Source organism: Ruthenibacterium intestinale (assembly GCF_040096265.1).
GTDB classification, from domain to species: Bacteria; Bacillota; Clostridia; order Oscillospirales; family Ruminococcaceae; genus Ruthenibacterium; species Ruthenibacterium komagatae.
Window position 1 is genome coordinate 1 of record NZ_JBBMFA010000085.1, and the last position, 48069, is coordinate 48069.

Sequence of the window (48069 nt, forward strand, 5' to 3'; positions counted from 1 at the left end):
CCCCCCCCCCCCCCCCCCCCCCCCCCCCCCGCCTTTTTTCAATCGGATGCTTCCGTGATCACACAGGAAAAGCACACGTCGTGCCCTTCCTGCGGCATCTCCGGCACAAGCATGCGGGAGCGGCACACCAGCACCTGCTGCGCATGGGCGCCGAGCCCCGGCAAAAAGCGGTCGTAATATCCGCCGCCGTAACCCAGCCGCGCTCCGTCGGCCGTCGCGCACAGACAAGGGACAACACAAAAATCGATCTGCTCCGGCGCCACCCGCAGCGAAGAAGCAGGCGGTTCCAAAATGTCCAGAGCGCCGGGACGCAGCACGTCCAGCGAATCGATCTGTCGGGCCTCCATCACGCCTTTACCGGTGCACAAAGGCACGCACAGGCGTTTTCCGTCCCGCAGGACCTGCTCCAGAAAAGGCCGCGTATCGATCTCCCGGGCCGTTCCCACAAAGCAGAACACCGTCCCGGCCCGTTGATAGGCCGGCTGCTGTATCAAGGCGCGGCAGATGCGCCGGGAGGCAGCCGCATTGTACGCCGGGTCCAGCGAGGCGGCCAGCGCCTTCATGCGGCGGCGCAAAGCCGTCTTCTGCTGCGCGGCGCTCACGCGGTCTCCTGCGGGAGCACGTCGCTCTCGGAAAAATCTTCCCGGTCCAATGTCAGATTGGGATTGTAATATGGGTCTTTGGTCAGGCTTGCGCCGTAGCGCTGCGCCATGCGCTCCTTCTCTTTGTCAAAGCGCTCCTTGGCCGGGCCCTTGGTGTCCAGGCCGCGGCTTTTGGATTCATGATGATACAGCTGCGCATAGGGAGTATACAGAATGCGGTAACCTTTGTCCCGCACGCGCAGGCAGAAATCCACGTCGTTGTATGCCACGGTAAACGCCTCGTCCAGGCCGTTCACTTCGTCGTACACCGAAGCCTTGCACAACAGGCAGGCTGCTGTGACCGCAGAGAGGTCCTGCACCGTGGACAGACGGAACATGTAGCCCGAGCTGTCCCGCCGGGCGTATTTGTGGCTGTGGCCCGCATAACCGCCCAGTCCCACAATCACGCCGCCGTGCTGCACCGTATTGTCCGGGTAATAGAGCTTGGCGCCCACAATGCCCACGCCGGGCTGCACCGCCAGGCTGAGCATCTCCCGCAGCCAGCAGCCGTCGATGACCTCCACGTCGTTGTTCAGCAGAAGCAGATACTCGCCCCGGGCCACTTTGCGCCCGAAGTTGTTGATGGCCGAAAAATTGAAAGGTCCCGTGTATCCCACCACACGGCAGCCGCGGTATTTGCGCCGGATGGTTTTGTAATACTCGAACGTGGCCTCGTCCGTGGAATTGTTCTCGATGACCAGCACTTCAAAATGCGTGTAATCGGTCTTTTCATAAATCGAGCGCAGCGCCTTGTCCAAATCCTCCACATGGTCCTTGTTGGGAATGAGAATGGACACCAGCGGACTGCCGGGAATGTCGTACTCCACCTTATACGTGCTGGGGAACAGCCCGTCGGTGACGGTGCCCCGCGCGCCGATGCGTTTGAGATGCGCCGCAATGGCCCGTTTGGCCGCCTGCGCCACATAGGGCTTTGCCGCCGTGCCCGCCGAAGTGGAGGCCGCGTGCACCCGCCAGTAATACAGCACTTTGGGAATGTGCACGGGCACGGTCTTTTCGGACAGCTTCAAAAACAGGTCGTGGTCCTGGCTTCCGTCACAGGCCGGGTCCAGCCCGCCCACTTCCTGAAACAGCGACTTGCGGAAAACCGAAAAATGGCAGATATAGTTGCAGCAATTGAGATAGTCCGGTGCAAAATCGGGTTTAAAATGGCCGGTCAGCGGGCGCTGTACGTCGGTTTCAAACAGTGCCTCGTCACTGTACAGAAAGTCCGCCCCCGTCTCATGAGCGGTTTTCGCCATCCAGTACACCGCATGGGGCGCCAGCACGTCATCGTGATCCAGCAGGCCGAGATACTCGCCCTGCGCCAGAGCCGCCGCGGCATTGGTGTTGGCCGAAATGCCCTTGTTTTCCACCCGCACATACTTCACACCCGGCTGGGCTTTCAAATACTCGCCCACGGCCGCATGCTCCGGGTCCGACGCATCGGCCACGCACAGTTCCCAGTTCTTGCAGGTCTGCGCCTGCACGCTCTCCACCATCTGTTTTAAAAAGTGCATGGGTGTGTTGTACACCGGCACCAGAATGCTGATGACCGGCCAGTCCGACGTCTCGGCTGCGCGCTGTGCCTCCAGCACCTCGGGCGGTGGCAGGAACCGCCCTTTTTTACTTTTCATGCGGCGCTTGAAAAAGCCTGCCGCCCGGTGCAGCGTGGAGCTGAGCCCCTCCTGGCGCACCGACTGAAAGAAAAAGGCTGCCAGTTCCCGCAGCCGTTTCAGGCGCAAATTCATAAAACCGCCCTCCGTTCGGCAAAACGGGCAGAATGGCTCTGCCCGTTTTGATCATTTGTAACCGTAATTTTCATAAAGCAGTGTGAAGTGAGGATTGTAGTAAGGATCGCCCCGCTCCATCAGCGCCGCGTATTTCTGCACAAAGCGCGCCTTTTCCGCCTCGTAGCGGGCCTGGCGCTCTCCGCCGCAATGGGTGTCGTCCCCGCGGCTCTTGGACTCGTGGTGAACGGCAGCCGCAAAGGGCGTCATCACATTCAGATACCCCTTGGCCCGCAGCTTCAGGCAGAAGTCCACGTCGTTGTAGGCCACGGCAAAGTTTGCCTCATCCAGGCCTCCCACGGCCTGATACAGGCTTTTTTTCACCATCAGACACGCGCCGGTGACCGCGCAGAAGTTCTGCGTGGTGGCCAGCCGGTACATGTCGCCCGCAGAATCCCGGGGATGGCCCTTGTGGTTGTGGCCCGCACTGCCCCCCAGACCGATGAACACGCCCGCATGCTGGATGGTGCCGTCGGGATAGAACAGCTTGGCGCCCACCGCGCCCACATCCGGCCGCTGGGCATAGCTGAGCATCTCCCGCACAAAGCCCGGCGTTTCCATCTCCACGTCGTTGTTCAGCAGCAGCAGATAGTCGCCGGTGGCAAACTGCGCGCCTGCATTGTTGATCGCCGAGAAGTTGAACGGGCCGTTGTACTGCAAAAAGCGAAGGCCCGGAAGCCGCGCGGCCCCTTTGTAGAACTCCATGGTGGCCGGATCGGTGGAATTGTTTTCGATGACAATGACCTCCAGGTCCTGCCAGCCCGCGTTTTTGTACAGCGCCGCCAGACAGCGCTTCAAATCTTCCACATGATCCTTGTTGGGGATCAGCACCGACACCCGCGCCGACGCATTGACCGCATACTCGGTGCGATAAGCACCGGGGCAGCCTTCAATGGGCGTGACGCGGCCCGCCATGCCCAAACGGTCCAGCTGTGCCTGCACAGCGCCGGCGCCGGCGGCCACCGCATAGGGTTTGGCGGACATATCGCTGGAGGTGGAGCCTGCATGGCCCCGCCAGTAATACAGCACTTTGGGGATGTGCTCCACCCGGGCGGCCTGCTCCGTCAGGCGCAGAATCAAATCGTAATCCTGCGCGCCGTCGAACTCGGACCGCTCTCCGCCGCCGGCTTTCTCCAGCAGCGCACGGCTGAACACGGACAAATGGGTGATGTAGTTGCAGCCCCGCAGCGTATCGGGGGAATAGTCCGGTTTAAAGTGATACTCGCCCAGCTTTTTCATGGACGCGTCCAGCACGATCTCATCCGAATAGACAAAATCGGCGCCCGTCTCGTTGATGACACGCACCACCTCATACAGCGCGTTGGGGCTGAGCACGTCGTCGTGGTCCAGCAGCGCGATGTACTCGCCGTTGGCCTCAGCCAGGCCTACGTTGGTGTTGCCGGAAATGCCCTCGTTTTTGGCCAAACGGCAATAATTGATGCGGCCGTCCTTATACTTTGCCACCAATTTTCCCAGGCGGGTCTTGGGCGCATCCGATGCGTCCACCAGCACCAGTTCCCAGTTCTGGTAGCTCTGTGCGCGCACGCTGTCCACCATCTCCCGGAAAAAGCGTTCGGGCGTATTGTACAGCGGCACCACCACGCTGATGCGCGGCATTTGCGGAAAAATCGCCTTCTGCTGTTCCCGCAGTTCCCGCTTCAGGGGAATATCCGCGCGAAAACGCCAGCTCTCCCCTTTGGTCATCAGATCCACCCGGTAGGAGATCTCCCTGCCCAGCGCCTCGGCCCCGCGCTCACGGTAGCACTGTTTTCCGCGCCGCACCAGGCTGGAAAAATGCGACGGATTGGCCGTGCGGCGCAGCGCCTTGCCCACCGAGTCGCGCTCGGCGGGGTCCTTTACGGGACCGCTCATGTGGCACCTCCCTGATCCAGAGCCTTGTAGGCGTCGCACACCGTGCGCATGTCGCCGGTCATGCGGACACGTCCCTTCTCCAGCCAGGTCACCTTGTTGCACATGCGCTCGATCTGCTCGATGGAATGGCTGACCAGAATGACCGTGGTTCCGCCGCTCATCAATTCGCGCATGCGCTTTTCGCATTTTTCCTGGAACAGAAAGTCGCCCACCGACAAAATCTCGTCCGCGATCAGCACGTCGGGTTTTGTCACCGTGGCGATGGCAAACGCAATGCGGCTGACCATACCGGAGGAATAGTTTTTCAAAGGCACATCCAGAAAATCCTGCAGCTCGCTGAACTCCACGATCTCGTCGAACTTGGAGTCGATGTATTTGGGCGTCATGCCCAGCACGGTGCCGTTGAGGTAAATGTTCTCGCGGGCGGTCAGGTCCATGTCAAAACCGGCGCCCAGCTCGATCAGCGGAGCGATGGTCCCGTGCACCACTGTGGAGCCGGAAGAGGGTTTGAACACGCCGGAAATGATTTTCAAAAGAGTGGATTTGCCCGATCCGTTCAACCCGATCAGGCCGTAAAAATCGCCTTTTTCCACGTTAAAAGACACGTCCCGCAGGGCGTAAAACTCCTCAAACTGCAGCCTGCCCTGCACGGCGGCCAGGAAATACTCCTTCAGGCTCTCGTGCTTTTCCTTGGCCATGTTGAAGCGCATGGAGACGTTTTTCACTTCGATCATATTCATTAACAAAACGCCTCCTTTAAATATGCAGAACAAACTTGTCCTGCTCTTTGCGGAACACAAACAGGCCCGCCGCCAGCGCCAGAATGGCGCACAGGCCGCACACCCAGATCATGTTCCAGCTGAGCAGCTCGCCGTCCAGCACGGCGGCGCGGAAGGCCGTGATATACCAGTACATGGGGTTGTAACCAATGAAGCGTTGCAGGATGGCGCCGCCGGACCCGCCCATGGTGAACGGGTCGTAAAAGATGGCGGAAAAATACATCAGCGCCGTGATGAACACGCCCCACAGATGCATGATGTCACGGAAAAACACCGTGGCCGCCGCCAAAATCAGGCCGATGCCCAGGCTGAACACAAACAGCGTCAGCAACGGATAGACCGCCAGGATCGCCGTGGGATGCAGCGGCGCACCCGTAAAGATCATGACGATGATCAGCGCGATGAAGCTGAACAGGCAGTTCACCAGCGCGAAGCCCGCCTTTTCCAGCGGGAAGATGTATTTGGGAATGTACACTTTTTTAATCAGCGGCGCCGCTGCCAGCATGCTGGACATGCAGGAAGACGTGGCTTCGCTGAAAAAGCTGAACAACAGCTGACCGATGATCAGATAGACGGAAAAGTTTTCGATGCCGGCTCCGCGCATATCCAGAATACTGGAGAAAACCGCCACCATGACCACGTTCATCAAAAGCGGATTCAGAACGCTCCACAAAACGCCCAGCACGCTGCGGCGGTATTTGAGCTTGAAGTCCCGGCCGATGAGGTTCTGCAAGAGAAAGCGATAGCGCCAAAAGTCTTTGCAGTAAGCTTTTAACATGGACAATCGGGTTACCACCTTTCAAAATAGTCGAAGGTCTGCTCGCGAAAGCCCTTGTGCAGACCGTCCTTGGCGGACAGCTTCACCTCGCAGTCCACTGCGGGCCACTGAATGCCGATGTCCGGGTCATCCCAGCGGATGCCGCCCTCACTGGTGGGGTCATAATAATCCGTGCACTTATAGGTGAATTCCGCCTCGTCCGAAAGGACCAGGAACCCGTGGGCAAAGCCCTGCGGAATATAAAACTGTTTTTTGTTTTCCGCGGACAGGACCACGCCCACCCATTTTCCGAACGTCTTGGATTTGGGGCGGCAGTCCACCGCTACGTCGAACACCTCGCCCGACACCACACGCACCAGTTTGCCCTGGGTGTGCTCTTTCTGAAAATGCAGACCGCGCAGCACGCCCTTGGTGCTCTTGGACTGGTTGTCCTGCACAAAGGGGCCGGGAATTCCTGCCGCTGCGAACTCTTCCTGCTGATACGTTTCCATAAAATAACCGCGCGCGTCGCCGAACACGCTGGGCTCGATGATAAAAACGCCCTCTATTTCCGTGGGAACGAAATGAAATTTGCCCATATGGGACCGTCCTTCCTTCCAATTTAGATACTGTATCATAATAGCATGACGGCCCTCTTTTTTCAAGGAGAACCGGCCGGCCCGTGCGGTTTGCATCTGTGAAAATTTCCGGCAAAAAGAGCCTCCTTTGGGAAAGGAGGCTCTGAGGAATCGTTTTAGAAATAATTTTCGGGGTCCACCAGTTTTCCGTCTTTTGTGAACTCCACATGCAGATGGGACTCCATGCCGCTCTCGGCCGGAATATCGCCCAGCAGTGCGATGGTCTTGCCCATCTCCACCGTGTCGCCCGCCTTGCATTTGATGCGGTCCAGTCCGCACAGGCGCACCATGACGTCCTGACATTCTATCTCCACAACACCGCCCCACTGAGGATCTTCATAAACCGCGGTGACGGTGCCGTTGGCAGGGGCCTGCACCCCCATGTTCATGCTGCCGCGGATGTCCAGACCGTTGTGTGTGCGCCAGTCCTGCATGGTTTCGTTGTAGACCAGCTCGTCACCGCTGAAGCCCTGCAAGCGCTTGCCATCCAGAGGCTGCGTAAACGAAGGCTCTTGCACAGCCGGCTGCGTCGTGGACGCGCTTGGCGCCGCGGATGAAGCGGAAGGCTCCGGCTGCGAGGAAGACGCACTCTGCGGCTGTGATGACGAGGAGGATTCGATGGGTACGTTCTCCTGCTTTTGGTCCACCTCTGCGCCTTGATCTGCCATCCATATGTCTTCCTCCCCGTCGATGTGCTGTGACGTACTGTTGGATCCCAGCTGCTCCACCATGCCGTTGATGGCAAGGAAGCTGGTCAGTGCCGCGCCCGCAACCACAAGCGCGAGCGCCAGGTAAAAGCCCTTGCCCTGCCAGAAGCGCTGGCTTTTTGTATTTCTGCTCATATCTTTCCTCCCTGCCGGGCGCGCCCGGCGCATTTGATACTACTAGTCTGGCCACCGCCGCCGGGAATATTCACACCGCTTGCCTTTTGAGGTCAAAGAAAGTATACTGAAGCTGATATTGTCTGAATTTTGTCCGGCCAGAGCCGGGGGAGGTTAGTATGGACCTGCGCCCTTATCTTCACATCTCGCCCCAGGTGGAGCACGCCCTGAGCACGGGGCAGCCGGTGCTGGCGCTGCCCACCACGGATTTCGCCCGCTGCCTTCCCGCAGAAGAAGGGCTGGCCTTGGCACGCCGAACGGAAATCGAAGTGCGTGCGCAGGGTGCGGTACCCGCCCCGGTGGCGGTGCTGGGCGGCGCTTTGACCGTGGGGCTTTCGGAAAGCGAATGGCGGCGCGTGTGCTCCGGCGAGACGGGCAAGGCGTCCCGGCGGGACCTGCCGGTTCTGCTGGCAAACGGCGGCAGCGGCGCGGCCACAGCGGCGGCCAGCATCATCGCGGCCTGTCTGGCCGGCATCCGGGTGTTCAGCGCGGGGGCCATCGGCGGCGTGGCCGCCCAAAGCGACCGCATGGACGTGAGCGCCGATTTGCAGGAAGTGTGCAAGACCCCCGTGGCGGTGGTGTGCGCCGGCGTGAAATGCGGTTGCAGCCCGCTTTTGACGCTGGAATATCTGGAGACCATGGGTGTGACGGTGCTGGGCTGCGGCACGGACCGGTTTCCGGGTTTTCTCACCCAGGACGGACCGGCGCTGGAAAACCCGCCGCAAAGCGCCCTGCAGCTGGCGCGGACCGCACGCATCAAATGGGATGTGGGGCTGTCCGGCGGTCTTCTGTACTGCGCCCGGCCGGACGGTGCGGCGCGACTGGAGCCGCAAGCGTATGAGCAGGCCCAGCGCCGGGCCATGGACGAGGCCGACCGCCTGGGTGTCCGCGGCGGCGCGCGCACACCCTTTCTGCTGCAAAAGATTCTTCAAAGCTCCGAGGCCGCACGCGGCGCCTATGAAAAGGCGGTGCTCGCCAGTGCGCGGGCCGGGGCGGAAATCGCGGTGAAATATGCACAGCTTTGACATTCGAAAACGTCTTTCCCTGTTCTGGAAAGCGGACGCGCCCGCCCGCTGGGAAATCCTGCTTGGCGGAGCCGTCGTGGTTTTTTGCTATCTTTTTTTCAATCATCCCGATATTGTAGAAACAGCCAATCATTCCTGGCTGTTTCTGGACCACGTGTTCTCCGGCCGTATGCTGGAGTTTTACGACAATGTACTGGCCCATCAGAACGATTTTTACTATGTGAACGGCGCGCACTACAACGTGTTTTTGTATCTGGCCTTCGGCGTATGGCTTCTGCCTGTATACGGCATCTACCATTTGTTTTCCCTGAACGCCGCGGCCGGGGCAGCCAACACGTTTTTGCTGTACTGGGCCAAGCTGCTGGCCTGCCTGACGGCGCTGGGATGCGCGTGGATGGTGCGGCGCCTGGCGCTTCGCCTGGAAGTGCCCGCAGGGCGCGCCGGATACGCGTCGCTGGCCTTTCTTCTGTCGCCGCTGACGCTGGTGGGCGTGTTCTGCATGGGGCAGTACGACAGCCTTTGCCTGTTTTTCCTGCTGTGGGCGCTGTGCCTGTATTTTGACGGCCGCCTGCCCGCCTTCACGGTTCTGATCGGCGTGGCCATGGCGTGCAAATTTTTTGCGCTGCTGGTGTTTTTGCCGCTGCTGCTGTTGCGGGAAAAGCGGATTTCCCGCCTGCTGGGCTACGGCGTGCTGAGCCTGTGGCTGACCGTGCCCACCGGCCTGCTGTACGCCGGGCGGGACGGCGACATGGGCTTTTTCAACGAGCTGATGATCGAGCGTCTGTTCACTGACACAGTGCCCGGCGCCCACGGGGATGTTCCCCTGTTCTTTTTGGGGTACGCGCTGGTGCTGGTGTTCAGCTTTTTCTGGCGCGCGCCGGACACAGCCCGGCTGCGGCGCATGGCCGTGTATCTGTGCATGGCCGTGTTCGGCCTGCTGTTCTCCTGCGTGCTGTGGCACCCGCAATGGCTGGTGCTGCTGGTGCCCTTCGCCATTCTCAGTGTGTCCACCGCTCAAAACCGCACCCCCTGGTATGCCATGAATGCCATCTGCTGTGCGGGCGCGCTTTTGCTGTGCTACCAGACCTTCCCCGGCCAGCTTGAGGTGGGCATGATGGACTACGGCCTTGTGCATCTGGCGCTGGGGCTGAACGCCTCGGGCATTCCCCATCAGAATCTGACCTTCTACTTCGGGCTTCTGCCCTATGTGAATCAGCTTGCGCCGGTGCTGTTTGCCGCGCCTATTGCGGCGGCAGCGATCTTTCTGTACCCCTGTGCCGGGGGCACGTTCGGGGACCGGCTGACGCACGGCGGACACTTTGCCCCCAGCGCCCGGGCCGGGCTGTGGACCGGCGCGTGTGTATTTGCCGCGCTGCTGGTGGCGCCGGTGGCCTTCCAATGGGCGAAATGCTTTCTTTGAGACTTCAATAAGGCAGGTGTGCTTTTATGAATCGATGCAAAAACTGTGGCAAACCGCTGGAAGACGACTCTTCCATGCTGTGCCCGGCCTGTGCGGCCATGGAGCGCAGTGACGCCAAAGCCGGCCGTGCCGGCGTGCGCACCATCCGGCGGATGGCGCTGGTGGCAGCGGTACTGGCAGTGGTGCTGATCGTGCTGGTCAGCCTTTCTGTGGTGTTTTCCCGCAAATACGACCCGGTGCAGTTTACCGATCAGTTGACGCAGGCGCTGGCTGCCGGCGACACCAAAGCGCTGACCGGGCTTGTGGCCGGAAAAGACATCGCTGTGTCTGAAGAAAATCTGGCGGCGCTATGCCGGGCCTTTTCCACCGAAGAAGCCCGGGCCGCGCTGACGCAGCAGCTGGAGGCACAGATCAGCGATCCCACTTTGACGGGTTCCGCCTACCCCGCTTTGAGCGTGGAAGAAGACCGGGTATTTCTGGGTTATTCCGAATACCGTCTGGCAGTGCAGAGCGTGCAGCTGATGCTGTCCACCAGCGCAGCCAACCCTCTTCTGACCCTGAACGACACCGCCTGCACAGGCGAGGTCGTTTCCGGCGGCGTGCTGTATAAAAACCTGTTCCCCGGCCGGTACACCTGCCTTGTGACTGCCGCTTCTTCCACCGGCCAGACCGTGACCGGCACCGCCACGGAACTGGATCTGTTCCAGACCAGCGAGCCCACGGTTTTCAACGGCGCACTGCCGCTGTCCGACATCACCGTGTCCGGCTGCACCAGCGATGAGGCCACCATTCTGGTCAACGACCAGGCCATCGCTGCCAAACCCGTGGGCGGCACCGTCACCATTCCGCAAATTGCGGTGGGCAGCACCATCCGCTTCACTTACACTGCTCCCCATGGGGCCGTGACCACCGGCGTTGTGCAGTTCACCGACCAGAGCGTCACCGCGCTGACCTTCGGCGAAGTGACCACCACCGGCGGTGTGCCGGACAAAGCCGGCGTGGACGCGCTGCTGCGCACCTATTACTCGGCCTATCTGGATGCGGTGAACCAGCAGGATGCTTCCAAATTCCAGGCGCTTGTATCCGAAACGCTGTTTGCCGAGCAGTCCGCCGGCATCTCCGCGGCAGACAAAACCGCCAACATCTATGAATTTACCGACGCGGTGAGCGAAGAATCCTCGGTTTCCACCCTGCTGATCGGCGAGGCGCCGGGCTTCCGCTGCAACGCCACTTTCTCCTACAATTATACCGGTAAGGAGACGCACGAAACCCTGTCCGCCGCCGAGAAGAAGAGCTGCGAGTTCATCTTCCTGGACGGCCAGTGGAAACTGAACCGGCTGGTCGGTTGCACCGACGAAAACTACGCTGCCAACTCCACGGCGGCTTTGGACGGCTGAATCAACACGATCCGGCGCGCGGATTTTTCCGCGCGCCGGATTTTTTCCTTATAAAATCCTTAGAATCGGGGCGTATGCTGGGCTCATCAAGCAAAAAGGAGCATGAGTCTTATGGAAAACCAACGCATACGCACAGCGCCCCTGTCCCTCACGGGCACGGGGCTGAAAACGCTGGCTCTGGCCGCTATGGTGCTGGACCACATTCACTACTTCTTTTCCTTCACCGGGCAGATTCCCGACTGGTTCAGCATGGCCGGGCGTCTGGCCGCACCGCTGTTTGTGTTCTGCCTGGCCGAGGGCTTTGCCCACACCCACAGCCGCAAAACGTACTTTCTGCGCATTTGGCTCATTGCCGCCGTCATGGGTGGCCTGCTGTTCTTTATGATGTACGGCGGATTTCTGGTCCGGCCCGACGGTTTTTACCCCGCCAACGCCGCTCTGAGCGAATTTGTTCTTCTCATGGTGATTTGGCAGGGCGTCGACTGGCTGCGCCAGAAACGCATTGTACTTGGCGCTGCAGCGGTCATATTTCCCTTTGTGTGGCCGGTGGCGGCGGGGCTTCTCAGCAACGCCGTGCCCGGGGCGGGCACGGTGATCGGCCTTGCCTGTTATACGGTTCTGCCCATTCTCAACATGAGCCCGGACGTTTCTCTGCCCTATGTCCTCATGGGCATCTGGCTCTATCTGTGGCGCACCCGCCGGGCGGTTCAGGTGGCCGGCTTTGCCGCCCTGGACCTTTTGTTTTTCTTTGCGCTGCCCCTGCGCGATCTGCTGGGACAACCCGGATTTTCTTTGGCGCAGATGTTCACCCAGTATTACGAATGGTTCGGCGCGTTTGCGGGACTTTTGATGCTGTGCTATAATGGGCGGCGCGGCGCCGGACACAAGGGGTTGTTCTACGTGTTTTATCCGGCGCACATCTATTTGCTGTACGCGCTGAGCTGGGCCGTGCTGGTCTGGCTGCGCTGAGAGGAGGAACGGGACGTGGCGCACATTCTGGCTGTGGACGATGACCGCGATTTATGTGAGCTGCTGAAAAGCGCGCTGGAACGGGACGGTCATCAGGTCTGCCTGCTGACGCGGGGCGAGGACGTCACGCCCCGCCACTGCACCTGGGCGGACTGCATTCTTTTGGATGTGATGATGCCCGGCGAAGACGGCTTTGCCGTTTGCCGCCGCATTCGGGAGCTGGCGGACTGCCCGATTCTGTTTCTCACCGCCCGCACCGGCGAGGCGGATGTGATCCGGGGGCTGGGGCTGGGCGGAGACGACTATCTTTCCAAACCCTTTCACCTTGCCGAACTGCGTGCCCGGGTGAACGCACACCTGCGCCGCCAGCAGCGCGCGCCGCGCGCCCGGATGCGCCGGGGAGGGCTGGATTTTGACCTGGCGCAGAAAGCGGTGTTCCGGGAAGGCACCCCGCTGAAGCTGACCCGGGGCGAATACGCCATCTGTGAACAGCTGGCCTTGCACCCGGGGCAGACCTTTTCCAAAGAACAGATCTATGAGGCGGTGTTCGGCTTTGACGCCGATGGCACCGAAGCCGCCGTGACCGAACACATCAAAAACATTCGCGCCAAGCTGCGCGCCGTGGGGCTTGCCCCCATCGAGACCGTCTGGGGGATCGGCTACAAATGGAAAAGCGAGGACTGACCTTAAAGGGCGTGCTTGTGCGCTATCTGATATTCAGCGGCGGCACCTGCGCTGTTCTGGCGCTGCTGTGGCTGTTCGGCCTGGCACTGCTGATCAACATGGGGGTTCTGTTCCCCGCCAATGCGGGCGCCCAAAGCTTTTCCCAGGCGGTGTCCCGGGTGACGGAGTACACGGCGGACACCTTTTCTCCCGATTTGGTGCCGCCGCCCTGCCGGTACGCGCTGATTCAGGGAAACGATGTACTTTTCACCAACGCCCAGGGCGGCTATCTGCGGGCCCTGCAGGAATATCTGGCCGGAGAGAGCGAAGGTCTGACCAACCGGGTGCGGTGGTACACGCAGTATTACAACGCCGTCCGCCTGGCCGACGGGACCGTGTGTCTTTTTCAGTACGATTACGCGGTCCACTGGTGTACACCGGAGCTTCAGAACACCCTGCCGGATTTTCAAACCATGCATCTGCTCTCTCTGGCAGCGGTGTGTCTGGGCGCAGTGGCTTTGTATACCCGCCGCTCCGCCCGCATCGTGGCCCGGGACGCAGCGCTTTTGACCGACGCGGGCGCAAAACTGGCGGCGGGCGATGCATCGGAGCTGCCCGCCAACACCGCCAAAGTACGGGAATTCCGCCGCGCGCTGGACACCATGGACCGGATGCAGGGCCAGCTGGCCGAATCTCTGCGCGCCCAGTGGGTTCTGGAGCAGCGCCGCAGAGAAGACATGGCCTGCCTGGCACACGATTTGAAAACACCCCTGACGGTCATCACCGGAAACGGCGAGCTGCTGGCGGAGGACACACTGACCGCTGACCAGCGCCGCAGCGTGGAAGCGGTGCTGCGCAGCGCCCAAAGCGCCCTGGAATACGTGGACCGGATGCAGGCGCTGGCCCGTGCCGACGGAGAGCCATCACCCCGGACGCCGGTCTGTCTGACTGCTTTTACGAACCGGTGCGCCCAGACGGGCCGCGGACTGTGTGCCGCCCGAAAGCTGCGCTTTGTCTGCCGCCCGGGGCCGGACACGGTGTTTGAGGCCCGGGAAGAAGATTTGTGCCGGGCAGTGGCCAATCTGCTGGACAATGCCGCCCGCTTTGCCCAAACCTGTGTGAAACTGCGCGTGGAGATGGGAGAGGGGCAAATCCGCTTTTGTGTGGAAGATGACGGGCCCGGGTTCTCCCCCGCCGCGCTGCAGCGGGCCGGCCGGTCGCTTTATACAGGCGATGCAAGCCGCCCCCAGGGCGGACACACCGGCATGGGGCTCTGGTTTGCCCGGGCGGTGGCGCTGGAGCACGGGGGCGGGCTGGAACTTTTCAACGCGGACGGCGCATGTGCCGTTTTAACGGTCCGGCTGTAAATCTTTTGGGGAAAAGGGCTTTTCTTTCCCCGGGGTTTCTGGTATACTGTGCTTCAGAGACGTCATGAAGGCGTTTTTAACAAAGAAGTTCATGAAGGGCTTATTCCTGCATCCCGGGAATAAGTCTCTTCTTTTTTAAGGAGAATTTTTATGGAACAGACGGTTCCCTCCCGGCTGCGGGAATTTTTCGCCGGGCATCCCCGGGCCGCACTGGCTTTTTCCGGCGGCGTGGACAGCGCCTATCTGCTTTACGCTGCCCAGGCCTGCGGCTGCCGGGTGCGCGCCTACTATGTGCAGACCGCCTTTCAGCCCGCCTTTGAAGCGCAGGACGCGGAACGCCTGGCCCGGCAGCTGGGCGCAGAACTGCAGGTCCTGCACGCGGACATCCTGGATGTGGAAGCCGTGCGCCAAAATCCGGCTGACCGCTGCTACCACTGCAAAAACGCACTGTTCACCCGCATCTGCGCCGCAGCCGCCGCGGATGGTTTTGACCTGGTGATGGACGGCACCAACGCTTCGGACGACGCGGATGACCGCCCGGGCATGCGGGCACTGCGCGAGCTGGGTGTGGTCTCGCCCCTTCGCCTGTGCGGGATCACCAAGCAGGCCCTGCGGCAGTATTCCAAGGATGCGGGCCTGTTCACCTGGGACAAGCCCGCTTATGCCTGTCTTGCCACCCGCATTCCGACGGGAACCGTCCTTCGCGCGGAAGACCTGCGCGCCGTGGAGCAGGCGGAAGACGCCGTGCGGGCGCTGGGATTTACGGATTTTCGGGTGCGCATCACACCGGACGGCGGCGCAAAGCTGCAGGTGCCTGCGTCCCAATGGGACCGCGCAGCCGGTATGCGCCGGCAGCTGGGCACGGCGCTGGCTGCCTTTCCGTGGGCGTGTCTTGATTTTAAAACGAGGTGAAGAGCATGGAACAACGCGATGTACGCGCTTTGCTGGCGGCGGTGGCCAGCGGAGAAGTGACCCCCGAGCAGGCCGAGGCTCAGCTGCGGGTACAGCCTTTTGTGGATTTGGGATATGCCAAACTGGATACGCAGCGTCAGCGCCGCCAGGGCTCGGCGGAAGTGATTTACGGAAAAAGCAAGACCCCGCAGCAGATTTGCGGGATCGTCAGCGAAATGCTGCGCCGGGGCGGAACGGATATTCTGGTGACGCATCTGTCCGCCCAGGCGGCGGAGCAGGTGCGCACACTGGCGCCTTTGGACTGGGACGAACTCTCCGGGCTGGGCATCGTGAACCCGGACCCGAACCGGCCCGCACGGGGCCACATTGTGGTGGCCAGCGGCGGCACCAGTGACATGCCCGTGTGCGAAGAGGCGGCCCGCACAGCCGAGGCTCTGGGCAACCGGGTGACCCGCCTGTACGACGTGGGTGTGGCCGGTCTGCACCGGCTTCTGGCCAACGTGGATGTGCTGGCCAGTGCCCGGGTGGTCATCGCCGTGGCCGGCATGGAAGGCGCGCTGGCCAGCGTGGTGGGCGGCCTTGTCTCCTGCCCGGTGATCGCCGTGCCCACCAGTGTGGGATACGGCGCCAACTTCGGGGGGCTTTCCGCGCTTTTATCCATGCTGAATTCCTGCGCCAGCGGCGTCAGCGTGGTCAACATTGACAACGGATTCGGCGCCGGCTTCCTGGCCAGCCGCATCAATCAAATGGAGGGACTTGCATGAAAACGCTGTATCTGGAATGTTCCATGGGCGTGGCCGGCGACATGCTGATGGCTGCCCTGTATGAACTTTGTACCGACAGCCAGAAGCAGGAGTTTCTGGCACGCATGCGCGCCTTGGGTCTGCCCGGCGTGGAGATCGCGCCTTTGGCGGCCAACAGCGGCGGCATTGCCGGCACGCATATGAAAGTCACCGTGGGCGGTGCGGAAGAGGATGAGCCCCATCCGGACGGGCATTCCCACGCCTGCGCCGACGAACACGAGCACCACCATCATGCAGAACACGCACAGGAACACCATCATCACGGAGAGGCGCACGCCCACGCGCATTCCCATCACCATCCGCATGTGCACCGCACCCCGCAGGATGTGCGCGCCATTTTGGAGCAGCTGCCTGTGAGCGAGCAGGTGCGTGCTGATGCCCTGTGCGTTTATCAGAGCATTGCCGAAGCCGAGGCCCATGTGCACGGCACCACCGTGACGGATATCCACTTCCACGAAGTGGGCACGCTGGACGCCATTGCCGACGTGGTGGGCGTATGCCTGCTGATGGAGATGCTGGGTGCCGAAGACGTGGCCGCATCCCCCATCCATGTGGGCCGCGGCCAGGTGCGCTGCGCCCACGGCATCCTGCCGGTGCCCGCGCCTGCCACCGCCTGGCTGCTGCGGGGCGCCCCCATCTATTCGGCGGATGTGGACGGCGAACTGTGCACCCCCACCGGCGCAGCGCTGGTCTGCCATTTTGCCCGGCGCTTCTGCGCCATGCCGGCCATGACCGTGGACGGCATCGGGTACGGGCTGGGCACCCGGGTCTTTTCCCGCCCCAGCTGCGTGCGCGCCTTTTTGGGCGAGAGCGCGCAAAAAGCCCACACCGTGGCGGAACTGCAGTGCAATTTGGATGACATGACCGGCGAAGACCTGGCGTATGCAGTGGAAATGCTGCTGGCGGAAGGCGCCCGGGATGCGTTCACCACGCCGGTCTTCATGAAAAAGGGCCGTCCCGGCTTTTTGCTGACCTGCATCTGCGACGAGGCGGACGCCGACCGGTTTGCCCGGCTGATGCTGCGCCACACCACCACCCTGGGTGTTCGCAAACGCATTTGCGAACGCACCTGTCTGGACCGGGAAGAGGTCTGCCTGAACACCGAACACGGCTCCATCCGCTGCAAGAAATCTCACGGATGCGGCGTGGAACGCCGGAAGCCGGAGTACGAGGATCTGGCCCGCATCGCCCGGGAGACCGGCCTCACACTGGAACAGGTCCGCGCCGTGGCAGAGCGCGCTTTGCGTGATAAAGAATAATTTGAAAAATACAAAACCCGGTGTGCCAGTGGCACACCGGGTTTTTTCTGTATGACAACATTTGTTTTTCACAGGTTTTTTCGCACGGCGGAAAAACGGCGGTCCCGGTGCAGCACCCAGAACAGAAGCGCCGTGACCACCACCCCTTTGGCGATGCTGGAAATGCTGATGCTCCACCAGATTCCGTCCAACGCCAGCGCCGTAGCGGAGAGCGCCATAGCCATGGGAATGCGGGCCGCATTGCCCAGAATGCCGCACACCGACGAGGGGATGGGCCGCCCGATGCCCTGAAATGCCGCCGCCGAAACGCCCTCGATGCACATGAACATCTGAGACACGCCCAGAATGCGCAGATAGCTGACCCCCATGGGCGCCAGCTGGGGATCGGGGATGAACAGCCCGAACAGAAACGCGGGGAACGCCATCAGCACCGCAGTGGTAAACAAGCCCCAGCCGCCGATGATCCCCACCGCCCGCCGGTATCCCTGCTTGATGCGGTCATACTTGCCCGCGCCGTAATTCTGTGCCACAAAGGCGTTCAGCGCAGTGGAAAAGCCGTCCGCGGTCATCCAGGTGATGGATTCGACCTGGCTTCCCACCTTCTGCACCGCCACAGCCGCGTCGCCCCAGCCTGCCACCAGTCGGGCAATGATCATGGAAAGGCTGGAAAAGAACAGGTTCTGCACCGCTACCGGAAGCCCGATGCGCGCAATGTCCGCCCAGTCCGACCGGCGGCTTTTGGAAAACAGCTTCAGGTGAGGGAACAGGCGCTGGTCTCTTGCGGCCATCAGCACAAACATCACCAGCACCACCGCCTGGGCCAGCACCGTTGCCAGGGCCGCGCCCGCCACTTCCATGCGCGGGAAAGGGCCCACTCCAAAAATCAGCACCGGGTCCAGCACGATGTTGAACACCAGCCCTACCACTGTGGCTTTGAACATGGCCACACTGTTGCCCAGCGCCGTGAACAGCCCGGTAAAAATTTGAGAGAAAAAGGCAAACACCAGCCCCACCGCCACAATGACCAGATAGGTGCGGGCGTCTGCTATGGTCTGGGCGCCGTTCAGTTTGAAAAAGGCGATCAGCGGCCCGTTGAACGCGATGTATGCCGCCGTGCACAGCGCCACCAGCAGTGCGCACATGTGAAAGGCCGCCCGGGCCAGCCCTGCCGCCTCCGGGATGTTCTGCGCCCCCAGAGCGTGCGCCGCTTTCACCTGCCCGCCGATGCGCGGGATGGACACCAGCCCGTTTGCCACCCACAGATACATACCGGCCGCGCCCACCGCGGCCACCGCCTCGGCCGAGACGCGGCCGATCCACAACATATCCGTCAGATTATACGCCATCTGGATCAGTGAAGTGCCCATGATGGGCAGCGCCAGACGCGTCAACGCCGGAAGGATGGGTCCCTCCAGCAGATTTACATTCCGCACACGTGTACCCCCTGCAAAAATCGATTTTCCTCACTCACAGTGTATCACATCTGCGCACAGCTTCAACCACCTTTTTTGCATTCTTCCTCTTGACTTTCGGCAGAGAATCCGGTATTCTGTTTTTGGTTAGCAATAACTAACGAAGAAACGGGCACAAGCCCGTTTCTCTTTGGCCTGTAAGTTAGCCGCAGCTAACGTCTAAAAAGGAGTTTTTCCATGATGATCAACAAACGGCTGATCGGCACGGTCAGCGAATCCAAAAAATACATTGCGGCCAATGTGGCATTGCAATGGACGGCACTGCTTGCCAACATTGCCCTGAGCCTTGCGGTGAGCGTGTTTTTGCAGCGGCTTGTGCAGCACAGCGCCGCACCGGTGTGGCCACTGGTTTTGGCGGGTCTGACGGCGCTGGCGGCCCGTTTGGGCTGCACCGTCGGGGCCGGCCGCATGAGTTACCGGGCCAGCCAGACGGTCAAGCAGGTGCTGCGCCGCCGCATTTTTGAAAAACTGCTGCGCCTGGGTGCGTCCTACGATCAGCAAACGCCCAGCAGCGAAGTGGTGCAGGTGACCGTGGAGGGTGTGGATCAGCTGGAAACCTATTTCGGCGCTTACCTTCCTCAGTTTTTTTACAGCCTGTTGGCACCGCTGACGCTGTTCGTCGTGGTCAGTCAGATCAGCCTGACCGCAGCAGTGGTCCTGCTGCTATGCGTGCCGCTGATTCCCGTGGCCATTGCGGCGGTGCAGACCTTTGCCAAAAAGCTGCTGCGCCGGTACTGGGGCGAATACACCGCGCTGGGAGACACCTTTCTGGAAAATCTGCAGGGACTGACCACGCTGAAAATTTATGCAGCGGATGAACACCAGAACCAGGTGATGAACCAGGAGGCCGAGCGCTTCCGCCGGATCACCATGAAGGTGCTGACCATGCAGCTGAACTCCATCACCATCATGGATCTGGTCGCCTACGGCGGGGCGGCCCTGGGCATCGTCATGGCAGTGACCCAGATGCAGGCGGGCCGCGTGGGGCTGGCCGGCGGGCTGGCCATTGTGCTGCTCAGCGCCGACTTTTTTCTGCCCATGCGCCAGCTGGGTTCTTTTTTCCACATCGCCATGAACGGAATGGCGGCCAGCGAAAAGATTTTTCGCCTTTTGGACCTGCCCGAGCCGCCGCCCCGCCCGGACCGTGTGCCGGCGGACGGCGGAGAGATTCACTTGGAAAACGTGCGTTTTTCTTATGATTCAGAGCGGGAGATCCTGCACGGGGTCACCCTGCGCTGTCCGGCAGGCCGGCTGACCGCGCTGGTGGGCCCTTCCGGATGCGGAAAGTCTACCATTGCATCGCTGCTGACCGGGCGCAGCCGGGGCTACACCGGGCGTGTGACCATCGGCGGCACGGAACTGGCCCATGTGAGCGGAGAGAATCTGGCGACCTGCGTGACGTACATCGGCCACAACAGCTACCTGTTCAAGGGGACCGTCCGGGACAATCTGCAAATGGGGCGTCCGGACGCCGACGACGATGCCCTGTGGGACGCGCTGGAGCAGACCCGGCTGGCGGGCTTTGTGCGGGCCGGCGGCGGACTGGACATGGAACTGACCGAGCGGGGCGCCAATTTGTCAGGCGGTCAGCGCCAGCGGCTGGCCCTGGCCCGTGCGCTGCTGCACGACACGCCCGTATACATTTTTGACGAAGCCACCAGCAACATCGACGTGGAAAGCGAAGACGCCATTCTGGAGATCGTGCACCGGCTGGCGCGCACGCGGACCGTTCTTTTCATCTCCCACCGGCTGGCCAACGTGGCAGGTGCGGACCGGATTTATGTTCTGCAGAACGGCACCGTGATCGAAAACGGCACCCATGCCAGGCTGACCGCGGCGGATGGACTTTACAGCCGTCTGTGGAACCGTCAGCAGGCACTGGAGCAGGGCCTGGAACAGGAGGACGCAGGATGAAGCGAAGCAATTTTCAAATTATGTGGCGGCTGGTGCAGCTGGTGCGCCCCCTGACGGGCTACATGGTACTGGCAGTGGGGCTGGGTGTGGCCGGTTTTCTGTGTGCCATTTTCATTCCGATACTGGGCAGTGCGGGCGTACTGGGCGCGGCGGGAAGCGTGGGTTCCCTGCGCTTCGGCGCTCTGTTCGCGGCGCTGGGGCTGTGCGCACTGGCGCGCGGTGTGCTGCGTTACGGCGAGCAGGCCTGCAATCACTTCATCGCCTTCAAGCTGCTGGCGCTGATTCGGGACAAAGTGTTCCGCGCCCTGCGCCGGCTGTGCCCGGCCAAACTGGAGGGCCGGGACCGGGGCGAACTGATTTCCCTGATCACCTCGGACATCGAGCTTCTGGAAGTATTTTACGCGCACACGGTTTCCCCGGTGCTCATCGCTCTGCTGGTCAGCGGCCTGATGACGGCATTTATCGGCTGGTTCCACCCCCTTCTGGGCGCGCTGGCACTGGCGGGTTATCTGGTGGTGGGCGGTGTGCTGCCGCTGGCGGCCGCCCGGATGAGCCAAGGCACCGGCATGGCGCTTCGGACGCGCGCGGGAGCCCTTTCCGCCTACGTACTGGACAGTCTGCGGGGCCTGACGGAAATTCTGCAGTACGGTGCGGGCGAAGCGCGAAGCGCCGGGCTGACCCGGCACACCGATGCGCTGAGCGATGCCCAGCTGCGTCAGAGCGACTGCACTGCCCGCACCAGCGCGGTCACCGGTGCGGTGATTCTGCTGTTTGATCTGGCCATGCTGGCTGCAGCTGCCGGGCTGTACCGGGCGCAGGCAGTGACCGCCGCCGGGCTGGTGATTCCGGTGGTGGCCATGATGAGTTCCTTCGGGCCGGTGATTGCGCTGGCCAACCTGGGTGCTTCTCTGCAAAGCACGCTCGCAGCGGGAAACCGGGTGCTGGACCTGCTGGAAGAGCAGCCCCGTGTACAGGAGGTACAGGCCCGCCCGGCCTGCGTGTTCTCAGGCGCACAGGCGGACCGGGTCACGTTCTCCTACGGCGGGCAGACGATCCTGTCCGATTTGTCCCTGACGGTTCCGGAAAATCAGGTGATCGGCATCACCGGCCGCAGCGGCGCGGGAAAATCCACCCTTCTGAAACTGCTGATGCGCTTCTGGGACGCGGACAGCGGACAGGTGCGGGTGTCCGGGCGGCCGGTACAGGAGGTGAACACCGCCGATCTGCGGGCCATGGAGAGTTTTGTGGAACAGGATACCCATCTGTTCCACGACAGCATCGAGAACAACATCCGTCTGGCCAAGCTGGACGCCACCCATGATGAGGTGGTCCAAGCGTGCAAAAAGGCGTCGCTCCACCAGTTCATCCTGTCGCTGCCGCAGGGGTATGACACCCCCGTGGGCGAGCTGGGCGACACGCTGTCCGGCGGGGAGAAACAGCGCATCGGTCTGGCCCGCGCCTTTCTGCACGGCGCGCCGCTTTTGCTTTTGGACGAACCCACCAGCAATCTGGACAGCCTGAACGAAGCCGTGATTTTGCGGTCTCTGCACGCGGAGCGCGCGGGAAAAACCGTTGTCCTGGTTTCACACCGGGCCTCCACCATGCGCATTGCCGACCGGGTCTATTCTGTGGAAAAAGGAAGGATGAGCTGATGAAAACCAAAAAACTGCTGTATCTTGCTTTGGGCTGGGTCTGCCTGGGCCTTGGCACCCTGGGCGTGGTGCTGCCGCTGCTGCCCACGGTTCCCTTTTATCTGGCCACTGTGTTCTGCTTTTCCAAAGGTTCGCAGCGGCTGCACGACTGGTTCATGACCACCCGCCTTTACCAGAACTTTGTGGTGCCTTTCCGGGAAAAGGGCGGCATGTCTCTGCGCAATAAGCTGACGGCTATGATCACGGTCACGCTGCTGCTGGGATTCGGATTCTGGATGATGGACGCAGTGCCCGTGGGCCGCGCTGTGGCGGCGCTGGTCTGGCTGGGGCACGTCTATGTGCTGTTCCGGCGCATTCCCACACTGGCGCCTGGCGCGGAGCACGCCCCATGAACCAGGACCAGCTTCAGCGCAAACGGGACCGGGAAAAACAGGTGGTGCGGGAGATGATCGCCCTGTACTGCCGTAAAAACCACCGGCACCCGGACGGATTGTGCCCTGCCTGCGCCGCATTGGACGCCTATGCCCGTCAACGCAGCGACCGGTGCCCGTTCATGGAGAACAAAACGTTTTGTTCCAACTGCCGGGTGCACTGCTACAACCGGGAAATGCGCGAACAGATCCGCCGGGTGATGCGGTTTTCCGGTCCGCGGATGCTGCTGCATCATCCGGTGATGGCCCTGCGCCACGTGATCGAGAGCCGGCGCGAAAAACAGAGGATGAAAAAAGAGGGAGGCTGACGCCTCCCTCTTTTATTGCTTTGCTCTGTCCAAAAACGGCGCGTACATGGTCAGCGCGTGGTTTTCGGTGATGTATTCTTCCCATTGCTGGCCGGTGGTCAAATCCCGGCATTGGCGCCAAAGCTGATTGTGCCGGGAAAAGCCGCCCCAATACTCCCGTGCAAACCGGTGCTCCCGTTCCACGATCTCGTATTCCACCCGCGGAGCGGCCGTGCAGCGCCATTCCCCTTCCAGATCCCGGTCTCCCACCTTCACCCGCAGCTGCCAGGTGTCCGGCGTGTCGTTGCGCACCATCAGGTCCCGGTACGGATACACACAGGTGGCGCCGGAGCCAAAGGGCTGCGTGCGGTTCGCGTCCGGAAATACATCGTAGGAATGCCGATACCGCTCGGTCACAGTCAGGGGCGTGTGCAGCGTCATCCAATAAATCAAATTGGAAAGCTGGCACAGTCCTCCGCCCACGCCGGGGCCAAAGGTGCCGCAATAAAGCACCATGCCGTCCACATAGCCCTTGCGCCGGGCGGGGTTGCCGATGCACTTCCAATAGCTGAAGGTCTGGCCCGGCTTCAGAAGCAGCCCGTCCAGCCGCGCGCATGCCAGCCGCAGATTGATGATTTTGTTGTACTGATACTGCATGTCCACATCCTTCAGCTTCCGCAGCAAAGGCGTGTGGTGCGAAGCCGCCCGCCAGGGCAGTTCGTCGGCACTTTGCTCCCGGGCGAAGCGATAGCCGCCGGTATACCACTGCACATACCGTTTTGCCGTGTAAAACGCCGTTCCGGCAGCACGCCGCAGCTGGCTGCGCTGCCTGGGACGCAGGTCCTGATTCATGACGCTCTCCCCTCCATTCCGCCGCCGTTTCTTTATCTCGTCACTCCAAACCAGGCCAAAAAGGCGATTCCTGCTGCCAGAAACAGCGCTCCCACCTGGCGATATGTTTTTTCGGCATACTGCTGATTTTTGTAAAACAATTCAAACGCAACTCCAAAGAACAGCAAAGACAAGCTTCCTTTCCATGCCGGATTGCCTTTGAACAGGCACAAAATTGTTAAAATTTGTGCCGCTGCAATGACATATTCAAGCGAATGGCTTTTTGCCTGCGCATCGATCTGCTGCTTCCGTTTGTCCTGGACAGGCTTTTGTTTGGATGCCTGCACCATTGTTTTTCTCCCGATTCTCTGCATAAAATTTTCGGTAAACTTGAACGAAGTTGGTTTCATACTACCACAAAACCTTCGCAGGGTAAAGCCTCTTTTGCCGTCCGGGCAAACATTGAACCGGCCTGCCCCGTGCGCTATAATAAGAGCAGCAAGAGGAGGGGAAAATTTCAATGGAAGATTGCAAGATTGCCGTATTGGGCATCGGCGGTGTGGGCGGCTATCTGGCCGGCATGCTGGCCAGCACATATTCTGACGTTTCTTTCGTGGCCCGCGGCCCGCGCAAGGCGGCGCTGGAGGCCCACGGCCTTCAGCTGCACAGCGAATACAGCGGCGAAATCACGGCCCGGCCCGCCCGGGTGGTAGAGACCGCCGCGGAACTGGCGCCGCTGGACTATCTGTTCATCTGTGTAAAAAACTATTCGCTGGAGCAGGCGTGCAAAACCCTGGGCGCCAGCGTGGACGACCACACCGTGATCATCCCGGTGATGAACGGCGTGGACCCTGCCGAGCGGGTGCGCACCTTTGTAGGGCGCGGAACCGTGGTGGAATCGCTGATTTACACCGTGGGCTTTTCCAACCCGGATTTTTCCGTGACGCAGCAAGGCGATTTCACCACGGTGAAGCTGGGCATCCCCCACGCCACACCCGCTCAGCAGGCCGCTGTGGAGCGCACAAGGGACATGATGGTCCACGCCGGGATCGACACACAGATCTGCGCGGACATTCAGGCGGAGATCTGGCGCAAGTATATGCTGAACTGCGCCTACAATGTGCTGACGGCCGCATACAACCGCACCATCGGCCAGCTGCGGGATGACCCCGTCACAAGGCAGGAGTACCGGGATCTGCTTCTGGAGACCCTTGCGGTGGCTCAGGCCAAGGGCGTTGCTCTCACCCGGGAGATCGCGCTGGCGGAATACGATCGTTTCCTGCACAAATTGGAGGATGACGCCACCAGTTCCCTTCAGCGGGATCTGCACCCTGCTGACGACGCGCCGCCCCGCGAGAGCGAGCGGGACACCTTCAGCGGGTATCTGGTGCGGGAAGCCCACCGGCTGGGCATCTCCGTACCTTTGTCCGAACGGTATGACCAAATGCTGCGAAACATGTGACCATCTCTTTTTAAAAAGCGAGGTGCCCCGATGAAACAGCGACTGTTTGCGTTTTTTCTTCTTGCCGCTCTGTTCTTTGCCCTGCCTTTGACTGCCTACGCCGACGCGGGGCCCAAGCCATCGGTACGGGTGGTTTTTTCGCCTGCACCGCAGCAGCGCTGCTATGGCACGCTGCTTTCCAGCACTGCCTCCACCGGTCCTTCTTCGGCTTGGGACGGGTCGTCGGAGCACGCCCGGTACGAGGAGGGAGAAGAGGAGATCTGGCAAGCTTTTGTGGACTATCAGGACCCGGATGGCTTCTATTTTTTACAGGAGATTTGGGACTGCAGCGAGGCCGGCCTGCTGGACTGGACCTATTATCCGCCCGGCACCTTTAAAATTCTGCTGTATTTCCCGGACAGCGGCCAGTTTTGGACCAGCCCGGTGTACGAGCGGTACGCCTTTGACAGTTATTTCACCGTGGATTTGACCCGCGCGGAAAACGGCGTGTTCACCGCGGAAAAGACGTATGATTTCACCTGGGAAATTCTCTCCATGCTGGCCCGCATGGCGCTGACGCTGGCTGTGGAACTTTTGCTGGCGCTGCTGTTCGGCTACCGCAGCGCGCGGCAGCTGCGCATTGTGACGCTGGTCAATGTGTGTACTCAGCTGGGGCTGAACCTGCTCATCAACCTGGCCAACTGGCAGGCGGGGCTTTTTGCTTTTCTGCTGGCATACTTCGGGCTGGAGCTGGTGGTTTTTGCCGTGGAAGCAGTACTGTATGCCAGCTTGCTCACCCCGGGACGGTCCGGCAAAAAGGCGGTGCTGTATGCGCTGGCGGCCAACGTGCTGTCCTTTTGGGCGGGTGTTCAGGTCAGCATGTGGATCCCGGGCATCGCATAACACAAAACGCCGGAAAGAGAATCTTTCCGGCGTTTTTCAATAAAAAAGGCGCGGGCCTGTGCCCGCGCCTTTTCGCTGTTTTTAATACAGTTTTTCCCGTTTCACATAGCTTGTGTGCAGGATGTGATGCGCTTTCTCGCCGCCCGGCTCGCCCAGATAGTCGGCATAGACTTTCTTGAGCAGCGGATTCTCGTGGCTCTTGCGAATCGCCTTGGCTTCGTCCTCAGCATACAGGGCTTTGGCGCGCAGGCCGCGCAGATCCACAAAGTTGCGCACGCTGGCGGGCTGCGTGGGCTGACCGCCGCCGTTGACGCAGCCGCCCGGGCAGGCCATGAACTCGATGAAGTCATAGTGCTTCTCGCCGGACTGGACTGCCTTCAGCACCTGATCGCAGTTGGACAGGCCGGAGGCCACACACACGTTCAGCTTCAGGCCGCCCACCTCGTAGGTGGCTTCCTTGATGCCGGCCGTGCCGCGCACTTCGGCATAATCCACAGCCGGGGCGCTCTCGCCGGTGACCAGCTCCACCGCAGTGCGAAGAGCCGCTTCCATCACGCCGCCGGTGGCGCCGAAGATGACGGACGCGCCGGTGCTCTCGCCCAGGGCGGGGTCAAACTCCTCGTCGGGCAGCGCCTGGAACTGAATGCCGGCCCGCTGGATCATGCGGCCCAGCTCGCGGGTGGTGATGGAGATATCCACATCGGGAATGCCGTCGCCCGCGGCGGACATATCGTCGCGGCCGATTTCAAATTTCTTGGCCGTGCAGGGCATCACGGACACACACACGATATCGTGGGGGTCCAGGCCCATTTTCTGGGCGTAGTAGGTCTTGGTCAGTGCGCCGAACATCTGCTGGGGCGATTTGCAGCTGGACAGATTGGGGATCATGTCCGGATAATACGTCTCGCAGAACTTGACCCAGCCCGGGCTGCAGCTGGTGATCAGCGGCAGCGCGCCGCCGTTCTGGACCCGATGCACAAACTCGGTGGCCTCTTCCATGATGGTGAAGTCCGCCGCGGTATCGGTGTCGAACACGCCGTCAAAGCCCAGACGGCGCAGAGCAGCCACCATTTTGCCTTCCACGTTGGTGCCCACAGGCATGCCGAAGCATTCGCCCAAAGTGGCGCGCACGCTGGGCGCGGGCTGCACCACCACATGCTTGCTGGGGTCGTGCAGCGCTTCCCACACCTTGGCGGTGTCGTCCTTCTCGGTCAGAGCGCCGGTGGGGCACACCGTGATGCACTGGCCGCAGGATACGCAGGGGCTGTCGCCCAAAGGCGCTTCGAAGGCGCAGGCGATGTGGGTGGCAAAGCCGCGCTCGGTGGGGCCGATGACGCCCACGGCCTGGTTGGCTTTGCAGGCCGCCACACAGCGGCGGCACAGAATGCACTTGTTGTTGTCGCGAATCATGTGCGGAGCGCTGTCGTCGATGTCGTAGTGCTCCTTATCGCCGGTGAAGCGGTGGCCGTCCACGCCGTAGTCGCGGCACAGTTTCTGCAGCTCGCAGTCGGTAGAACGCACGCAGGACAGGCAGTTCTGGTCGTGGGTGGACAGGATCAGCTCCAGATTGGTCCGGCGGGATGCCATGACCTTCTCGGAGTTGGTGATGATCTCCATGCCCTCGTTGACGGGGTACACGCAGGCGGTGACCAGGCTGCGGGCGCCCTTCACTTCCACCACGCAGATACGGCAGGCGCCGATCTCGTTGATTTCTTTCAGATAGCACAGAGTGGGGATCTCAATGCCCACGCTGTGAGCGGCTTCCAGGATGGTGGAGCCGGCGGCGACCTCATAGGATACGCCGTTGATTTTAATGTTCACAGTTTCCATGTTGGCTCCCTCCCTTAACCTTTGCTGATAGCGCCGAATTTGCATTTTTCCATGCAGGCGCCGCACTTCACGCACTTGGACACGTCAATGGTGTGCGGCTGACGCACGGTCCCCACGATCGCGCCGGCCGGGCACGAACGGGCGCACAGGGTGCAGCCTTTGCACTTGACGGGGTCGATCTTGTAGTTGAGCAGCGCCTTGCAAACGCCCGCCGGGCAACGTTTGTTCACAATGTGCTCCACGTACTCGTCGCGGAAGTAGCGCAGGGTGGAGAGGACGGGGTTGGGCGCCGTCTGGCCCAGGCCGCACAGGCTGTTGGCTTTGATAAACTGCGCCAGTTCGTCGATCTTCTCCAGATCTTCCATGGTGCCGGTGCCGTCGGTGATCTTGTTCAAAAGCTCCAGAAGGCGCTTGGTGCCCACGCGGCAGGGCGTGCACTTGCCGCAGCTCTCGTCCACGGTGAACTCCAGGAAGAATTTCGCGATATCCACCATGCAGGTGTCCTCGTCCATGACGATCAGGCCGCCGGAACCCATCATGGAGCCGATGGCGATCAGGTTGTCATAGTCGATGGGGGTATCGATCAGGCTGGCGGGAATGCAGCCACCCGAGGGGCCGCCGGTCTGGGCCGCTTTGAACTTCTTGCCGCCCGGGATGCCGCCGCCGATCTCTTCGACGATGGTGCGCAGGGTGGTACCCATGGGAATCTCCACCAGGCCCGTGTTTTTGATTTTGCCGCCCAGTGCAAACACCTTGGTGCCCTTGCTCTTCTCGGTACCCATAGAGGAGAACCACTCAGCGCCCTTCAGAATGATCTGCGGCACGTTGGCGTAGGTTTCCACGTTGTTGAGAATGGTGGGCTTGCCGAACAGGCCCTTGACCGCCGGGAAGGGAGGACGGGGACGCGGCTCACCGCGCTTGCCCTCGATGCTGGTCATCAACGCGGTCTCCTCGCCGCACACGAAAGCGCCGGCGCCCAGCTTGATGTCCAGATCAAAATGGAAGCCCGTGCCGAAGATATCGTCACCCAGCAGGCCGTATTCCCGGGCCTGGCTGATGGCCACCTGCAAACGGTGCACCGCGATGGGATACTCCGCACGCACATAAATGTAGCCCTGGCTGGCGCCGATGGCGTAGGCCGCAATGGCCATGGCCTCGATGACCACGTGGGGGTCGCCTTCCAGAATGGAGCGGTCCATAAACGCGCCGGGGTCACCCTCGTCGGCGTTGCAGCATACATATTTCTGGTCGGCTTTGTTGCCGGCCGCAAATTTCCATTTCAGGCCGGTGGGGAAGCCCGCGCCGCCGCGGCCCCGCAGACCGGAATCCAGCATGGTCTGAATGACCTGCTCGGGCGTCATTTCCGTCAGCACCTTGCCCAGAGCGGCATAGCCGTCAAAGGCGATGTACTCGTCGATGTTCTCCGGGTTGATGACGCCGCAGTTGCGCAGAGCTACGCGCAGCTGTTTCTTGTAGAACGCCGTTTCATCCAGGCTCTTGATGGAATTGTCCTCGGCCACGGTCTCGTCGTAGAGCAGACGGGTGACGGGACGGCCCTTCAGCAGATGCTCATCCACGATCTCCTTGACGTCTTCCTCTTTGACCATGCTGTAAAAGCTGCCCTCAGGATAAATGACCACAATGGGGCCCAGGGCGCAAAGGCCGAAACAGCCCGTGCGGATGACCTTGACTTCGTTCTCCAGACCGGTGGCCAGAATCTCGGTCTCAAAGGCAGCGGCGATCTTGTCGCTGTTGGAGGATGTGCAGCCTGTGCCGCCGCACACCATGACGTGACTTCTGTACATGTGCGTTCCTCCCCCTCTCTCAGCGTGTGGACGCGCCGATGGTGTACTCCACCACGGGTTTGCCGCCGATCAGATGCTCGGCCACCACGCGGGATACCTTTTCGGGGGTCATTTTCACATATGTAACTTTGTCCGCACCCGGCGTGGTCACTTCCACGATGGGCTCGTACTGGCACAGACCGATGCAGCCGGTCTGGGTGACCAGAACGCCCGACAGCTCGCGGCGTGCGATCTCTTCGGTAAAGGCATTCAGAACCGGGCGTGCCCCGGCGGCAATGCCGCAGGTGGCCATGCCCACCACCACGCGGGTGGTGTCGTGGGCCGCCTCACGGGTGTTGACCGTTTGTTTCATCCGGTCGCGGATGGCGGCAAGCTCCTGTAAACTTTTCATATCAAATTGCTCCTTTGTAAAATTGGACGTGTGTTTTCGTCGATGTATTCGCGCACCCACTGGGCCACAGCCGGCTCCGACAGGGGCACATCCCCCAAAATCTCGCGCAGCTGCCGGGTGTCGGCCACAAACTCTCCGTCCGGCGTGCGCACGGTGTAAACAAAATCGATCTGCGGCGAGCACTGGATCAGCCCGCCCACGGTGGAGGCCATGTCGCCCAAAGGCGCCCGGTCAATGTGGCTAAGGCCAAAGCGCGCGCACACCTTCGTTCCCTTTCCCGGCTGGGACTGAAGGTGCATTTCACCGCCCGTCAGCTCGGCTGCCATTTTTAAAAGCGGCAGCCCCAGCCCCACCTTGCGGGTGGTGCGGGTGGTGTAAAACGGGTCGGTCACCTGTGCGGCCACCTGCGGGTCCATGCCTTTTCCATCGTCTTCAATGGTCAGGGCCAGCAGGTCGCGGGCCGCGTCTGCCTCCAATGTGATGTGCACCAGCTTCGCGCCTGCCGCGACGGAATTTTCCGCCACGTCCAGCACGTGCATCGACAATTCCTGCATCTTAATACTTGGCCAAAATGCTGTCCAGCTCGTCGCCGGTCAGACGGCCGTAAACGTCATCGTTGATGGTCATGACCGGCGCCAGACCGCAGGCACCGATGCACCGGCACGCATCCAGGCTGAACTTGCCGTCGGCGGTGCACTCGCCGCCGGTGATTCCCAGCTTTTGTTGGAGCGCCTCATAAATTTTGCCCGAGCCTTTTACGTAACAAGCGGTGCCAAGACACACGCTGATCTTATACTCGCCCTTGGGACACAGGCTGAACTGCGAATAGAAGGTGGAAATTCCGTAAATCTCCGCCAGAGGTTTACCCAGCGCGTCGGCCACGATGCGCTGCACCTCGATGGGAAGATAACCGTAGATTTCCTGAGCTTTCTGCAACGCGGGCATAGCCACGCCCGGCATCGTCTTGTGCTCTTCAAGCCAGGACAGCAACTGTGCCTCCTGTTCTTTCGTGCCCTTGAACGGCACAGTGGAAAAGCGCCTCATACAAACTTCCTCCCGATATAAATTGCGCAGTGCGGGGCGCCGCCCCGCATAATACAACTCTCATTATATCATACACTTTGTTAAAAAACCGTCAAAAATCGTGCAAAAAATTCCGTCAATAGGTAGAATTTTCATAGTCAAAACTATGCAACTCGCTCATATGCTTTTTTGAAATCTTGCTTTATAATGTAAAAGAAAAGCCCCCACGCCATACGGAAGGAGCGACTGACCATGACCATTTCTCAAATTTTGGAAACGCTGAACGCCCGCCTTTTGACTCCTGAGGCCGACTGCAGCCGGGAGGTACACACCGCCTGCGGCAGCGACATGATGAGCGACGTGCTCGCCTACGTGAAGGACCAGGCCGTGCTGCTGACCGGGCTGAACAACCCGCAGGTGGTGCGCACCGCCGACATGATGGACATGGTGTGCATTGTGTTTGTGCGGGGCAAAAAACCGGACGATCTGCTGCTTTCACTGGCGCAGCAGCGCGGCATTGCCGTGATGAGCACGGATCTGACCATGTTCACCGCCTGCGGTCTGCTGTACGAACAAGGGCTGCGCGGGGGGGTGGGCTGAGATGGGAGGCATCCATCTGCACTACATCGTTCCCGGAGATGATTTCACCCGGGCGGGCGAGGCCAGCGCCGACTTGAAAAGCCGGCTGAAAAAACTGGGCGTGCCCCCCACGGCCATCCGAAAAGTATCCATTGCCCTGTACGAGGGCGAGATCAATCTGGCCATTCATGCCGGCGGCGGCGACATCGATGTGGAGATCACAGACGATACGGTCCGCATGTGCCTGTCCGACCAGGGGCCGGGCATCGCGGACCTTTCGCTGGCCATGAGTGAAGGCTACTCCACTGCGCCGGACGAGGTGCGCAGCCTGGGGTTCGGGGCAGGCATGGGTCTGCCCAACATGAAAAAATATTCCGATGAATTTGACATTCAATCCACCGTCGGCGTGGGAACCACTGTCAACATGGCGGTGTCCATCGCCTGACCCGGTCCGCATTTCCAGAGAGGAGGCGCGCCCATGGACCGTCCATCCGTCCACTCCGTGACACTGAACCGCGAGCTGTGCAAGGGGTGCATCAACTGCATCAAGCGCTGTCCCACCGAGGCCATCCGCGTGCGGGACGGCAAGGCTGCCATCATCTCCGAGCGGTGCGTGGACTGCGGAGAATGCATCCGCATCTGCCCGCATCACGCCAAGCGCGCCGTGTCTGATCCGCTGGAGGTGCTGGACCGCTATGCCTATAAGATCGCTTTGCCGCCGCCCAGCCTGTACGTTCAGTTCAACAATCTGGACGAACAGGACGTGGTGCTGGAGGGGCTTTTGCGGCTGGGTTTTGACAGCGTGTTTGAGGTGGCGCGGGCCGCGGAACTGATCAGCGAGGCGACCCGTCGGCTGATGCAGAGCCGGGATCTTCCCCGGCCGGTGATCTCCTCGGCGTGCCCGGCAGTAACGCGGCTGATCTGTGTGCGTTTTCCGCAGCTGATGGACCACATTCTTCCCCTGATCTCCCCCATGGAGCTGGCGGCCCGGATGGCCAAGGACGAAGCCATCCGCAAAACCGGTCTGCCTCCCACAGAGATCGGCTGCATTTTCATCACCCCCTGCCCGGCCAAGGTATCGGCCATTCACGCGCCCATCGGCTCGGGCGAGAGCGCGGTGGATGCGGCAGTGGCGGTGAAGGACATCTATCCCCCGCTGCTCAGTGCCATGAAGAAGGCCGCGCCCGTGGAATATCTGGCGGGTGCGGGACGCATCGGTTTGGGCTGGGGCGAAAGCGGCGGCGAGGCGGCCGCTTTGATGTCCACCGAACGGTATCTGGCGGCGGACGGCATTGAAAACGTGATTCGCGTGCTCAGTGACCTGGAAGACGAAAAATATCCGGATCTGGATTTTGTAGAGCTGAACGCCTGCGCGGGCGGCTGCGTGGGCGGCGTTCTGCAGGTGGAAAACCCCTACATTGCCAAGGCCAAAATGAAGCATTTGCGCCGCACCATGCCCGTGAGCCTGAACCACATTACCGACGAGCTGGCCGAACTGGTGCGCTGGGACCGGGACGTGCGTTACAACCCGGTGATGGAGCTGGGCGAGACACGGGCCGAACGGTTCGAACGGTATGCCCGTATGGAAGAGATCACCGCCATGCTTCCGGGGCTGGACTGCGGTTCCTGCGGAGCGCCCACCTGTGCGTCTCTGGCGGAAGACGTGGTGCGCGGCAACGCAGATATCAACGACTGCACCGTGCTGATGCGCCGCCGCATGGAAGCGGTGCTGCGCGCACTGGGAAAGGGTGAGTAAACAATGACAAGTGAAACATTATGCGCCGCCTGCGGCTTTTGCCCTGCGGCGGGCGACGGAGAGCGCACGGTGACCGGTGTTTTCACCGGCGATCTTCTGTCCTGGGCCATGGGCCGTGCCAAGGAAGGTGACATCTGGTTCACCGTGATGGGCAACGTGAACACCGTGGCCGTGGCCGCGCTGGCGGACTGCGCCTGCGTGGTGCTGTGCCACGAAGCCGTCTGGGATGAGGTGGCTGTGCAGCGTGCCGCACAGCAGGGCGTGACACTGTATACCACCGACCTTCCGGAATTTGAGGCGTCCTTTCTGGCGGCCACCCGACTGGGGCTGACGCCGCCTGCGCCGTGAGCGCGCTGCGGGCGGATCTTCACATTCACACCTGCCTTTCCCCCTGCGCTGAGGACGATTTGACCCCCGCCACCGCGGCAGGGCTGGCCAAGCTGGCGGGTGCGGACCTGATCGCCGTCACGGATCACAACAGCGCCCTCAGCCTGCCGGCGGCCAAGGCTGCCTGCGACGCCTACGGGCTGCAGCTGCTGCCCGGGGTAGAGGCCAACACCCGGGAAGAGATCCATCTGCTGTGCTATTTTCCCGATGTGGAGACCGCGCTGGATTTTTCCGAGCGCCTGTACCGGGCGCTGCCTGCCTTTCCCTACGACCCGGCCATCTGGGGCCGGCAGCTGGTCATGGATGAAAACGACCAGGTGCTGGACCAGGTGCCGAAACTGTTGACGGGCGCGCTGGATCTGTCCCTGGCGCAAACGGCAGCGCTGTGCCGGTCCCTGGGCGGCATTCCCGTGCCGGCTCACGCGGACGCGGACAGCTACTCGCTGTTTTCCGTGCTGGGCGGCTGGCCCATGGACACGGACTTTGATTTGCTGGAGGTCCGCGACCCGGAGCACGCGGCCAAACTGGTCCGCTGTGGTTTCTTCCCTGCCGAAAAGCCGATGTTTTTTTCTTCGGACGCTCATCGCATGGAAGATGTGGCCTGCCGGCTGTACGAAATGGACGAGGACTTTCCCCTTGTACGCCTTTTAAAAAAATAAGTCCCGAACGCGGAGGTGTCGTCCGTGAAAGAAAGTCTGAAACGTTCCTGGTGGAAAGTTTCAGACTACTGTCTCCCCGCTGGGTGGATCTGTTTTCAGCTGATGGTCCGTCTGGGGCCTGGTGATTCTGAACGTGGCCGGCTGGCTGATTGCGTATTTTACACAGCACACGACCATCGGCGCAGCCTTTGCCGTTTTCTATTCCGAAGTCAGCCAGTGGGGCGGCTTTGTGGCGCAGGGGCTCTTTTGGCTTGGGTGGAACAGCTGGCTCACGTCCGTGATCGTTTGGGCGCTGCCCTTCCTGTTCGTTCCCTTTGGAAAAAAAGCGGCCATCCGACCGCACACAAAAACGCCTGTCCCGGGTTTCCGGGACAGGCGTTTTTTATTGACCTTGGGAACGGGCATACAGCACCGTGCCCAGATCGCAGATTCCGTCCAAAAGCAGGCTGAGTCCCAGAAAACGGATGACCGCTCTGGTCACGCCAAAGGGGTCCATGATCATGATGATTCCCAGAACCAGCGGCACCAGCGCCGACGCCAGCAGCGGTATAAACACCGAAGAGCCGTCCCGCTTTGCGTCCAGCGCCAGGGGCAGTTTTCCCACGCCGTCCACCAGAAGCAGAAGGCCGGACACCAGCGGCACAAAGGAAAGGATCACCCGCGCGCCCAGCACGCAGAATACGGCCAGACCCGCAAACAGCAGGCCGATGACCAGTTCGCCCGAGGCGCGGCGGCCCGCCTGCTCGGCCTGGCGCCACCGCACCAGCCGCCCCACGGAAAAGACGGCCGCGCCCGCGGCCAGCGCCCAGCAGAACACCGTGCCTGTCATCTCCGGGAAGAACAAAAACACAAGTCCCAGTGCCATATAAAGCAACGCCAGCCCCAGCGAGGCGCTGCGCGTCCAGAAAAAGCCAAACATATTCATTGCTCCTTTCCCTCTCTGTCAGTATAAGCAGCCCACGGCCGGTTCATGCGTTTTTTCACCCGGTCAGCCTGTTTCTCCCTCCAGAATCACACTTCGCAGTGCGGCATGGCATGTGCCGTTGGACGCAATGATCCCGGTGGGCTTCAGCTGCGTCAAAGCGCCTTCCGTCATCGCTTCCAGCGTTCCGCCCGCGTTTCTTACAAGGATGCTTCCCGCGCCGTAGTCCCAGGGCTGCAGCACCGGTTCAAAAAAGCCGTCGATCCTGCCGCAGGCCAGATAACACAGGTCCAAAGCCGCGCTTCCGCTTCTTCGAATGTCGCGGGTCTCCACAAACAGCCGTTTCAGAACGGCAAAGGTTTTGTCGGCCATTTCTTTGTTGTAGGGGGCCGTTCCCACCATCATCAGCGCATGGGAAAAGTCGTTGCCGCTCACCCGGATCGTCTGTCCGTTGCAGGTGCTGCCCACACCTTCGATTCCCACAAAGCACTCGTCCAGGTAAGGGTCGTAGACAACGCCGATCAGCCCTTCTTTTTGATAATAGAGCGCAATGGACACACAGGAATGCCGGTAATCGTACAAATAATTGGTGGTTCCGTCGATGGGGTCGATGACCCAGGTAAATTCTTCACCGATTTGCTGCCTGTTTTCCTCCTCGGCCAGAATCACGCTTTCCGGCAGGCACCGGGTGCATTCTTCAATGATGAGCCGCTGACATTGGATGTCGATGTCCGTCACAACGTTGGAGACGCCTCCCTTTGTTGTGACCTGGCTGATTTTGTGGCCGGCCATCCATTTTCCGGCTTTCCGGGCAATGGCTTCCACCTGCTGTGCCAGCAGCATTTTCTTTTCCGCTGAAATCATAATCTGCCTCCTGAAATTGCAGTTGTTCTACCCGCATTATACCACAGCGCCGCTTTCCCGCCACAGCAAAAACGGCGAAGCACCCTACAAAAGAGCACTTCGCCGAATCGGTTATCGCGTCACGCTGCGCATCCACTGCCCGCCGGCCAACCGCCGCAGACACAGCACCGCCTTGACAGGCATGTCAAATTTCAGCACAAACAGCACCACAGCGGCAGGTGCGCCCAGCAGGAACGCGGCCGCCGCACCCAGCGGGACCATGGCCCAGATGCAGCCCGCATCCACCGCCATGGCAAAGCGCGTGTCGCCGCCGCCCCGCAGAACGCCGCTGATCAGCGAGCAGGTAAACGCCTGGAAGAACATGGCGAACGCATAGACCCCCAGCAGCTGTTTGGCCAGCGCCACGGTACCCGGCTGAATGTCGTACAGCGCCAGCATGGGCAGCCCCACGGCAAACACCAGCACGGCGCAAACCACCCCCAGCACGGCATACACCCGCACCAGACGGGACACGCAGGCCCGGGCATAAGCCCAGTCCCCTTCCCCGATGATCTTGCCCACCAGCACCGCCGAACCGTTGGCCACGCCCAGAATCACACTGGTGACCATCTCATACATGATGTAGCAGATGCTGTTGGCGGCCACTGCGTCGCTGCCCATGTGCCCCAGCACCACCGAATGCATGGAAATGGCCAGGCTCCACAGCAGCTCGTTGAGCATGACCGGCAGACCGTAGTGCCACAAGTCCCGGCCCAGCCCCTGGGACGGCAGGGCGATCATCTGCGGCTTGAAGCGCAGCTTCTTTTCCCAAAAGGCCATGTACCCCAGCACCAGAATGAATTCCGCCACGCGGGCCAGCACGGTGCCCACCGCCGCGCCGGCCACCCCCATGCGGGGCGCACCGAACCGGCCGAAGATGAACGCGTAGTTTCCGCCCACATTCACCACAAAGGACACCGCGTAAATGACTACCGAGATCCGCACGGTCTCGGTGCTGCGCAGCACCATCAGGAACGTGGCGGTCACACCGTAAAACAAATAGGAAAAACAGACGATGCGCAAATAATCCACTCCCGCGGCGATCACATCCGCCTCGCTGGTGAAAATCTGCATCACCTGCCGGGGAAACAGCAGCAGAACCACCGTGGTTCCCACCCCCACGGCCGCCGCCAGCCGCAGAGACAGCGCCGTCACCCGGCGGATGGCTTCCACGTCTTTTTTGCCCCAATACTGACTGCACAAAACCGTTGCGCCGCTGGCAATGCCGAACACCGCCACCGTGTAGATGAAAAACACCTGATTGGCCAGGCTGCTGGCGGACAGAGCCACCTCGCCCAGGCTTCCCAGCATAATGGTGTCCATCAGGTTCACGCTGAAGGAGATCAGGTTCTGCAGCGCCACCGGCAGGGCTATGGCCGCCAGACTTTTATAGAAGGCAGGTCCAACCGTTTTCGTGTTCAAATCGATCCCTCTCTAATATACAAACAGTATTTTTATATTAAAAATATACTTTAAGCCGCAAAATACCCGCGCAGACCGCATTCGGACTGCGCGGGTTTTGAAAATGTGTCAAACCACTTTGGGAATTGTGATGGCATGCACCGGGCACTCGTTGACGCATTTGCGGCAGCCGATGCACTTGTCCACGTCGATGTGAGCCACATTGTCCACCACTTTGATGGCCTCCACCGGGCAGGCTTTCTGGCACTTCATGCAGCCGATGCAGCCCGCGGTACAGGCTTTGCGGGTCAAAGCGCCGCGGTCGCGGTTGGCGCACAGCACCATGGGTTTTTCGCTCTCCGGCCGAACCTCAATGATGTGTTTGGGGCAGGCCTCGGCACAGGCGCCGCAGCCGGTGCACTTTTCGGGGTTGACCCGGGCCAGCCCGTTGGACACGATGATGGCATCAAACTTGCAGGCCTTCTGGCAATCGCCGTAGCCCAGACAGCCGAACTCGCAGGCGGAGCGGCCTTTGTACAGGGCCGCGCAGGCCGCGCAGCTTTCGATGCCCTCGTAAGCGTACTTGTCGCTGGTGTGCTCATAGCTGCCCTGGCAGGCCACAATGGCTTTGCGCTTGACCACTTCGCCGGCCTCGACACCCATGACGGCCGCAGCCCCCTGGGCAGACGCCGCGCCGCCGGGAACGCATTTGTTCACCGGTGCGCCGGCCACGATGGCCTTGGCGTAATCGGCGCAGCCGGCATAGCCGCAGGCGCCGCAGTTCGCGCCGGGCAGGCACTCCAGCACCTTGCCCACGCGCTCGTCCTCCTCCACATGGAAAAAGTGCGCGGCCACCACCAGGATGGCGGCGCCGAGAAGGCCGATGACGGTGACGACCACCGCCGCTGTTACGATACTCATATGCCTTCTCCCCCTTTTATGCGCCGAAAATATTTTCGATGATGCCGCCGAAGCCCATGAAAGACAGGCTTACCACACTGGCGCTGACCAGCGTGATGGGCAGACCCTCGAAGCATTTGGGCGGTTTGGCGTCCTCCAGGCGTTTGCGCACGCCCGCGAACAGCACCATGGCCAGCATGAAGCCGAAGCCGGCGCCCACCGCGCAGACCAGGCTCTCGACAAAGTTGTAGCCCTCGTCGATGACCGAGATGGTCACGCCCAGCACCGCGCAGTTGGTGGTGATGAGGGGCAGATACACGCCCAGCGCCTTATACAGCGGAGGCATGTATTTTTTCATGATGATCTCCACCAGCTGCACCAGCACTGCAATGACCAGGATGAACACGATGGTCTGCAGATAAGCCAGGCCCTGGGGCTCCAGAATATAGGTGTAGATCGGCCAGGTCGCCGCAGTGGCCAGCGCCATGACGAAAATCACCGCGCAGGACATACCAAAGGCGGAATCCAGCTTTTTGGATACGCCCAAAAACGGGCAGATGCCCAGGAACTGTACGAGGACGTAGTTGTTCACCAGGATCATGCTGAAAAAGATCATTGCAAGACTTGCCGCCATTACGCCTCGCCTCCTTCCGCCGCTTGTGCGCCGCTTTCACAGCCGCCTGCGCAGGCACCCTTGGCAGGGCAGCCCTCGCACCCCATCTTGCGGGGGATGCGGTTGTTGGTCTTGGTCTCGATCCAGATCACCAGTGCCATCAGGCAGCCGAACACGAAGAAGCCGCCCGGCGGGGTGATGAACACGGTCATGGGGTCCACGCTGGCAGGCATGATCTGCACGCCGAACAGCGTGCCCGCGCCCAGCAGCTCACGGATGGAACCCATCACCATCAGCGTCAGGGTGAAGCCCAGGCCCATACCCAGGCCGTCCAGCGCCGAATCCAGAATGCCGTGTTTGGATGCGAACATCTCCGCACGGCCCAGAATGATGCAGTTCACGACGATCAGCGGCAGGAAAATGCCCAGCGCCGAATCCAGAGAAGGCAGATACGCCTTGACCAGCATCTGCAGCACCGTCACGAAGGTGGCGATCACTGTGATGTAGGCCGGCAGGCGGACCTTGTCGGGAATGATTTTCCGCAAAGCGGAAATGGCGATGTTGGAGCAGATCAGCACGAAGGTGGCTGCCAGGCCCATGCCCAGGCCGTTCACGGCCAGAGTCGTCACCGCCAGAGTGGGGCAGGTGCCCAGCACCAGGCGCAGAGAGGGGTTCTCTTTCAGGAGGCCGTTGGTGAGAATTTTCAGTTTTCCGCTCATCCTTTTACGCCTCCTTTACCAGTTGAAACGCGTCTACAGCCATTTGAATGGTTTTGCGCATCAAATCGCTGGACATGGTGGCGCCGGCCACCCCGTCAAATTCGGACGCATCGGTTTTTCCAATAAGCTGGTCAGCCAGGCCCAGACCGGTGAAGGCTTCGCGCACAGGCTCGCCCTCGCCCATGCCGTCGGTCCACAGGCCCGTGATGACACCGTCATCGTCAAAGCCCACCGCCGCGTACATGGGTTTGTCGTGGTAGCCCGCGCCTTCCACATAAATCAGGTAGCCGTAATTGGAGCCTTTGTACGCCTCGGTCACGCCCGGCGCATCCAGTTCCACCGGCGTCAGCTCGCCCGCATCGGGCAGCACCGCCGCGCGGATCTCGTCCGCAGTCAGTTCGGTTTTTCCCTCGCTGTTGCCGGACAGCACGTTGTACGCTTCAATGGCACTGTTGATGCCGTTGACGGCCGCGCGGGAGGAAATGGTGGCGCCGGAGATGGCGTCGATGTCCTCAAGGGTCATCTCCTGTGCCTCACGGCCCGCAAACTGGCCGCTGAAGTCCTCGTTTTTCACTTTCTGGCCCAGGCCCGGGGTCTCGTCGTTGTCCAGGAATTTCACCGCGGTGATGGTTCCCTCGCTGTTAAAGGCCACCATCACGGGCACGTCGCCGCCGTAGCCCTTGGACGCGGCCGTGATCACATAGCCCGCGCCGTTGTCCGCTTTGTAGGCCTCGGTCACGCCTTCCACCGTGCACTCCACTTTGGTGAAGGTGTCCGCCTCCGGCAAAAGCTCGGTGCGGTTGGCGTTGGCCGTGCGCTCGGTATTGGCCTGAATGATGGGAGCCGTCAGGCCGTTGGTGCCTGCCAGCAGCGCGCTGGCCACCAGGCAGATGACACCCAAAACCACAATGGGTTTTACAAAATCGTTCCACACATTTTTCATTTTGACTTCACACCTCCCAGCGGTTTCTGACGGGTGAGGTCATTGATGTACGGAACCAGCAGGTTCATGATCAACAGCGAGAAGCTGACGCCCTCGGCCATGTTGCCCCAGAACCGGATGGCGCAGGTGATGACGCCCAGGCCGATGCCGTACACGATTTTGCCCTTCAGGGTGAAGGGGCTGGTCACATAGTCCGTGGCCATGAAGAACGCGCCCAGCAGCAGGCCGCCGCCCAGCAGCTGCAGCACCACGTCCTGGCCAAACACAAGGCTCAGGACCGCCACAGTGCCCAGATAGGCCACCGGAATGGCCGCGGAGATGGTGCGCGTGACGATCAGGTAAATGCCGCCCAGCAGCAGCATGACCGAGCAGGTCTCGCCCAGCACGCCGCCGTGGATGCCGAAGGCCAGGTTGAACAGCATGTCCATGCTGGACAGGCTCTTGCCCGCCACCAGCGGCGTGGCAGTAGCCAGCACGTCAATGTCCGTCTCGGGGAAAGCATACGCCGTCATGCGGCCCGCAAAGCCCACAAACAGAGCGATGCGGCCCACCAGCGCGGGGTTGGCAAAGTTGCAGCCAATGCCGCCGAACAGCTGTTTTACCACTACAATGGCGATGAACGCGCCCACCACGGCGATCCACAGAGGAATGGTGGCCGGCAGGTTGAACGCCAGAATCAGGCCCGTGACCACCGCGGACAGGTCGCCCACGGGAACAGGCTTTTTCATCAAAACACAGTACAGTGCCTCAAAGCCCACACAGGCCGCCACGGTCACACCTGTGACCAGCAATGCCCGGAAGCCGAAGATGAAGGCACTGGCCACCAGAGCGGGCATCAGCGCAATGATCACATGCCCCATCAGCCCGCGGGTGGAGGACTGGTCCACAATATGAGGGGATGCGGTAACCACTAATTTTTTCGGTTCCATTCGTTACTTCTTCCCTCCGTTCTTCTGCATGACCTTGGCCAGGCTCATGGTCTGCGCCACCGGCCGCTTGGCCGGGCACACAAATGTGCAGCTGCCGCAGCCCATGCACAAATCCACCATCAGCCGGTTCAGCCCGTCCACATCGCCTTTTGTGAAAGCGCCCGCAATCTCCACCGGGGACAGACCCAGCGGGCAGGCCGCAATGCAGCGGCCGCAGCGGATGCAGGGGCCGGGCGCAGGCAGGTGCGCCTTCTTGCCGGAAAATGCCAGCAGCGCGTTGTTTTGTTTGAGCACGGGGAACGAGGGATCAAACACGGCAGTGCCCATCATGGGGCCGCCCATGATCAGCTTTTCCATGTCCTCTTTCACGCCGCAGAATGCCAGCACGTCCTGCATGGGCGTGCCGATGATGACCTCCACGTTTTTGGCCGTGGTCACAGCGTCGCCGTCCACGGTCAGGCGTTTGGTGGTCAGCGGCATGCCTGTATCCAGGAACTTGCCCAGGGTGGACACCGTGGTCACGTTCATCACGATCACACCCACATCGCTGGGCAGACCGCCCCGGGGAACTTCCCGGCCGGTGGTCTTTTCGATCAGCACTTTTTCCGCGCCCTGGGGGTAGCGGCTGTCCAGAGGCTGCACCGAATAACTGCTGTCGCCTTTGGTCAGGCTGAACATCAGATCAATGGCTTCGGGCTTGTTGCGCTCGATGCCGAAGATGACCTTTTGGATACCCAGGTACTCTTTGACGGCCGCCACACCGCGCATCACAGTATCGCTGCACTCCAGGAATTCCCGGTTGTCGGCCGTGATGTACGGCTCGCACTCGGCGCCGTTGATGACCAGTGTATCGATCTGGTCCAGATTCTTGGGCGACAGCTTCACCGCAGTGGGGAAGCCCGCGCCGCCCAGGCCCACCAGGCCGCAGGCACGCGCCGCAGCCACCAGGCTGGCCGCATCCGTCACCACCGGCGGTTTGCAGGCCGGGTCGGGGGTCTGGTTTCCGTCCGGTTTGATGACCACTGCCGGAACCACGGCGCCGTTGGGCATGTGGACGCTGTCCACCGCTTCCACCGTGCCGGAAACGCCGGAATGGATGTCCGCGCTGACAAAACCGCCCGCCGTGCCCACCACGGTGCCCACATAGACGGTGTCGCCCTTTTTCACCGCAGGGGTGCAGGGCGCGCCAATGTGCTGCTGCATGGGCAGCACGATCTTCTCGGGCAGGGGCATCTTCTCGGTTGCCAGCTCCGCCGTACCTTTGTGGTGCGGCACGCGCGCGCCTTCAGCGCTGCGTTTCAGTTTGGCTAACATCAGTGTGATCCCTCTTCTCTTCCTTACTTCTCACGGCTCTGCCCGCGGGCAGAAAACCGCAATCCTTCATTATTTTATTTTAACATTCAGCGGGACGCTGTCAACAAAAAATAAATCTTTCACAAACTCGAACATTGCGTTTCGCGCCGGCGATGTGGTATACTAACTTATACAGCTTTTTTGCGGGAGGGAACGTTTTGCCGTTTCTTGTTACTGACAGCGCCTCGCCCCTTGCGTTCGAGACGCTGCCCGCGCTGAAGGTGACCGAATTCTATGGCCAGCCCCGGCGCGGAGAGGTTTATTCCTATCTTCGCTGCTATGTGCACAAGGGAGCGCTGCACTACAGCGTCACGGTGTTTGACGGCGAGCCCCCCGCCACTGCCCGCATCGGGCTTGCCGTGACAGCGGACGACACGGCGCGGCGCTATCTGTTCGCCGTGCTGGCCAAGGACGCCCCCTGTCAGCTGGCGCTGTACGAGGACGATGTGCTGCGGCAGACCCTGACGGCGCCCTGTGTTCGGCAGTTGGCCGGACAGGACGAGCAGGGCGAATACTGGGGCGCGGAAAGCGTGCTGGAGGCCGATGTGTTCCAAACCTGGTTCGGCTGTGCGCCCCACGCCGGGATGCTTTTGCCCGGAAATGTGTTTTTGTTTGACCGGACGGAAACCGCCTTCGGCGCGGCCTTCCCCGTGCCGGCCGGCGGGCCTGTGCCCACGTCCAGAGGGTTTGACTCCCTTCTGGTGGTTCCCTATTGAAAAATGAGGAGGCGTATTGAGGATGAAATTCGTGTTGAAACTTCTGGGCTGGCTGGCAGTGATCGCGGCGGCCGTGTGCGCGCTGGCGTACTGGGACAAAAAGACCACCCCGGATTACATTGAAATCTATTCCGACGGCGAGGACGAAGAGGACGCGTTTTAAACACGCGCCGGACAAAACGGTTTGCAAAACGGCATGGCTCGGGCCATGCCGTTTTTTATGTTCTGCCGGGCGCACAACCAAAAACGGGAGCAAGGGCACACCCTCGCTCCCGTTTGATGCAGCTGTCTCTCACATCTCACACAGAGGCTCGTAATATTTTTCTTTGTATTTTGCCAGCATTTCGTTGAAATTGGGCACAAAGCCGTCGTGCATGTTCCGGCGGAACGCGTGGGCGTCGAAATTGCCCACATCCGCTTCACTGCCCACAATGCGGGCCGCAATGTTGGAGCAGTGGTCGGAAATGCGCTCCAGATTGGTGAGGATTTCCAGATAAATGGTGCCGCCGTCGATCTGGCACTCGCCGGTCTTCAGGCGCTGAATATGGCGCGAACGCATGGTCTCGATCATCAAATCGATGGTCTCCTCCAGCGGCTCCACCTGTTCGGCCACCGTCGCGTCGCTTTGTTCAAAGGCGCGCAGGGTGATGTCCTGAATCTCCTGCAGTGCTTTGTCCACCACAGCCAGTTCCGCTTTGGCCTTGTCCGTAAACGACAATTCCTTGTCGAACATCTCGCCCGACCGCTCGCACACATTGATGGCGTAATCGCCGATGCGTTCGTATTCCACAATGAAGTTTAAAAGCTCGCTGACCGCGTGACTCTCGTTCTCGCTCAGTTCTTTGTCGGTGATTTTCACCAGATAGTTGCTGATGGCCACCTCCAGCTGGTCGATGATGTTTTCCCGCTGGTGGATCAGGTTCAGCGTCTCGCTGTCATGACTGTACAGCACGGGGATGGCGGCGGCGTAGTTCAGCTGCGCGTTGCGCGCCATGGTCTCCACGGCGCTCTTCGCCTGCTGAATGGCTACGGCCGGCGAGGTGATCAGGCGTTCGTCCAGCACGGGGATCTCCACTTCGGTTTTCTCCCCGGCAGAATCGGGAATGGTCATTTCCGCCAGTTTTGCCAGCAGACGCACGAAGGGGATGAACATCACCGTGACCACTACATTGAACAGGGTGTGGAAGTTGGCGATGTCGCCCATGCCGATGGGCTCATCCCACCAGGTGAACTGGAACAGTGCTTTGAGGCCGTAGATGACCACCAGAAAGACCAGCGAACCGATGACGTTGAAATACAGATGGACCACGGCGCTGCGCTTGGCCGCTTTGGACGCGCCCACCGACGCGATCAGCGGTGTGGAGCAGGTGCCGATGTTCTGGCCCAGAATGATGGGAATGGCGCTGCCCCAGGTGACCACGCCGGTGCTGGAGAGAGCCTGCAGAATGCCCACCGACGCAGAGGAGGACTGAATGGCAATGGTGACCAGCATGCCCGCCAGAACGCCCAGAATGGGGTTTTGCAGCGAGGTGAACAGCTGAATGAAGAGGGGCGAGTCGCGCAGCGGTTCCACCGAGCTGGTCATGATGCCCATGCCCGTGAACAAAAGGCCAAAGCCCATCATGATCTGGCCGATGTTCCGCTTTTTGGGCGCCTTGATGAACACATACAGAATGGCCCCCGCAAAGGCCACCAGCGGCGCGAAGGTATCGGGTTTGCAGAACTCCATCCAGGTGCTGCCGCCGGACATCTCCGACAGACGGATCAGCTGGCCGGTGACCGTTGTTCCGATGTTTGCACCCATGATGATGCCGATGCCCTGGCTCAGCTGCATGATCCCGGAATTGACCAGACCGATCACGATGACGGTGGTACCTGCCGACGACTGGATGATGCCGGTGATCAGCGCACCCAGCAGCACCGCGCGGATGGTGGATGCGGTCAGCTTCTGCAAAATGCTTTCCATTTTTCCGCCGGCAATTTTTTCCAGGCCGGAACCCATGATGCTCATGCCGTACAAAAACAGCGCAATACCGCCTGCAAGATTGATCACGTCAAAAACCGTCATAAATTCCTCCGGCTGACAACGTTCTTCCCAAAAACAAAGCGGCTCGTATGTGCTCCGGCCGCTTCGTTTACAGAAAGTTGACATTTATTTTTCAAAAACCTTACATGAATTTATGATACCATCCCACCGGGCCCCACGCAAGGGGCACAGCTGTTTTTTTGACGAAAAAAGTCTTCACTCCTCCACGCTGACCACCACACCTGCCGGGGCGCACACCGCCTGGTCGTGCTCTTTGCTCAGCCAGCCGAAGTTTTCGCAGATATGGTCGGGGCACTGGCTGTCCACAAAGCGGATGGCGCCGTCCCGCACTTCCAGCGTCACGGGAAAAGGCGCGCCCTCTATGGAATAGGTCCCGTCCCGGGAGAGCGGGATGCGCTGCGTTTCGGCACCCGCCACGCTGACCACCGCCTGGGCGCCCGCGCCCCGGCCTGCGCCCCACAGAACCAGCGCGCCGGCCGCTGCCAGAATGACCAGCGCGAACAAAATGTTTTTCTTCATGGACGCCTCCTGCGTTCTCTTGCGTATTTTTTTCATTATACTATAATAAGGGATAGAAACTCAAACAACAGGGAGAAACAAACCATGAACGATTCACAACGCATTCAGAAAATCGATGCTTTTATTGAACAGAACAAGGACGCTCTTCTGCGCGATTTGAAGACGCTGGTGTGCATTCCCAGCGTGCAGAGCGCACCCGAACCCGGCGCGCCTTTCGGCGCCGACGTGCGCAAAGCGCTGGACACCGCCCTGGACATGGCCCGCGGTTTCGGGCTGGAGACCCACGACTGCGAAGGCTACATGGGCTATGCGCAGATCACAGGCAAAAGTGAAAAGCAAATCGCCACCATTGCTCATCTGGACGTAGTGCCCGAGGGCAACGGCTGGGATTCAAACCCCTTTGATTTGGTGGAGCGGGACGGCTACGTCATCGGCCGCGGCACCGCCGACGACAAGGGCCCCGCGGTGCTGACGCTGTATGCGGCCAAGTTCTTCAAAGAGCAGGGCGAAGAGCTGCCCTACACGCTGCGCATCCTGCTGGGCTGCGCCGAGGAGACCGGCATGGAAGATGTGGACTACTACCTGTCCCGCTATCCGCAGCCCGCGTTCTGTTTCACGCCGGACGGAGAATTTCCGGTGGGATACGGCGAAAAAGGCCACTACGGCGGCACATTTACCAGCGCTGCCCTGACCGGAAACCTGGTCCGGATGGAGGGCGGCGTTGCCACTAACGTGGTGCCCGACCGCGCTTTCGCCATCGTCAAGGCCGACGCAGCCGGTCTTGCGGACACGGACCGTGTGAAGGTGACACAGGAGGGCGAGGGCCTGGTGCGCATCACCGGATACGGCAAGGGCGGCCACGCCTCTCTGCCCGAGGGGACCGTCAACGCCATCGCGCTGGTGGTGGACTACCTGCTGGACCACGACCTGTGCTCGGAAGAGGAAAACACGGCGCTGCGCATGGAGCGCGAACTGCTGCGCGTGACCGACGGCTCGTTTGCGGGCATTGACTGCGAAGACAAGGTGTTCACCCCGCTGACCTGCATCGGCGGCACGGTGGAAACCCGGGACGGCCGGCTGTGCCAGACCATCGACATTCGTTATCCCACCTGCATCACCGCCGATGAGATGTGCGAAAAGCTGAGCGCCTTTGCGGCCCGGTTCGGCGCTTCCTTCGCGGGCGAAAAACCCGCCGTGCCCTTCTATATCGAGCCGGACTCCCCTGCCATCCGCACGCTGATCGACACCTACAACGAAGTGACCGGCCAGAACAAAAAGCCCTTCACCATGGGCGGCGGCACCTATGCCCGCCACTTTGAAAACGCGGTCAGCTTCGGCATGGAAGAACCCCAGGAACCCATGCCTGCCTTTGTGGGAGCCATGCACGGCGCCAACGAGGGCGTGCCCGTGGCCCGTCTTTTGCAGAGCCTGAAGATCTACATTCTGGCCCTGTCCCGCCTGATGGAGCTGGAGTTCTGATCCATCGCACAAACCCCGGCGCCCGCCGCTTTTGAAAGCGGCGGGCGCTTTTTGCCGCATAAAAAGGCGCGCCCTGTTCCCGCGGGAACAGGGC

General features: G+C 60.9%; 49 protein-coding genes. 23 read left to right on the forward strand and 26 right to left on the reverse strand.

The features are described from left to right. Positions 1-38: 38 nt before the first annotated feature. The 7 genes from WMO24_RS07640 to WMO24_RS07670 form a co-directional block, all read right to left on the reverse strand. Positions 39-602 (reverse strand): 5-formyltetrahydrofolate cyclo-ligase, encoded by a 564-nt coding sequence (locus tag WMO24_RS07640; RefSeq protein ID WP_349215786.1) that lies wholly within the window; start codon positions 600-602, stop codon positions 39-41. Continuing rightward, positions 599-2389: a glycosyltransferase family 2 protein gene (locus WMO24_RS07645; protein ID WP_349215787.1), complete on the reverse strand. Its 1791-nt coding sequence runs from the start codon at positions 2387-2389 to the stop codon at positions 599-601. Before WMO24_RS07645 ends, WMO24_RS07640 begins: the two co-directional genes overlap by 4 nt. A gap of 51 nt (positions 2390-2440) precedes the next feature. Continuing rightward, complete coding sequence (locus tag WMO24_RS07650) at positions 2441-4300, reverse strand: glycosyltransferase family 2 protein (RefSeq protein WP_349215788.1); 1860 nt, start codon at positions 4298-4300, stop codon at positions 2441-2443. Then, complete coding sequence (locus WMO24_RS07655) at positions 4297-5040, reverse strand: ABC transporter ATP-binding protein (protein ID WP_349215789.1); 744 nt, start codon at positions 5038-5040, stop codon at positions 4297-4299. The genes WMO24_RS07650 and WMO24_RS07655 overlap by 4 nt, the downstream gene beginning before the upstream one ends. Positions 5041-5056: 16 nt before the next feature. Beyond that, positions 5057-5857, reverse strand: coding sequence for an ABC transporter permease (locus WMO24_RS07660; protein ID WP_349215850.1), 801 nt, complete (start codon positions 5855-5857; stop codon positions 5057-5059). Between the two features lie 11 nt (positions 5858-5868). Then, complete coding sequence (gene rfbC, locus WMO24_RS07665) at positions 5869-6435, reverse strand: dTDP-4-dehydrorhamnose 3,5-epimerase (RefSeq protein ID WP_349215851.1); 567 nt, start codon at positions 6433-6435, stop codon at positions 5869-5871. A gap of 155 nt (positions 6436-6590) precedes the next feature. Then, on the reverse strand, positions 6591-7316 hold the full coding sequence (locus WMO24_RS07670) for a peptidoglycan DD-metalloendopeptidase family protein (RefSeq protein WP_349215790.1): 726 nt from the start codon (positions 7314-7316) through the stop codon (positions 6591-6593). 158 nt (positions 7317-7474) lie between these two features. Here WMO24_RS07670 and WMO24_RS07675 point away from each other — a divergent pair, with 158 nt between their 5' ends. The 9 genes from WMO24_RS07675 to larC all read left to right on the forward strand — a co-directional run bounded on the left by WMO24_RS07675 (position 7475) and on the right by larC (position 17170). Beyond that, complete coding sequence (locus WMO24_RS07675; protein WP_349215791.1) at positions 7475-8380, forward strand: pseudouridine-5'-phosphate glycosidase; 906 nt, start codon at positions 7475-7477, stop codon at positions 8378-8380. Continuing rightward, positions 8367-9800, forward strand: coding sequence for a hypothetical protein (locus tag WMO24_RS07680; protein ID WP_349215792.1), 1434 nt, complete (start codon positions 8367-8369; stop codon positions 9798-9800). The genes WMO24_RS07675 and WMO24_RS07680 overlap by 14 nt, the downstream gene beginning before the upstream one ends. Positions 9801-9826: 26 nt before the next feature. Then, entirely contained in the window at positions 9827-11197 is a 1371-nt protein-coding gene (locus WMO24_RS07685) for a zinc ribbon domain-containing protein (protein WP_349215794.1), read from the forward strand. Between the two features lie 111 nt (positions 11198-11308). Beyond that, a complete protein-coding gene (locus WMO24_RS07690; protein WP_349215795.1) occupies positions 11309-12166 on the forward strand; it encodes a TraX family protein in 858 nt (285 codons plus the stop codon). Between the two features lie 15 nt (positions 12167-12181). Continuing rightward, complete coding sequence (locus WMO24_RS07695; RefSeq protein ID WP_349215796.1) at positions 12182-12850, forward strand: response regulator transcription factor; 669 nt, start codon at positions 12182-12184, stop codon at positions 12848-12850. Next, on the forward strand, positions 12832-14196 hold the full coding sequence (locus WMO24_RS07700; protein ID WP_349215797.1) for a sensor histidine kinase: 1365 nt from the start codon (positions 12832-12834) through the stop codon (positions 14194-14196). Before WMO24_RS07695 ends, WMO24_RS07700 begins: the two co-directional genes overlap by 19 nt. A gap of 150 nt (positions 14197-14346) precedes the next feature. After that, positions 14347-15108 carry an ATP-dependent sacrificial sulfur transferase LarE gene (gene larE, locus WMO24_RS07705; protein ID WP_349215799.1) on the forward strand — a complete coding sequence of 254 codons (762 nt, stop codon included), beginning with the start codon at positions 14347-14349 and terminating at the stop codon, positions 15106-15108. Between the two features lie 5 nt (positions 15109-15113). Next, the gene (gene larB, locus WMO24_RS07710) at positions 15114-15872 is read left to right on the forward strand and encodes a nickel pincer cofactor biosynthesis protein LarB (RefSeq protein WP_349215800.1); all 759 of its coding nucleotides are present in this window, start codon (positions 15114-15116) and stop codon (positions 15870-15872) included. Next, positions 15869-17170: a nickel pincer cofactor biosynthesis protein LarC gene (gene larC / locus WMO24_RS07715; protein WP_349215802.1), complete on the forward strand. Its 1302-nt coding sequence runs from the start codon at positions 15869-15871 to the stop codon at positions 17168-17170. The genes larB and larC overlap by 4 nt, the downstream gene beginning before the upstream one ends. 68 nt (positions 17171-17238) lie before the next feature. Here larC and WMO24_RS07720 read toward each other — a convergent pair whose 3' ends face one another. Next, the gene (locus WMO24_RS07720) at positions 17239-18603 is read right to left on the reverse strand and encodes an MATE family efflux transporter (protein WP_349215804.1); all 1365 of its coding nucleotides are present in this window, start codon (positions 18601-18603) and stop codon (positions 17239-17241) included. Between the two features lie 219 nt (positions 18604-18822). On the opposite strand from WMO24_RS07720, the gene WMO24_RS07725 reads away from it, so the two are divergent. Genes WMO24_RS07725 through WMO24_RS07740 form a run of 4 tightly spaced genes read left to right on the forward strand, consistent with a single transcriptional unit; the run spans position 18823 to position 22947 of the window. Next, complete coding sequence (locus tag WMO24_RS07725; protein ID WP_349215853.1) at positions 18823-20556, forward strand: ABC transporter ATP-binding protein/permease; 1734 nt, start codon at positions 18823-18825, stop codon at positions 20554-20556. Beyond that, the gene (locus WMO24_RS07730) at positions 20553-22208 is read left to right on the forward strand and encodes an amino acid ABC transporter ATP-binding/permease protein (RefSeq protein WP_349215805.1); all 1656 of its coding nucleotides are present in this window, start codon (positions 20553-20555) and stop codon (positions 22206-22208) included. The genes WMO24_RS07725 and WMO24_RS07730 overlap by 4 nt, the downstream gene beginning before the upstream one ends. Further along, complete coding sequence (locus WMO24_RS07735; protein ID WP_349215806.1) at positions 22208-22600, forward strand: YbaN family protein; 393 nt, start codon at positions 22208-22210, stop codon at positions 22598-22600. The genes WMO24_RS07730 and WMO24_RS07735 overlap by 1 nt, the downstream gene beginning before the upstream one ends. Then, complete coding sequence (locus WMO24_RS07740; protein WP_349215807.1) at positions 22597-22947, forward strand: nitrous oxide-stimulated promoter family protein; 351 nt, start codon at positions 22597-22599, stop codon at positions 22945-22947. Before WMO24_RS07735 ends, WMO24_RS07740 begins: the two co-directional genes overlap by 4 nt. 12 nt (positions 22948-22959) lie before the next feature. Here WMO24_RS07740 and WMO24_RS07745 read toward each other — a convergent pair whose 3' ends face one another. Then, a complete protein-coding gene (locus WMO24_RS07745; RefSeq protein WP_349215809.1) occupies positions 22960-23778 on the reverse strand; it encodes a VanW family protein in 819 nt (272 codons plus the stop codon). Positions 23779-23810: 32 nt separating this feature from the next. Then, entirely contained in the window at positions 23811-24278 is a 468-nt protein-coding gene (locus tag WMO24_RS07750) for a hypothetical protein (RefSeq protein WP_349215810.1), read from the reverse strand. Between WMO24_RS07750 and WMO24_RS07755 the strand changes: the two genes are divergently transcribed. Further along, positions 24278-25219, forward strand: coding sequence for a ketopantoate reductase family protein (locus WMO24_RS07755; protein ID WP_349215811.1), 942 nt, complete (start codon positions 24278-24280; stop codon positions 25217-25219). The two genes, WMO24_RS07750 and WMO24_RS07755, sit on opposite strands and share 1 nt — an antisense overlap. Before the next feature lie 30 nt (positions 25220-25249). Further along, positions 25250-26101, forward strand: a complete 852-nt coding sequence (locus WMO24_RS07760) for a hypothetical protein (protein ID WP_349215812.1) — start codon at positions 25250-25252, stop codon at positions 26099-26101. A gap of 81 nt (positions 26102-26182) precedes the next feature. Here the strand turns inward: WMO24_RS07760 and WMO24_RS07765 are convergent, their stop codons facing one another. Genes WMO24_RS07765 through WMO24_RS07785 form a run of 5 tightly spaced genes read right to left on the reverse strand, consistent with a single transcriptional unit; the run spans position 26183 to position 31171 of the window. Continuing rightward, entirely contained in the window at positions 26183-27931 is a 1749-nt protein-coding gene (locus WMO24_RS07765; RefSeq protein ID WP_349215813.1) for an NADH-dependent [FeFe] hydrogenase, group A6, read from the reverse strand. 14 nt (positions 27932-27945) lie between these two features. After that, positions 27946-29736, reverse strand: coding sequence for an NADH-quinone oxidoreductase subunit NuoF (nuoF, locus tag WMO24_RS07770; RefSeq protein ID WP_349215814.1), 1791 nt, complete (start codon positions 29734-29736; stop codon positions 27946-27948). 19 nt (positions 29737-29755) lie between these two features. Further along, positions 29756-30127: a (2Fe-2S) ferredoxin domain-containing protein gene (locus WMO24_RS07775; protein WP_349215815.1), complete on the reverse strand. Its 372-nt coding sequence runs from the start codon at positions 30125-30127 to the stop codon at positions 29756-29758. Continuing rightward, positions 30124-30681 carry an ATP-binding protein gene (locus tag WMO24_RS07780; protein ID WP_349215816.1) on the reverse strand — a complete coding sequence of 186 codons (558 nt, stop codon included), beginning with the start codon at positions 30679-30681 and terminating at the stop codon, positions 30124-30126. Before WMO24_RS07780 ends, WMO24_RS07775 begins: the two co-directional genes overlap by 4 nt. A gap of 1 nt (position 30682) precedes the next feature. Next, positions 30683-31171, reverse strand: coding sequence for an NADH-quinone oxidoreductase subunit NuoE family protein (locus WMO24_RS07785; protein ID WP_349215817.1), 489 nt, complete (start codon positions 31169-31171; stop codon positions 30683-30685). A gap of 231 nt (positions 31172-31402) precedes the next feature. Between WMO24_RS07785 and WMO24_RS07790 the strand changes: the two genes are divergently transcribed. The 5 genes from WMO24_RS07790 to WMO24_RS07810 are packed head-to-tail and all read left to right on the forward strand — an operon-like array spanning position 31403 to position 34531. After that, complete coding sequence (locus WMO24_RS07790; RefSeq protein ID WP_349215818.1) at positions 31403-31750, forward strand: DRTGG domain-containing protein; 348 nt, start codon at positions 31403-31405, stop codon at positions 31748-31750. A gap of 1 nt (position 31751) precedes the next feature. Continuing rightward, the gene (locus WMO24_RS07795) at positions 31752-32174 is read left to right on the forward strand and encodes an ATP-binding protein (RefSeq protein WP_349215819.1); all 423 of its coding nucleotides are present in this window, start codon (positions 31752-31754) and stop codon (positions 32172-32174) included. 33 nt (positions 32175-32207) lie between these two features. Then, positions 32208-33485: a [Fe-Fe] hydrogenase large subunit C-terminal domain-containing protein gene (locus WMO24_RS07800; protein ID WP_349215820.1), complete on the forward strand. Its 1278-nt coding sequence runs from the start codon at positions 32208-32210 to the stop codon at positions 33483-33485. A gap of 3 nt (positions 33486-33488) precedes the next feature. Next, positions 33489-33833, forward strand: coding sequence for a hypothetical protein (locus WMO24_RS07805; RefSeq protein WP_349215822.1), 345 nt, complete (start codon positions 33489-33491; stop codon positions 33831-33833). Next, the gene (locus tag WMO24_RS07810; RefSeq protein WP_349215823.1) at positions 33830-34531 is read left to right on the forward strand and encodes a PHP domain-containing protein; all 702 of its coding nucleotides are present in this window, start codon (positions 33830-33832) and stop codon (positions 34529-34531) included. Before WMO24_RS07805 ends, WMO24_RS07810 begins: the two co-directional genes overlap by 4 nt. A gap of 382 nt (positions 34532-34913) precedes the next feature. Here WMO24_RS07810 and WMO24_RS07815 read toward each other — a convergent pair whose 3' ends face one another. The 9 genes from WMO24_RS07815 to rsxC form a co-directional block, all read right to left on the reverse strand. Then, on the reverse strand, positions 34914-35450 hold the full coding sequence (locus WMO24_RS07815) for a DUF308 domain-containing protein (protein ID WP_349215825.1): 537 nt from the start codon (positions 35448-35450) through the stop codon (positions 34914-34916). A gap of 69 nt (positions 35451-35519) precedes the next feature. Next, positions 35520-36317 (reverse strand): inositol monophosphatase family protein, encoded by a 798-nt coding sequence (locus tag WMO24_RS07820; RefSeq protein WP_349215827.1) that lies wholly within the window; start codon positions 36315-36317, stop codon positions 35520-35522. A 111-nt stretch (positions 36318-36428) separates the two neighbouring features. Further along, positions 36429-37778 (reverse strand): MATE family efflux transporter, encoded by a 1350-nt coding sequence (locus tag WMO24_RS07825; RefSeq protein WP_349215829.1) that lies wholly within the window; start codon positions 37776-37778, stop codon positions 36429-36431. Positions 37779-37886: 108 nt separating this feature from the next. Further along, positions 37887-38678: an RnfABCDGE type electron transport complex subunit B gene (locus tag WMO24_RS07830; RefSeq protein WP_349215830.1), complete on the reverse strand. Its 792-nt coding sequence runs from the start codon at positions 38676-38678 to the stop codon at positions 37887-37889. Between the two features lie 16 nt (positions 38679-38694). Next, a complete protein-coding gene (locus tag WMO24_RS07835; protein WP_349215832.1) occupies positions 38695-39291 on the reverse strand; it encodes an electron transport complex protein RnfA in 597 nt (198 codons plus the stop codon). Further along, positions 39291-39989 (reverse strand): electron transport complex subunit RsxE, encoded by a 699-nt coding sequence (gene rsxE / locus WMO24_RS07840; RefSeq protein ID WP_349215833.1) that lies wholly within the window; start codon positions 39987-39989, stop codon positions 39291-39293. Before rsxE ends, WMO24_RS07835 begins: the two co-directional genes overlap by 1 nt. A gap of 4 nt (positions 39990-39993) precedes the next feature. Then, the gene (locus tag WMO24_RS07845) at positions 39994-40932 is read right to left on the reverse strand and encodes an FMN-binding protein (RefSeq protein ID WP_349215835.1); all 939 of its coding nucleotides are present in this window, start codon (positions 40930-40932) and stop codon (positions 39994-39996) included. Beyond that, entirely contained in the window at positions 40929-41861 is a 933-nt protein-coding gene (locus WMO24_RS07850; protein WP_349215836.1) for an RnfABCDGE type electron transport complex subunit D, read from the reverse strand. The genes WMO24_RS07845 and WMO24_RS07850 overlap by 4 nt, the downstream gene beginning before the upstream one ends. 3 nt (positions 41862-41864) lie before the next feature. Further along, positions 41865-43175 carry an electron transport complex subunit RsxC gene (gene rsxC / locus WMO24_RS07855; protein ID WP_349215838.1) on the reverse strand — a complete coding sequence of 437 codons (1311 nt, stop codon included), beginning with the start codon at positions 43173-43175 and terminating at the stop codon, positions 41865-41867. 197 nt (positions 43176-43372) lie between these two features. On the opposite strand from rsxC, the gene WMO24_RS07860 reads away from it, so the two are divergent. Then, positions 43373-43930 carry a hypothetical protein gene (locus tag WMO24_RS07860; protein WP_349215840.1) on the forward strand — a complete coding sequence of 186 codons (558 nt, stop codon included), beginning with the start codon at positions 43373-43375 and terminating at the stop codon, positions 43928-43930. Between the two features lie 22 nt (positions 43931-43952). Further along, positions 43953-44093, forward strand: coding sequence for a hypothetical protein (locus tag WMO24_RS07865; protein WP_349215842.1), 141 nt, complete (start codon positions 43953-43955; stop codon positions 44091-44093). Between the two features lie 129 nt (positions 44094-44222). On the opposite strand, the gene WMO24_RS07870 is transcribed toward WMO24_RS07865, so the two are convergent. Together WMO24_RS07870 and WMO24_RS07875 are read right to left on the reverse strand one after the other, a co-directional pair. Next, positions 44223-45998: a Na/Pi cotransporter family protein gene (locus WMO24_RS07870; protein WP_349215844.1), complete on the reverse strand. Its 1776-nt coding sequence runs from the start codon at positions 45996-45998 to the stop codon at positions 44223-44225. Positions 45999-46172: 174 nt separating this feature from the next. Beyond that, positions 46173-46496: a NusG domain II-containing protein gene (locus tag WMO24_RS07875; protein WP_349215846.1), complete on the reverse strand. Its 324-nt coding sequence runs from the start codon at positions 46494-46496 to the stop codon at positions 46173-46175. 84 nt (positions 46497-46580) lie between these two features. Here WMO24_RS07875 and WMO24_RS07880 point away from each other — a divergent pair, with 84 nt between their 5' ends. Further along, positions 46581-47975, forward strand: a complete 1395-nt coding sequence (locus WMO24_RS07880; RefSeq protein ID WP_349215848.1) for a Sapep family Mn(2+)-dependent dipeptidase — start codon at positions 46581-46583, stop codon at positions 47973-47975. Positions 47976-48069: the final 94 nt, after the last annotated feature.

Bases quoted from the DNA above. Each gene is read 5' to 3' on its own strand.
- WMO24_RS07645 (WP_349215787.1), bottom strand. From the start codon at position 2,389: ATGAATTTGCGCCTGAAACGGCTGCGGGAACTGGCAGCCTTTTTCTTT.
- WMO24_RS07650 (WP_349215788.1), bottom strand. From the start codon at position 4,300: ATGAGCGGTCCCGTAAAGGACCCCGCCGAGCGCGACTCGGTGGGCAAG.
- WMO24_RS07655 (WP_349215789.1), bottom strand. From the start codon at position 5,040: ATGAATATGATCGAAGTGAAAAACGTCTCCATGCGCTTCAACATGGCC.
- WMO24_RS07660 (WP_349215850.1), bottom strand. From the start codon at position 5,857: ATGTTAAAAGCTTACTGCAAAGACTTTTGGCGCTATCGCTTTCTCTTG.
- rfbC (WP_349215851.1), bottom strand. From the start codon at position 6,435: ATGGGCAAATTTCATTTCGTTCCCACGGAAATAGAGGGCGTTTTTATC.
- WMO24_RS07670 (WP_349215790.1), bottom strand. From the start codon at position 7,316: ATGAGCAGAAATACAAAAAGCCAGCGCTTCTGGCAGGGCAAGGGCTTT.
- WMO24_RS07675 (WP_349215791.1), top strand. From the start codon at position 7,475: ATGGACCTGCGCCCTTATCTTCACATCTCGCCCCAGGTGGAGCACGCC.
- WMO24_RS07680 (WP_349215792.1), top strand. From the start codon at position 8,367: ATGCACAGCTTTGACATTCGAAAACGTCTTTCCCTGTTCTGGAAAGCG.
- WMO24_RS07685 (WP_349215794.1), top strand. From the start codon at position 9,827: ATGAATCGATGCAAAAACTGTGGCAAACCGCTGGAAGACGACTCTTCC.
- WMO24_RS07690 (WP_349215795.1), top strand. From the start codon at position 11,309: ATGGAAAACCAACGCATACGCACAGCGCCCCTGTCCCTCACGGGCACG.
- WMO24_RS07700 (WP_349215797.1), top strand. From the start codon at position 12,832: ATGGAAAAGCGAGGACTGACCTTAAAGGGCGTGCTTGTGCGCTATCTG.
- larE (WP_349215799.1), top strand. From the start codon at position 14,347: ATGGAACAGACGGTTCCCTCCCGGCTGCGGGAATTTTTCGCCGGGCAT.
- larB (WP_349215800.1), top strand. From the start codon at position 15,114: ATGGAACAACGCGATGTACGCGCTTTGCTGGCGGCGGTGGCCAGCGGA.
- larC (WP_349215802.1), top strand. From the start codon at position 15,869: ATGAAAACGCTGTATCTGGAATGTTCCATGGGCGTGGCCGGCGACATG.
- WMO24_RS07725 (WP_349215853.1), top strand. From the start codon at position 18,823: ATGATCAACAAACGGCTGATCGGCACGGTCAGCGAATCCAAAAAATAC.
- WMO24_RS07730 (WP_349215805.1), top strand. From the start codon at position 20,553: ATGAAGCGAAGCAATTTTCAAATTATGTGGCGGCTGGTGCAGCTGGTG.
- WMO24_RS07735 (WP_349215806.1), top strand. From the start codon at position 22,208: ATGAAAACCAAAAAACTGCTGTATCTTGCTTTGGGCTGGGTCTGCCTG.
- WMO24_RS07740 (WP_349215807.1), top strand. From the start codon at position 22,597: ATGAACCAGGACCAGCTTCAGCGCAAACGGGACCGGGAAAAACAGGTG.
- WMO24_RS07745 (WP_349215809.1), bottom strand. From the start codon at position 23,778: ATGAATCAGGACCTGCGTCCCAGGCAGCGCAGCCAGCTGCGGCGTGCT.
- WMO24_RS07755 (WP_349215811.1), top strand. From the start codon at position 24,278: ATGGAAGATTGCAAGATTGCCGTATTGGGCATCGGCGGTGTGGGCGGC.
- WMO24_RS07760 (WP_349215812.1), top strand. From the start codon at position 25,250: ATGAAACAGCGACTGTTTGCGTTTTTTCTTCTTGCCGCTCTGTTCTTT.
- WMO24_RS07765 (WP_349215813.1), bottom strand. From the start codon at position 27,931: ATGGAAACTGTGAACATTAAAATCAACGGCGTATCCTATGAGGTCGCC.
- nuoF (WP_349215814.1), bottom strand. From the start codon at position 29,736: ATGTACAGAAGTCACGTCATGGTGTGCGGCGGCACAGGCTGCACATCC.
- WMO24_RS07775 (WP_349215815.1), bottom strand. From the start codon at position 30,127: ATGAAAAGTTTACAGGAGCTTGCCGCCATCCGCGACCGGATGAAACAA.
- WMO24_RS07780 (WP_349215816.1), bottom strand. From the start codon at position 30,681: ATGCAGGAATTGTCGATGCACGTGCTGGACGTGGCGGAAAATTCCGTC.
- WMO24_RS07785 (WP_349215817.1), bottom strand. From the start codon at position 31,171: ATGAGGCGCTTTTCCACTGTGCCGTTCAAGGGCACGAAAGAACAGGAG.
- WMO24_RS07790 (WP_349215818.1), top strand. From the start codon at position 31,403: ATGACCATTTCTCAAATTTTGGAAACGCTGAACGCCCGCCTTTTGACT.
- WMO24_RS07795 (WP_349215819.1), top strand. From the start codon at position 31,752: ATGGGAGGCATCCATCTGCACTACATCGTTCCCGGAGATGATTTCACC.
- WMO24_RS07800 (WP_349215820.1), top strand. From the start codon at position 32,208: ATGGACCGTCCATCCGTCCACTCCGTGACACTGAACCGCGAGCTGTGC.
- WMO24_RS07805 (WP_349215822.1), top strand. From the start codon at position 33,489: ATGACAAGTGAAACATTATGCGCCGCCTGCGGCTTTTGCCCTGCGGCG.
- WMO24_RS07815 (WP_349215825.1), bottom strand. From the start codon at position 35,450: ATGTTTGGCTTTTTCTGGACGCGCAGCGCCTCGCTGGGGCTGGCGTTG.
- WMO24_RS07820 (WP_349215827.1), bottom strand. From the start codon at position 36,317: ATGATTTCAGCGGAAAAGAAAATGCTGCTGGCACAGCAGGTGGAAGCC.
- WMO24_RS07830 (WP_349215830.1), bottom strand. From the start codon at position 38,678: ATGAGTATCGTAACAGCGGCGGTGGTCGTCACCGTCATCGGCCTTCTC.
- WMO24_RS07835 (WP_349215832.1), bottom strand. From the start codon at position 39,291: ATGGCGGCAAGTCTTGCAATGATCTTTTTCAGCATGATCCTGGTGAAC.
- rsxE (WP_349215833.1), bottom strand. From the start codon at position 39,989: ATGAGCGGAAAACTGAAAATTCTCACCAACGGCCTCCTGAAAGAGAAC.
- WMO24_RS07845 (WP_349215835.1), bottom strand. From the start codon at position 40,932: ATGAAAAATGTGTGGAACGATTTTGTAAAACCCATTGTGGTTTTGGGT.
- WMO24_RS07850 (WP_349215836.1), bottom strand. From the start codon at position 41,861: ATGGAACCGAAAAAATTAGTGGTTACCGCATCCCCTCATATTGTGGAC.
- rsxC (WP_349215838.1), bottom strand. From the start codon at position 43,175: ATGTTAGCCAAACTGAAACGCAGCGCTGAAGGCGCGCGCGTGCCGCAC.
- WMO24_RS07865 (WP_349215842.1), top strand. From the start codon at position 43,953: ATGAAATTCGTGTTGAAACTTCTGGGCTGGCTGGCAGTGATCGCGGCG.
- WMO24_RS07870 (WP_349215844.1), bottom strand. From the start codon at position 45,998: ATGACGGTTTTTGACGTGATCAATCTTGCAGGCGGTATTGCGCTGTTT.
- WMO24_RS07875 (WP_349215846.1), bottom strand. From the start codon at position 46,496: ATGAAGAAAAACATTTTGTTCGCGCTGGTCATTCTGGCAGCGGCCGGC.
- WMO24_RS07880 (WP_349215848.1), top strand. From the start codon at position 46,581: ATGAACGATTCACAACGCATTCAGAAAATCGATGCTTTTATTGAACAG.